50 protein-coding genes and 1 riboswitch (2 of these 51 running past the window's edge) are annotated in these 56,883 nt (G+C 62.3%); of the genes, 34 read left to right on the top strand and 16 right to left on the bottom strand.

All coding sequences use genetic code 11. The annotated features are described in order from the left end of the window. A protein-coding gene (locus JV241A_RS22710) for an acyl-CoA dehydrogenase (protein ID WP_134064568.1) crosses the window boundary here: on the bottom strand, positions 1 to 197 show its 5' portion. The gene continues 1,606 nt to the left of window position 1, outside the view; 197 of the gene's 1,803 nt are visible here — the first part of the coding sequence; its start codon is at positions 195 to 197; the stop codon falls past the left edge of the window. A 189-nt stretch (positions 198 to 386) separates the two neighbouring features. Here JV241A_RS22710 and JV241A_RS22705 point away from each other — a divergent pair, with 189 nt between their 5' ends. Continuing rightward, entirely contained in the window at positions 387 to 986 is a 600-nt protein-coding gene (locus JV241A_RS22705) for a hypothetical protein (protein WP_134064566.1), read from the top strand. A gap of 61 nt (positions 987 to 1,047) precedes the next feature. Further along, complete coding sequence (locus JV241A_RS22700) at positions 1,048 to 1,446, top strand: hypothetical protein (protein WP_134064564.1); 399 nt, start codon at positions 1,048 to 1,050, stop codon at positions 1,444 to 1,446. 73 nt (positions 1,447 to 1,519) lie between these two features. Here the strand turns inward: JV241A_RS22700 and putA are convergent, their stop codons facing one another. Continuing rightward, positions 1,520 to 5,473, bottom strand: a complete 3,954-nt coding sequence (gene putA / locus JV241A_RS22695; protein ID WP_134064562.1) for a trifunctional transcriptional regulator/proline dehydrogenase/L-glutamate gamma-semialdehyde dehydrogenase — start codon at positions 5,471 to 5,473, stop codon at positions 1,520 to 1,522. A gap of 353 nt (positions 5,474 to 5,826) precedes the next feature. On the opposite strand from putA, the gene putP reads away from it, so the two are divergent. The 9 genes from putP to JV241A_RS22650 all read left to right on the top strand — a co-directional run bounded on the left by putP (position 5,827) and on the right by JV241A_RS22650 (position 16,607). Beyond that, positions 5,827 to 7,311 (top strand): sodium/proline symporter PutP, encoded by a 1,485-nt coding sequence (putP, locus tag JV241A_RS22690; RefSeq protein WP_115089180.1) that lies wholly within the window; start codon positions 5,827 to 5,829, stop codon positions 7,309 to 7,311. A gap of 126 nt (positions 7,312 to 7,437) precedes the next feature. Continuing rightward, positions 7,438 to 8,274, top strand: coding sequence for a 23S rRNA (adenine(2030)-N(6))-methyltransferase RlmJ (locus JV241A_RS22685; protein WP_115089178.1), 837 nt, complete (start codon positions 7,438 to 7,440; stop codon positions 8,272 to 8,274). 158 nt (positions 8,275 to 8,432) lie between these two features. Further along, positions 8,433 to 10,190: a carbamoyltransferase gene (locus JV241A_RS22680; RefSeq protein WP_036995471.1), complete on the top strand. Its 1,758-nt coding sequence runs from the start codon at positions 8,433 to 8,435 to the stop codon at positions 10,188 to 10,190. After that, positions 10,174 to 11,304, top strand: coding sequence for a glycosyltransferase (locus JV241A_RS22675; RefSeq protein WP_134064560.1), 1,131 nt, complete (start codon positions 10,174 to 10,176; stop codon positions 11,302 to 11,304). The genes JV241A_RS22680 and JV241A_RS22675 overlap by 17 nt, the downstream gene beginning before the upstream one ends. After that, the gene (locus JV241A_RS22670) at positions 11,304 to 12,200 is read left to right on the top strand and encodes an antimicrobial resistance protein Mig-14 (protein WP_115089174.1); all 897 of its coding nucleotides are present in this window, start codon (positions 11,304 to 11,306) and stop codon (positions 12,198 to 12,200) included. The genes JV241A_RS22675 and JV241A_RS22670 overlap by 1 nt, the downstream gene beginning before the upstream one ends. Further along, positions 12,197 to 13,597, top strand: coding sequence for a PIG-L family deacetylase (locus JV241A_RS22665; protein WP_134064558.1), 1,401 nt, complete (start codon positions 12,197 to 12,199; stop codon positions 13,595 to 13,597). Before JV241A_RS22670 ends, JV241A_RS22665 begins: the two co-directional genes overlap by 4 nt. Positions 13,598 to 13,648: 51 nt before the next feature. Further along, the gene (locus JV241A_RS22660) at positions 13,649 to 14,605 is read left to right on the top strand and encodes a glycosyltransferase (protein WP_134064556.1); all 957 of its coding nucleotides are present in this window, start codon (positions 13,649 to 13,651) and stop codon (positions 14,603 to 14,605) included. A 67-nt stretch (positions 14,606 to 14,672) separates the two neighbouring features. Beyond that, the gene (locus JV241A_RS22655) at positions 14,673 to 15,446 is read left to right on the top strand and encodes a glycosyltransferase family 2 protein (protein WP_134064554.1); all 774 of its coding nucleotides are present in this window, start codon (positions 14,673 to 14,675) and stop codon (positions 15,444 to 15,446) included. A gap of 48 nt (positions 15,447 to 15,494) precedes the next feature. After that, positions 15,495 to 16,607, top strand: a complete 1,113-nt coding sequence (locus JV241A_RS22650; protein WP_134064552.1) for a glycosyltransferase — start codon at positions 15,495 to 15,497, stop codon at positions 16,605 to 16,607. Here JV241A_RS22650 and JV241A_RS22645 read toward each other — a convergent pair. Beyond that, the gene (locus JV241A_RS22645; protein WP_134064713.1) at positions 16,596 to 17,198 is read right to left on the bottom strand and encodes a serine/threonine-protein kinase; all 603 of its coding nucleotides are present in this window, start codon (positions 17,196 to 17,198) and stop codon (positions 16,596 to 16,598) included. The genes JV241A_RS22650 and JV241A_RS22645 overlap by 12 nt on opposite strands. A gap of 103 nt (positions 17,199 to 17,301) precedes the next feature. Between JV241A_RS22645 and JV241A_RS22640 the strand changes: the two genes are divergently transcribed. The 3 genes from JV241A_RS22640 (at position 17,302) to hldE (ending at position 21,853) form a co-directional block, all read left to right on the top strand. Then, entirely contained in the window at positions 17,302 to 18,474 is a 1,173-nt protein-coding gene (locus JV241A_RS22640; RefSeq protein ID WP_134064711.1) for an O-antigen ligase family protein, read from the top strand. Between the two features lie 15 nt (positions 18,475 to 18,489). Beyond that, a complete protein-coding gene (gene msbA, locus JV241A_RS22635; protein WP_134064550.1) occupies positions 18,490 to 20,298 on the top strand; it encodes a lipid A export permease/ATP-binding protein MsbA in 1,809 nt (602 codons plus the stop codon). A gap of 133 nt (positions 20,299 to 20,431) precedes the next feature. Next, complete coding sequence (hldE, locus tag JV241A_RS22630; RefSeq protein ID WP_115089161.1) at positions 20,432 to 21,853, top strand: bifunctional D-glycero-beta-D-manno-heptose-7-phosphate kinase/D-glycero-beta-D-manno-heptose 1-phosphate adenylyltransferase HldE; 1,422 nt, start codon at positions 20,432 to 20,434, stop codon at positions 21,851 to 21,853. A 55-nt stretch (positions 21,854 to 21,908) separates the two neighbouring features. Here hldE and JV241A_RS22625 read toward each other — a convergent pair whose 3' ends face one another. From JV241A_RS22625 to JV241A_RS22610, 4 genes are all read right to left on the bottom strand, one after another. Continuing rightward, entirely contained in the window at positions 21,909 to 22,871 is a 963-nt protein-coding gene (locus tag JV241A_RS22625; protein WP_134064548.1) for a metal ABC transporter ATPase, read from the bottom strand. A 47-nt stretch (positions 22,872 to 22,918) separates the two neighbouring features. After that, positions 22,919 to 23,728, bottom strand: coding sequence for an aldo/keto reductase (locus JV241A_RS22620; RefSeq protein WP_134064546.1), 810 nt, complete (start codon positions 23,726 to 23,728; stop codon positions 22,919 to 22,921). Continuing rightward, positions 23,725 to 24,900 (bottom strand): FAD-dependent oxidoreductase, encoded by a 1,176-nt coding sequence (locus JV241A_RS22615; protein WP_115089155.1) that lies wholly within the window; start codon positions 24,898 to 24,900, stop codon positions 23,725 to 23,727. Before JV241A_RS22615 ends, JV241A_RS22620 begins: the two co-directional genes overlap by 4 nt. 68 nt (positions 24,901 to 24,968) lie before the next feature. Then, positions 24,969 to 25,301: an SMR family transporter gene (locus JV241A_RS22610; RefSeq protein WP_010221561.1), complete on the bottom strand. Its 333-nt coding sequence runs from the start codon at positions 25,299 to 25,301 to the stop codon at positions 24,969 to 24,971. Between the two features lie 87 nt (positions 25,302 to 25,388). On the opposite strand from JV241A_RS22610, the gene JV241A_RS22605 reads away from it, so the two are divergent. Both JV241A_RS22605 and waaA read left to right on the top strand, forming a co-directional pair. Then, positions 25,389 to 26,279, top strand: a complete 891-nt coding sequence (locus JV241A_RS22605; RefSeq protein ID WP_115089153.1) for a LysR family transcriptional regulator — start codon at positions 25,389 to 25,391, stop codon at positions 26,277 to 26,279. A gap of 14 nt (positions 26,280 to 26,293) precedes the next feature. Next, positions 26,294 to 27,562, top strand: coding sequence for a lipid IV(A) 3-deoxy-D-manno-octulosonic acid transferase (gene waaA / locus JV241A_RS22600; protein WP_134064544.1), 1,269 nt, complete (start codon positions 26,294 to 26,296; stop codon positions 27,560 to 27,562). 78 nt (positions 27,563 to 27,640) lie between these two features. Here the strand turns inward: waaA and JV241A_RS22595 are convergent, their stop codons facing one another. Beyond that, positions 27,641 to 29,074, bottom strand: coding sequence for a TolC family outer membrane protein (locus tag JV241A_RS22595; RefSeq protein ID WP_134064542.1), 1,434 nt, complete (start codon positions 29,072 to 29,074; stop codon positions 27,641 to 27,643). 141 nt (positions 29,075 to 29,215) lie between these two features. Further along, positions 29,216 to 29,320: riboswitch (TPP riboswitch) on the top strand. Positions 29,321 to 29,477: 157 nt separating this feature from the next. On the opposite strand from JV241A_RS22595, the gene thiC reads away from it, so the two are divergent. After that, positions 29,478 to 31,364 (top strand): phosphomethylpyrimidine synthase ThiC, encoded by a 1,887-nt coding sequence (gene thiC, locus JV241A_RS22590; protein ID WP_115089147.1) that lies wholly within the window; start codon positions 29,478 to 29,480, stop codon positions 31,362 to 31,364. Between the two features lie 151 nt (positions 31,365 to 31,515). Beyond that, on the top strand, positions 31,516 to 32,808 hold the full coding sequence (gene cytX / locus JV241A_RS22585; protein WP_134064540.1) for a putative hydroxymethylpyrimidine transporter CytX: 1,293 nt from the start codon (positions 31,516 to 31,518) through the stop codon (positions 32,806 to 32,808). Here cytX and JV241A_RS22580 read toward each other — a convergent pair. Next, positions 32,777 to 33,523 carry an RsiV family protein gene (locus JV241A_RS22580; protein WP_115089143.1) on the bottom strand — a complete coding sequence of 249 codons (747 nt, stop codon included), beginning with the start codon at positions 33,521 to 33,523 and terminating at the stop codon, positions 32,777 to 32,779. The genes cytX and JV241A_RS22580 overlap by 32 nt on opposite strands. A gap of 186 nt (positions 33,524 to 33,709) precedes the next feature. Here JV241A_RS22580 and JV241A_RS22575 point away from each other — a divergent pair, with 186 nt between their 5' ends. The 9 genes from JV241A_RS22575 to JV241A_RS22535 all read left to right on the top strand — a co-directional run bounded on the left by JV241A_RS22575 (position 33,710) and on the right by JV241A_RS22535 (position 42,974). Continuing rightward, positions 33,710 to 34,330 (top strand): NUDIX domain-containing protein, encoded by a 621-nt coding sequence (locus JV241A_RS22575; protein ID WP_115089142.1) that lies wholly within the window; start codon positions 33,710 to 33,712, stop codon positions 34,328 to 34,330. Beyond that, positions 34,321 to 34,773 carry a DUF1249 domain-containing protein gene (locus JV241A_RS22570; RefSeq protein ID WP_045193762.1) on the top strand — a complete coding sequence of 151 codons (453 nt, stop codon included), beginning with the start codon at positions 34,321 to 34,323 and terminating at the stop codon, positions 34,771 to 34,773. The genes JV241A_RS22575 and JV241A_RS22570 overlap by 10 nt, the downstream gene beginning before the upstream one ends. 84 nt (positions 34,774 to 34,857) lie before the next feature. Beyond that, entirely contained in the window at positions 34,858 to 35,673 is an 816-nt protein-coding gene (gene cpdA, locus JV241A_RS22565) for a 3',5'-cyclic-AMP phosphodiesterase (protein ID WP_115089140.1), read from the top strand. Positions 35,674 to 35,776: 103 nt separating this feature from the next. Further along, a complete protein-coding gene (locus JV241A_RS22560) occupies positions 35,777 to 36,385 on the top strand; it encodes a YqiA/YcfP family alpha/beta fold hydrolase (RefSeq protein WP_134064538.1) in 609 nt (202 codons plus the stop codon). Positions 36,386 to 36,421: 36 nt separating this feature from the next. Beyond that, the gene (gene parE, locus JV241A_RS22555; protein WP_134064536.1) at positions 36,422 to 38,326 is read left to right on the top strand and encodes a DNA topoisomerase IV subunit B; all 1,905 of its coding nucleotides are present in this window, start codon (positions 36,422 to 36,424) and stop codon (positions 38,324 to 38,326) included. Continuing rightward, positions 38,323 to 39,309: an esterase-like activity of phytase family protein gene (locus JV241A_RS22550; protein ID WP_115089134.1), complete on the top strand. Its 987-nt coding sequence runs from the start codon at positions 38,323 to 38,325 to the stop codon at positions 39,307 to 39,309. The genes parE and JV241A_RS22550 overlap by 4 nt, the downstream gene beginning before the upstream one ends. Next, the gene (locus JV241A_RS22545; protein WP_038997467.1) at positions 39,306 to 39,824 is read left to right on the top strand and encodes a TIGR02281 family clan AA aspartic protease; all 519 of its coding nucleotides are present in this window, start codon (positions 39,306 to 39,308) and stop codon (positions 39,822 to 39,824) included. The genes JV241A_RS22550 and JV241A_RS22545 overlap by 4 nt, the downstream gene beginning before the upstream one ends. Positions 39,825 to 39,834: 10 nt before the next feature. Continuing rightward, a complete protein-coding gene (gene parC, locus JV241A_RS22540) occupies positions 39,835 to 42,093 on the top strand; it encodes a DNA topoisomerase IV subunit A (protein ID WP_115089132.1) in 2,259 nt (752 codons plus the stop codon). Positions 42,094 to 42,269: 176 nt separating this feature from the next. Continuing rightward, complete coding sequence (locus JV241A_RS22535; protein WP_115089130.1) at positions 42,270 to 42,974, top strand: ABC-type transport auxiliary lipoprotein family protein; 705 nt, start codon at positions 42,270 to 42,272, stop codon at positions 42,972 to 42,974. A gap of 204 nt (positions 42,975 to 43,178) precedes the next feature. Here the strand turns inward: JV241A_RS22535 and JV241A_RS22530 are convergent, their stop codons facing one another. After that, entirely contained in the window at positions 43,179 to 44,681 is a 1,503-nt protein-coding gene (locus JV241A_RS22530; protein WP_134064534.1) for a HAMP domain-containing protein, read from the bottom strand. A gap of 135 nt (positions 44,682 to 44,816) precedes the next feature. Between JV241A_RS22530 and serB the strand changes: the two genes are divergently transcribed. After that, positions 44,817 to 46,031, top strand: a complete 1,215-nt coding sequence (gene serB / locus JV241A_RS22525) for a phosphoserine phosphatase SerB (RefSeq protein ID WP_134064532.1) — start codon at positions 44,817 to 44,819, stop codon at positions 46,029 to 46,031. Between the two features lie 100 nt (positions 46,032 to 46,131). On the opposite strand, the gene asd is transcribed toward serB, so the two are convergent. The 3 genes from asd to JV241A_RS22510 are packed head-to-tail and all read right to left on the bottom strand — an operon-like array spanning position 46,132 to position 49,396. After that, positions 46,132 to 46,995 (bottom strand): archaetidylserine decarboxylase, encoded by an 864-nt coding sequence (asd, locus tag JV241A_RS22520; protein WP_134064530.1) that lies wholly within the window; start codon positions 46,993 to 46,995, stop codon positions 46,132 to 46,134. 9 nt (positions 46,996 to 47,004) lie between these two features. Further along, entirely contained in the window at positions 47,005 to 47,814 is an 810-nt protein-coding gene (locus JV241A_RS22515) for a rhodanese-like domain-containing protein (RefSeq protein WP_115089120.1), read from the bottom strand. Positions 47,815 to 47,860: 46 nt separating this feature from the next. Further along, positions 47,861 to 49,396, bottom strand: a complete 1,536-nt coding sequence (locus JV241A_RS22510; RefSeq protein WP_134064528.1) for an HDOD domain-containing protein — start codon at positions 49,394 to 49,396, stop codon at positions 47,861 to 47,863. A gap of 131 nt (positions 49,397 to 49,527) precedes the next feature. Here JV241A_RS22510 and motA point away from each other — a divergent pair, with 131 nt between their 5' ends. Together motA and motB are read left to right on the top strand one after the other, a co-directional pair. Further along, on the top strand, positions 49,528 to 50,379 hold the full coding sequence (gene motA / locus JV241A_RS22505) for a flagellar motor stator protein MotA (RefSeq protein WP_115089116.1): 852 nt from the start codon (positions 49,528 to 49,530) through the stop codon (positions 50,377 to 50,379). Between the two features lie 3 nt (positions 50,380 to 50,382). Next, complete coding sequence (gene motB, locus JV241A_RS22500) at positions 50,383 to 51,405, top strand: flagellar motor protein MotB (RefSeq protein ID WP_115089114.1); 1,023 nt, start codon at positions 50,383 to 50,385, stop codon at positions 51,403 to 51,405. Between the two features lie 62 nt (positions 51,406 to 51,467). On the opposite strand, the gene JV241A_RS22495 is transcribed toward motB, so the two are convergent. Then, positions 51,468 to 51,950 (bottom strand): TIR domain-containing protein, encoded by a 483-nt coding sequence (locus JV241A_RS22495; protein WP_115089112.1) that lies wholly within the window; start codon positions 51,948 to 51,950, stop codon positions 51,468 to 51,470. 258 nt (positions 51,951 to 52,208) lie between these two features. Continuing rightward, positions 52,209 to 53,240, bottom strand: a complete 1,032-nt coding sequence (gene rsgA, locus JV241A_RS22490) for a small ribosomal subunit biogenesis GTPase RsgA (RefSeq protein ID WP_134064526.1) — start codon at positions 53,238 to 53,240, stop codon at positions 52,209 to 52,211. A 91-nt stretch (positions 53,241 to 53,331) separates the two neighbouring features. Here rsgA and orn point away from each other — a divergent pair, with 91 nt between their 5' ends. Continuing rightward, positions 53,332 to 53,874: an oligoribonuclease gene (gene orn / locus JV241A_RS22485; RefSeq protein ID WP_115089109.1), complete on the top strand. Its 543-nt coding sequence runs from the start codon at positions 53,332 to 53,334 to the stop codon at positions 53,872 to 53,874. A gap of 100 nt (positions 53,875 to 53,974) precedes the next feature. Continuing rightward, the gene (locus tag JV241A_RS22480; RefSeq protein WP_038997454.1) at positions 53,975 to 54,586 is read left to right on the top strand and encodes a trimeric intracellular cation channel family protein; all 612 of its coding nucleotides are present in this window, start codon (positions 53,975 to 53,977) and stop codon (positions 54,584 to 54,586) included. Between the two features lie 32 nt (positions 54,587 to 54,618). Here the strand turns inward: JV241A_RS22480 and queG are convergent, their stop codons facing one another. Continuing rightward, positions 54,619 to 55,719 carry a tRNA epoxyqueuosine(34) reductase QueG gene (gene queG, locus JV241A_RS22475; protein ID WP_134064524.1) on the bottom strand — a complete coding sequence of 367 codons (1,101 nt, stop codon included), beginning with the start codon at positions 55,717 to 55,719 and terminating at the stop codon, positions 54,619 to 54,621. Between the two features lie 62 nt (positions 55,720 to 55,781). Here queG and JV241A_RS22470 point away from each other — a divergent pair, with 62 nt between their 5' ends. Together JV241A_RS22470 and tsaE are read left to right on the top strand one after the other, a co-directional pair. After that, a complete protein-coding gene (locus tag JV241A_RS22470; RefSeq protein ID WP_134064522.1) occupies positions 55,782 to 56,642 on the top strand; it encodes an NAD(P)H-hydrate dehydratase in 861 nt (286 codons plus the stop codon). Beyond that, positions 56,630 to 56,883, top strand: partial view of a tRNA (adenosine(37)-N6)-threonylcarbamoyltransferase complex ATPase subunit type 1 TsaE gene (gene tsaE / locus JV241A_RS22465; RefSeq protein WP_134064520.1) — the 5' portion only. 217 nt of this gene lie beyond the right edge of the window; only the first 254 of its 471 coding nucleotides appear in the window; the start codon lies at positions 56,630 to 56,632; its stop codon lies off the right edge, out of view. The genes JV241A_RS22470 and tsaE overlap by 13 nt, the downstream gene beginning before the upstream one ends.

The following is a 56,883-nucleotide window of genomic DNA, read 5'->3' as shown; positions in this document are numbered from 1 at the left end:
CGCGGCTCGTGCTCATCGCCTTTGCGGTTGTGCGGGGCGAAGTACTTTTCGGCGATGGTCCGCGCGGTGGCCAGGGCGGCGTCGAAGGTTTCGCGGTTGTGCTCGGTAAAGCGCGGGCGTTGGGTCAGGGCCTCGGCGTCGAGCACTTCGTAGAGTTCGAAGGCCAGGTTGCGGGCGCTGAGCAGAGTCTCGGACATGGCGGCATTCCTGTCTGGGGATGGGCCGAGTCTAGGTAGTGACGTTGCTACTGCACAGCGAAATAGATGCGGGTGATGGCAGGGCACAAGGCGTTTGGGAATGTTCGTACCCTTGTTTCGGAGCCAGAGGGCAGATCTGTGATGCACGAGCAGGCTTAGATGGTCGGCCCATTACCGAAGGCCGTAGCCATGACCACTAACAGCACCGCTTCGATGAGCCCTGACCTCCCTGATACCCCAGTCAGCGGGCCAATGTTCTTCGTCGTATCGATCAGAAAGATGATTGTGATGAACCTGTTCACCTTTGGTCTTTATTGGGCTTTTTGCCATTACCAAAGCTGGGCGCTCTACCGGCGGGAAACCGGGGAGCGAGTCTTGCCGCTGGTAAGAAGCATCTTCGGCATTCTGTTTCTTTACAGCCTGCTGAGCAGGGTCGATGGGCAATTGCACCTGTCTGGTCGAAGCTACAGGTGGTCGCCGTTCTGGTTGGTATGCGCCTTGATCCTGCTGACAGCGCTCTCGTTGTGGGCAAATCAGATGATGGAGCTGGCGCCGCTGCCTTTGTTGAGTGCGGTATTGGCTATGGATGTCTTGATACTTTGGGTGGTGGCCAGAATTCAGGGGGCGATAAATACCTGCGTGGGCGACCCGAAAGGCCAGTCAAATTCCCGGTTGTCACTCCTGAACTGGGCATGGATGTCGGTTGGAATCCTGGTTTGGGTAGTACTGGTGTCTTTTCTCGTGGTTTTGCTGGCGGGGCTTTTCATCGTGACGTTTGCTGATGCCTGAGGCCTCCAGTCGTCAGCCTATGAATCAGCTCCCACTTATAACCCGATATTGGTGGGGTGGGATGGATGCATTTTTTATTGTCTTGTATGTCCAGGGCAGTCTTCGTAGAGGTCAGATCCTCTATTACACCGACGCCCAAAACATGATCGGGTTGCTTCAGGATCATGGCATTTTCGCCAAGTGGCTCGCGGATATGAGCTTCACCTTGCATCTGTCGATCATTGTCAGCTGTTTGCTGTTGTTGGCGGGGCGGAAGTCGGGGGTTTATCTCGGTTTGTTACAGATTCCATTTCGGCTGATGTTCATGGTGCCGTCCATTTCGATTCTATTGGTATGGGCAAAGCTGTCGCCAGCCTACAGCCTCTGGCTCATGCTTGTTTTGGTCATTGCTTCCGAGGTCGTGAAGGCGGGTAGCCTGTGGTGGCTGTTACATCATCAGCGTGCGAAATTTCTGGGCTAGAAAGCATCGCGGGCCAAGCCTGCTCCTACGTTATAGGAGCGGGCTTGACCCGCGATAGAGGTGCCGCAGGCTATCAGCCGATAGTCATCAGGCTCGCGTTGCCACCGGCAGCTGCGGTGTTGACGCTCAGCGCGCGCTCGATCACCAGGCGCTCCAGGGCAATCGCGGTTTCACCCGACGACAGGCCGTGAACACCGACGATGGCACCGGCGCGCTTGGCCACCTGCTCGCACACGGCGCGCAGTTGGTCGGAGTCGCCGTGATGGAGGACGGCGTCGAACACCACTTCGTCCTTGTTCCAGTCGGCCACCAGCTGGATGCGCGCTTGCACTTCCTTCGGCAGACGATTGCGCAGGGTCTTGCTCAACTCGCCTTCCGGCCAGACAGCCGAGCTACCTACGGCCAGGACCGCGGCCAACTGGGTCAGCAGGTCAGCTTCGACCTCGGCCAGGCACAGCACGTGCTCGCGCGGCAGGATGGTGTAGCTGTTGCGCTCGCCAGTCGGGCCCGCCAGCAGGCGGCTGATACCGCTTTGCGATTGCTGGGCGAACTGTTCGCACAAGCCGCTCAGGTCGTTCAGCTGATTGCTCGCCGCCCAGGCTTTGAGGGCTTGCAGCGGTTTGCTCAGGCTGTCGCGCAGGCGGGTGTCCGGGGCGTTTTCGCCGTCGGTGCGCTGGAACGACTGCTCGATGGCGCCGGCCGGACGGGTCGACAGCAGGCGGTACAGGTACAGCGGGCCACCGGCTTTCGGGCCGGTACCCGACAGGCCTTCACCACCGAACGGCTGTACGCCGACCACGGCACCGACGATGTTGCGGTTGACGTAGACGTTACCGGCGTTGACGTTGTCGATGACCTTGGCAATGGTTTCGTCGATCCGGGTGTGCACACCCAGGGTCAGGCCGTAACCGGACGCGTTGATCTGCTCGATCAGCTGGTCGAGGTTCTTGCGGTTGTAGCGCACCACGTGCAGTACCGGGCCGAAGATCTCGCGTTGCAGCTCGTCGAAGCTTTCCAGTTCGATCAGGGTTGGCATCACGAAGGTGCCGCGCTTGATCTCTTCACCATCGGCGATTGCCATCTGGTACACGGTACGGCCTTTGTCGCGCATACCCTGGATGTGCTTCTCGATACCCGTCTTGGCTTCGGCGTCGATCACCGGGCCAATGTCCACGGCCAGGCGCTCGGGGTTACCCAGACGACTTTCAGCCATGGCGCCCTTGAGCATTTCGATGACGCGGTCGGCGGAATCTTCCTGCAGGCACAGTACGCGCAGTGCCGAGCAACGCTGACCGGCGCTGTCGAAGGCCGACGACACTACGTCGATGACCACTTGTTCGGTGAGCGCCGAGGAGTCGACGATCATCGCGTTCTGGCCACCGGTTTCGGCGATCAGCGGGATCGGGCGGCCCTGGGCATCCAGGCGGCCGGCGATGTTGCGTTGCAGCAGGCGCGCAACTTCGGTGGAACCGGTGAACATTACGCCTTTGACCCGATCATCACCGACCAGACGGGCGCCGACGGTTTCACCGCGGCCTGGCAGCAGTTGCACCACGCCTTCCGGGATACCGGCTTCGAGCAGCAGGCGCACGGCCTGGGCTGCGACCAGCGGCGTTTGTTCGGCCGGCTTGGCCAGCACCGGGTTGCCAGCGGCAAGCGCAGCGGCAACCTGGCCGCTGAAGATCGCCAGCGGGAAGTTCCATGGGCTGATGCACACCACCGGACCCAGTGGGCGGTGGGCGTCATTGCTGAAATCGTTACGTGCCTGCACGGCGTAGTAGCGCAGGAAGTCGACTGCTTCACGCACTTCGGCAATGGCGTTGGCGAAGGTCTTGCCGGCTTCACGGGCAAGCAGGCCCATCAGCGGCTGGATCTCGGCTTCCATCAGGTCGGCGGCACGTTCCAGGATCGCCGCGCGTTCGGCTGGCGGGGTGGCCTGCCAGATCGGCGCGGCGTTGAGGGCGCACTGGATGGCGTTGTCGACGTCGGTAACGGTGGCTTCCTGAACATGACCGACCACATCGCGCAGATCGGACGGGTTCAATACCGGTGCCGCTGCCTCGTTACTCGAAGCGCAACCGAGCATCGGCGCGGCTTTCCAGTCATTGTGGGCAGTGGCCAGCAGGGCGCAGGACAGCGAAGCCAGACGGTGTTCGTTGGCCAGGTCGATACCGGCGGAGTTGGCCCGCTCGGCGCCATACAGGTCGCGCGGCAGCGGAATGCGTGGGTGCGGCAGGCCGAAGTTGCCTTCCTGGGTGGCCATCTGCTCGATGGTGGCGACCGGGTCGGCGACCAGTTCCTGGATCGAGATCGACTGGTCGGCAATACGGTTGACGAACGAGGTGTTGGCGCCGTTTTCCAGCAGGCGGCGAACCAGGTAGGCCAGCAGGGTTTCATGGGTGCCGACTGGTGCGTACACGCGGCACGGACGGTTCAGCTTGCCATCGGCGACCTTGCCGACAACCTGTTCGTACAGCGGCTCGCCCATGCCGTGCAGGCACTGGAACTCGTACTGGCCCGGGTAATAGTTCTGACCCGCAATGTGGTAGATGGCCGACAGGGTGTGAGCGTTGTGGGTGGCGAACTGCGGGTAGATGACTTCTGGCACCGACAGCAGTTTGCGTGCGCAAGCAATGTAGGAAACGTCGGTGTACACCTTGCGGGTGTAGACCGGGTAGCCTTCCAGGCCTTCGACCTGGGCGCGCTTGATCTCGCTGTCCCAGTAGGCGCCTTTTACCAGGCGGATCATCAGGCGATGGCGGCTGCGGCGGGCCAGGTCGATGACGTAGTCGATTACATACGGGCAGCGCTTCTGGTACGCCTGGATAACGAAACCGATACCGTTCCAGCCGGTCAGTTGCGGCTCGAAGCACAGGCGCTCGAGCAGGTCCAGCGACAGCTCCAGGCGGTCGGCTTCTTCGGCGTCGATGTTCAGGCCGATGTCGTATTGCTTGGCCAGTAGGGTCAGCGACAGCAGGCGCGGGTACAGCTCTTCCATGACGCGCTCGTACTGGGCGCGGCTGTAGCGTGGGTGCAGGGCCGAGAGCTTGATCGAGATGCCCGGGCCTTCATAGATGCCGCGGCCGTGGGAGGCCTTGCCGATCGAGTGGATGGCCTGCTCGTAGGACGCCAGGTACTTCTGTGCGTCATGTTCGGTCAGAGCGGCTTCACCGAGCATGTCGTAGGAGTAACGGAAGCCTTTGGCTTCGAACTTGCTGGCGTTGGCCAGGGCCTCGGCGATGGTTTCGCCGGTCACGAACTGCTCGCCCATCAGGCGCATGGCCATGTCGACGCCCTTGCGGATCATCGGCTCGCCGCTCTTGCCGATGATGCGGCTGAGCGAAGAGGTGAGGCCGGATTCATTGTGGGTCGAGACCAGCTTGCCGGTCAGCAGCAGGCCCCAGGTGGCAGCGTTGACGAACAGCGACGGGCTGTTGCCCAGGTGCGGCTGCCAGTTGCCGGTACTGATCTTGTCGCGGATCAGGGCGTCGCGAGTGCCTTTATCGGGGATGCGCAGCAGCGCTTCGGCCAGGCACATCAGCGCCACGCCTTCTTGGGACGACAGGGAAAATTCCTGCAGCAGGCCCTGAACAATGCCGGCACGGCCGCCAGCGCTCTTCTGGTTACGCAGTTTTTCGGCGATGCCGGCGGCCAGCTTGTTGGTGGCTTCGGCCATGGCGGCCGGCAGGCGTGCCTGCTCCAGCAGCATCGGCACCACTTCCGGCTCGGGGCGGCGGTAGGCGGCGGTGATGGCCGAGCGCAGTACCGATTGCGGCAGGATGCTCTCGGCGAACTCGAGGAAGCACTGGTGGGCGTGGTCGGCCTGGACTTCGCCGGCATCGTCGGCATGAATGCCTGGCTGACCGTTGAGTTCGGTCAGGGTGGCGCCACCCTCGAGCTTCTCCAGGTAATTGAAGATCGCTTGCTTGATCAACCAGTGCGGCGTGCGGTCGATGGACGTCGCAGCTGCTTTGAGTCGCTCACGGGTAGGGTCGTCGAGTTTGACCCCAAGGGTGGTCGTCGCCATTTCTTATCCTCATTATTGCCACAGGTTGTGGCTTAAGCTGGCGCCAAGATTATCCGTGCGCGAATTTGGGTGCAACCTAGTGCAACCCAAAATATGTAGGAAATAAGTGCTACTCGTCCGGAGGGTAAAGCCACACAGCAAAAATGGCTGTTTGTGGTGCGTTTTCTTCTGGTAACGGTGGTTCTTGCTCCGAAAGGGAGCAAAAAACTGCTGTTACGCAAAAAATCCGACGAGGTGCAACTTGAAAGTAAAAACAGGTTGCACCCTCTTTGCGTTGTTGCATAGGATTCGCGGCCTGGGTGCAACCTCCTCTGAGGCTGTCGCTACATAAAAACAAACGCCAGGGCGCAACAATGAGTGTAAGCAATCCAACCTTGATCACGTTCGTGATCTACATCGCGGCAATGGTGCTGATCGGCTTCATGGCCTATCGCTCTACCAACAACCTTTCTGATTACATTCTTGGCGGTCGCAGCCTCGGCAGCGTGGTCACCGCGCTTTCGGCCGGTGCGTCGGACATGAGTGGCTGGCTGTTGATGGGCCTGCCGGGCGCTATCTACATGTCGGGTCTGTCGGAAAGCTGGATCGCCATCGGCCTGATCGTCGGTGCCTACCTGAACTGGCTGTTCGTCGCCGGCCGCCTGCGCGTGCAGACCGAGCACAACGGTGATGCACTGACCCTGCCGGATTACTTCTCCAGCCGTTTCGAAGACAACAGCGGGTTGCTGCGGATCATCTCCGCGGTGGTAATCCTGGTGTTCTTCACCATCTATTGCGCCTCCGGCATCGTTGCCGGCGCCCGTCTGTTCGAAAGTACCTTCGGCATGTCCTACGAGACAGCGCTGTGGGCTGGCGCAGCGGCGACCATTGCCTACACCTTTGTTGGTGGCTTCCTGGCGGTGAGCTGGACCGATACCGTCCAGGCCACACTGATGATCTTCGCCCTGATCCTGACTCCGGTGATCGTGCTGATCGCAACCGGTGGCTTTGACACGACTTTTGCCGCCATCGAGTTGAAGGATGCGGGCAACTTCGACATGCTCAAGGGCACTACCTTCATCGGCATTATCTCGCTGATGGGCTGGGGTCTGGGCTACTTCGGCCAGCCGCATATCCTGGCGCGCTTCATGGCCGCTGACTCGGTCAAGTCGATCGCTAAAGCCCGTCGCATTTCCATGACCTGGATGATCCTCTGCCTGGTGGGTACCTGCGCCGTTGGTTTCTTCGGTATCGCCTACTTCTCGGCGCATCCTGAAGTGGCCGGTCCGGTCACCGAGAACCACGAGCGTGTGTTCATCGAGCTGGCCAAGATTCTCTTCAACCCTTGGATTGCCGGTGTTCTGCTGTCGGCCATCCTGGCGGCGGTCATGAGTACCCTGAGCTGCCAGCTGCTGGTGTGCTCCAGCGCCCTGACCGAAGACTTCTACAAGACCTTCCTGCGCAAGGGTGCCTCGCAGCTGGAGCTGGTCTGGGTCGGTCGCGCCATGGTGCTGCTGGTGGCCGTGGTTGCCATCCTCATCGCTTCCAACCCTGAGAACCGCGTACTGGGCCTGGTCAGCTACGCCTGGGCAGGCTTCGGTGCCGCCTTCGGTCCGGTGGTGCTGATCTCGGTCCTGTGGAAAGGCATGACCCGTGACGGCGCACTGGCCGGTATCCTGGTGGGTGCGATCACCGTTGTGGTGTGGAAGCACTTCTCTATCTGGGGTCTGTACGAGATCATCCCGGGCTTCATTCTCGGCGCCCTGGCGATCTACTTCGTCAGCCGGGCCGGCAACCCGTCGAAAGGCATGGTGTCGCGCTTCGAAGCTGCCGACGAGGCGTTCAAGGCCGGTCGCTGATCGGCTGCTGAGCTTCGCCTGACAACGGCCCGGCCTCGCAAGAGCCCGGGTCGTTGTCGTTTTGGCGGCCCGTGCCTGACGCCGCCCGCATGACAAGGTAAACTGCGCGGTCTTGCAGGAGTTGCCATGAACTATCGTCACGCCTTCCACGCCGGCAACCACGCCGACGTCTTCAAACACCTTGTGCTGACCCGCCTCATCGCTTTGATGTCGCGCAAGGAACAGCCGTTTGCCTACCTCGATACCCACGCAGGCCTCGGGCTTTATGACCTGCAGGGCGACCAGGCGACGCGTACCGGCGAGTGGCTGGAAGGTATCGGCCGTCTCTGGGGGCGCGATGACCTGCCGGAGGTAACCGCAGATTACCTGCGCATCCTGCGCAAGATGAACCCTGACGGCGAGCTGCGCTACTACCCGGGTTCCCCGGAGCTGGCCCGGCGCCTGGCCCGCCAGCAGGACCGTGTGCTGCTCAACGAGAAGCACCCCGAAGACGGCCGCCTGCTCAAGGACAACATGAAGAAGGACCCGCGCGTCGCCGTGCACCTGGGCGAGGGCTGGCATGTACCGCGGGCCTTGCTGCCAGTGCAGGAAAAGCGTGCAGTGATGCTGATCGACCCGCCGTTCGAGCAGGCCGACGAGCTCAAGCGCTGCACCCAGGCGATGAAAGAGACCATCAGTCGCATGCGCCAGACCGTCGCAGCCATCTGGTACCCGATCAAGGATCAGCGCCAGCTGGTGCGTTTCTACCAGGACCTGACCAGCACCGGTGCGCCGAAGCTGCTGCGGATCGAGCTCTATGTGCATCCGCAGGACAGCCCGCAGGGCCTTAACGGTTCTGGCCTGGCAATTGCCAACCCGCCATGGGGCCTGGAAGAGGAGCTGCGTGCACTGCTGCCGTGGCTGGCTCAGGTGCTGGCGCAGACCCAGGGTAGCTGGCGGATGGATTGGTTGATCGCCGAATAACCGCTGTAGGAGCGGGCTTGCCCCGCGATGCGGTATGTCTGAATGTATGCAATCGCGGGGCAAGCCCGCTCCTACGCTTTGCGTTATAATCCCGCGCTTTGGCTGCCGCCCGCCCCAACGGCCCGCGCGCATATTTACAGATTGAAGAGGCTAGACCCTTGGCATTGACGATTCTTGGCCTGTCCGGCGCCCTTAGTCATGACCCTTCCGCGGCCCTGTACATCGACGGCAAGCTGATTGCCGCCGCTGAAGAAGAGCGCTTCGTGCGCGATAAACATGCAAAGAACCGCATGCCCTACGAATCGGCGAAGTTCTGCCTGGAACAGGCCGGTATCAAACCGTCCGACGTTGACGTGGTAGCGATCCCGTTCGCCCCGATCAGCCTGTTCGGCAAGGCACGCTGGCACTACGCCAAGCGTTATTGGTATGCCCCGGACCGCGCCCTTGACGCGATCCTGATGGGCAACCGTCGCTACAAGCGCTACCGCAAGAAGATCGTCTGGTGCCTGGAGCAGCTGGGCTTCGACCCGAAAAAGGTCAAGATCGAGCCGGTCGAGCACCACCTGGCTCACGCCTCCAGCGCCTACCACTGCTCCGGCTTCAAGGAGAAGACCGCGATCCTCGGTATCGACGGTAAAGGCGAATACGCCACGACCTTCTTCGGCTACGGCGAAAACGGCAAGATCCACAAGATCAAGGAATTCTTCGATCCGGACTCGCTGGGCGGCCTGTATGGCGCGATCACCGAGTTCCTCGGCTTCGAAATGCTCGATGGCGAGTTCAAGGTCATGGGCATGGCGCCTTATGGCGATGCCAGCAAGTACGATTTCTCGCGCTTGGCCTCGTTCGAGAACGGCGAGCTGGTGATCAACACCGACTACGCCAACGTCATCGGCCTGCGTCGTTATAAAGAGAAGGGCAAAGGCTTCTACTTCTCGCCGAAGCTGATCGAGTGGCTGGGCCCGAAACGCGAAGGCGACATCGCCGACGAGCCGTACATTCACTACGCCGCGAGCATGCAGGCGCTGTTCGAGAAGCTCGCCCTGCAGATGATCGACCACTACCTGGGCGACATCCTCAAGGAGACTGGCAAGCTGGCCTTCGCCGGCGGTTGCGCGTTGAACGTCAAGCTCAACCAGAAGATCATTGCCCGTCCTGACCTCAAGGAGCTGTTCGTCCAGCCGGCTTCCGGCGACGCCGGTACTGCGGTCGGTGCTGCTGCCTATGTGTCTCACGCCCGTGGTGTGCCGGTCGAGAAGATGGAACACGTCTACCTCGGCCCTGCGTACTCCAACGAAGACGTGATCGCCGCCTGTGCCCGTCACCCGAGCCAGCCGAAATGGCGCAAGCTGGAGAACATGCCCGAGCAGATCGCCAAGATCATGGTCGACGGCAACCCGGTGGCCTGGTTCCAGGGCCGTATGGAGTTCGGTCCGCGCGCCCTCGGCGGTCGCTCGATCATCGGTTGCCCAAGTGTGGAAGGCGTTGCCGACCGCATCAACCACCAGATCAAGTTCCGCGAGCGCTGGAGGCCTTTCTGCCCGTCGATGCTCGACACCGTTGCCCCGCAGATGATCAAGATCGATCACCCGGCGCCGTTCATGACCTTCACCTTCGAAGTGGCCGAAGAGTGGAAGACCCGCGTGCCGGAAGTCGTCCACGAAGACGGCACCTCGCGGGCCCAGGTGCTCAAGCGCGAGTACAACCCGCGCTACTACGACATGATGAAGGCGCTGGAGACCCTGACCGGCAACGGCGTGTCGCTGAACACCTCGCTCAACCGTCGTGGCGAGCCGATGATCTGCTCGCCGACCGATGCGCTGAACATGTTCTTCGGCTCGGACCTGCAGTACCTGATCATGGAAGACATCCTGGTGGTCAAGGACGGCGCGGACACTTATGACGTCCAGGGCTGAAAAACGCGTCCTGCAGTTCTGTCATGGCTATGACGGTCCGTTTCTGGACTGCGCGCGCCAGTATGCCAGCCTGTTCGACGGCAGCGGCTATAAGGTCACCACGGTGTTCCTGACTGGCGCAGCCGACCCTCAGGTAGCGGCCGGCTGCGCCTCGGACGAAGTGATCTTCCTCGAGTTCAGCTCCAAGGCGATCCGTGGCCTGAAGCTGGGGGCGATCCGCGCATTGCGGCGGATCGTCGCCAGTCGCCAGTTCAGCTTCTGCATCGCGCACCGCTTCAAGCCGATCTATATCGCCTTGCTCGGCAGCCGCTTGCCGGTGATCGGCGTGCACCACGCCTTTGGTGACTACCTGCGTGGTAGCCGCCAGCTGTTTGCCAACCTGTTCAGCAAGCGCTTGAGCCTGCTCGGTGTTTCTGATGCGGTGCGCGACGACATGCGCAAGTGCCTGCCCAAGTGGCCGCTCGAGCGTATCCACACCCTCTACAACCGCATCGACATCGAGGCGCTGCAGTCCAGCCAGGTACCTGCCGCACAGGCGCGCGAGGCGTTGGGCCTGGATCAGCAGGCATGGATTGTCGGCAACGTCGGCCGCCTGCATCCGGACAAGGACCAGGCCACCTTGCTGCGTGGTTTTGCCCAGGCCCTGCCGCAACTGCCGGCCGGTGCTCGGCTGGCAATCCTCGGCAAAGGCCGTCTTGAGCAAGCGCTCAAGGCTCAGGCCGCCGAACTGGGAATTGCCGCGCAAGTGGATTTTCTCGGTCAGGTACCTGACGCCCGTCGTTACTTCCGTGCCTTCGACGCCTTCGCCTTGAGCTCCGACCACGAGCCGTTCGGCATGGTCCTGCTCGAAGCCATGGTCGCCGGTGTGCCGCTGCTGGCCACGGCTTGTGGCGGCGCGGTCGAGGTGGTCGAAGGTGTTGGCATCCTGTTCCCGCTGGGCGACGCCGAGCGCCTGGGGCAAGGCTTGCAGCACCTGGCCGCGCTGGACGAAGGGCAGCGCCAGGAATGTGCCGGGCGCATGCTCGAACGCCTGCGTGAGCGTTTCTCCGATGCCGCGGTGCGCGACGCCTTCTGGCAACTGCCGCACGTTCGTGCACTGACGGCGGAGGCCTGATGCTCAACCATATTCAAGGCTGGCGTGAGCGCGGCTGGACGCAGATCGATGCGCCTGCCTACGCCCAAGCCTGGGAAAAATTTGGTGGCAGTGTCGCCACTCATCCGCTGGTGGTGGAGCAACTGGCTGACCTGGCGCAGATTCCGGTGCGTTACCTGGGCTGGGAGCGCGACGGCGAGCTCAAGGCCGCGATTCCTACCTGGGGCCGCTACCTGGCGCTGTCCAAGGATGTGCTCAAGCGTCAGGGTAAAAAAGGCCTGTATGACCTGGGCAACGCCGAGCTGATCCTGCCTGCCGCCGCCGATGCCCAGGCGCCGCTGCGGCACGCCGGGCGCTATCTGTCCGAGCTCAATCAGGGTCGTTTTGCCCATCTCAAGCCGCAGACCGAAGCGCTGGCCATGGCGCGTATGCCGGAAGACCTGTCGAAGAAGTTTCGTTACAACCAGCGCCGCGAACTGCGTTTGCTGGAAGAGGCGGGCGGTCAGGTACGGCCGGTCACGGATTTCTCCAGTGCTGAACTTGCCGCAATCTACTGCGACCTGTTCCAGCGCCGGTGGGAGTTCCCGGCTACCGGTGCCGAACGCATGGCCGAGGTGATCGAGCGCCTGCGTGAGCTGTTGATCGGGTCGGTGCTGTTTCTTGACGATGCACCAATTGCCATCCAGTTGGTCTATCGGGTCGAAGCGTCGGAGTGGATCAGCGTTGAATACATCAACGGTGGTGTCGACCCGCAAACCAAGGCATTCAGCCCTGGCAGCGTACTGAGCTTCCTCAATACCCAGGCTGCCTGGGAAGACGCCCGCGCGCGCAACAAACCCCTGCGTTTCTCCTTCGGCCGTGCCGATCGCGAGTACAAGGACCGTTGGTGCAATCCCGTGCCGGTGTTTCAGGTGTGAGTCGCAAGCAGCAGTTGCTCAAGCGCCACCGGCGCAACAAGCGCCTGGGGCTGCTGGTCGGCCTGCTGGTACTGCTCGCCCTGGGCATTTTCGTTCAGTGGTGGCTGCCGCTGCTGTTGTTGCCGCTGCTGTGGGTAGCCCACGAGGCATGGTTTGCCGATCACCTGTTCTACTCTCCGGCCGAGGACTATCAATATCAGTTCCCGCCAGATTGCGTGGCGCATTCGGCCGAGCTGGTCGATGGCCTTGTGCACCTGCAGTCGCCGCTGCAACTGGGCGGTGACGAAACGCTAATCCTGCAGGTGCGCCTGAAGGGTAGCTGGCTGGGGCGTTTCCTCGATCCTGCGGTAAGCCTGGGAAGTGAAGACGTTCAGACTTTCGAGCGGGGCGTAAACGGCCTTCGTTACCTGAACCTTACCGGGCTTGCCGAACCGCTTACGGCTGGGCGCCTGCGCCTGCGTGGGCGCTACTGTCGACTGATGGGTGAGGCGCAGCTGTGGGTTGCACCTTGCGCTGACCTGCGCCAGCGCCGGGTGATGGTGATCGCACCCCATGCCGACGATGCCGAACTCGCGGCGTTTGGCCTCTACAGCCAGGCTGAGGAAACCTGGGTGGTGACCTTGACTGCCGGCGAAATCGAAGCCGAACACTATCAGCAAATGGGTCTGGAAAAGTCCGAAGCTGCGCGCCTTAAGGGCCGATTGCGGGCCTGGGACAGCATCGCCGTGCCGCGCTGGGCAGGTGTCCCGGAGTCGCGTTGTGTGCAGCTTGGGTACTTCTGCCTGCAGCTCCCGGCCATGCAGGCTGCGCCTGCAGAGCCAATGGCTTCGCGAGAAGCCGGGCTTGTCGATACCCGCCTGTTCCGCCAGTTCAACCCGCTGTCCCTGCCGGGTGACCAGGACGGCGCGCCGACCTGGAACAACCTGCTGGCCGATTTGCGTGCACTGTTGCTCAAGGCCCGGCCGCAGGTGCTGGTGATGCCGCACCCGACCCTCGATCCGCACCCGGACCACATCTGCGCCCAGGCTGCTGTGCTTGAGGCGCTGCAGGGCCTGGAATGGCAGCCTGAAACCCTGTTGTGTTATGCCAACCATTTGCACGACAACGACCGCTGGCCCATGGGCGATAGCGGTGCGGGTATTGCCTTGCCGCCGCAACTCGAAGCGACCCAGGCCTGGGCGCCCTATAGCCTGGTGCTGGGCCTGCCAGCCCAATGCGACAAGGCCATGGCCTTGGGCATGATGCATGACCTGCAGCCGCCCGCACCGTTCAAACGCCGCCTGCGCCGCCTGTTGCAACGCTGGCTGGCCGGGCGTCGGCCTTCGCCTTATGGCGAGAACGAGTTTTTCCGCAAGGCTGTGCGTCGACATGAACTGTTCTGGCGTCGTGACCTCTGATCATGACGCTGCAAGATTGAAAGCTGTGGCCCGAGCGCCGCAAGGAAAACGATGAAAGTTCTATTTCTGGTGCAGAAAGAACAACGGGCGATCCTCGATCGTTTGTATGACGGCGTTGCCGCGCATTGCGACTGCGACCTGCGCTGGCTGAGCAGCGACGACCAACGCAATCTGCGCAGTTATTTCCGTCGCGAGATCGACGTCGACAAGTACGACAGGATCGTGTTCTTCCTGCGTTTCAAGCAAGAGATTCGCCAGGTCGGTTTCATTCGCACGGTGCCCAACCTGGTCATCCTCGAACATGATGCCTACCAGAACTACATCCCGTGCAAGTACACCGGCAAGTTCAGTGCCCACTACCGCCAGTTGCCCTGGGCGCGGGTGATCAGCTCGGGTTACATGGTCAGTGAACGCCTGCGCCAGGAAGGCTTCGATGCCGAGTTCGTGCCCAAGGGCTACGATCAGCAGTTGCTGGCTGACCAGGGGCGCGAGCGGGATATCGAACTGGCCTTCGTCGGCAGCACCAACAGTGTTGCCTACAGCGGCCGCAAGGCCCTGCTCGATGAGTTGGCACAAGTGGAAAACCTGCTGGTGACACGCACCAATTCGGGCGAAGAATATTGCGACACACTCAACCGTATCCGTTTCTTTGTAAGCGCCGATGTCGGCATGGGCGAGTACATGATCAAGAATTTCGAGGCGATGGCCTGTGGCTGCGTTTTGCTGGCTTATGACCAGGGTGAAGCGGAAAATCGCGCCCTGGGCTTGAAAGACATGCATAACGTGGTGCTGTATGACAGCATTGCCGCGTTGCAAGAGAAGCTGAAAGTGTTGCGTGGCGACCCTGCACTGGTCGAGCGTATCGGCAACAACGGTCGTGAGCTGGCCGTCTCGCAATTCAGTTTCGCCCAGGTAGGTCGTAGCATCGTGGAAAAAATGCAGCCACCTCTTCGTCCCCGTCCAGCCCTGTCCGGCTGGCAACGCTTGCGTTTGAGACTGGGCATATGAGCCGGCTGTCCTGGAGCCAGGGAAGTAGTCTCGAACATCTGAATACAGTTTATGGGGAGGGAATCCGGTGCGATTCTGCCAAGATAGCGACGTAACCCTGGTGGTCACCAGTTGCGGGCGCTTCGATTTGCTTAAACTCACGCTGGAAAGTTTTGACCGGTTCAATACCGCGCCTATTCGTGAAGTGTTCATCACCGAGGATTCGGGGGATGAAGCGGTTCACGAGGCTGTGCCCGAGCATTGGAAGCCGCACTGCAAGGTTTTCGTCAATCGCCCGAAACTGGGTCAACTGGCTTCGATCGACCTTGCCTACAGTCACGTCAAGACGCCCTACATCTTTCATTGTGAAGACGACTGGGAATTTTACCGTCCGGGCTTTGTCGAGGACTCCCGGGCTATCCTGGCATTTAGTCCAGAGCTGCTCCAGGTCTGGCTGCGTAGCTACGTCTATGACCTTAAATTGCACAGTCCGTACATCCACATGGGCGAGCGCCAGGTGATTGCCGGCGTGCCTTGCTATCCATTGCTTTCGGACAAGCCCGAGTGGCAGAGCTTCTCTCTTAACCCGGGATTGCGCCGCTTGAGCGATTATCAGCGCTGTGCGCCATTCGCCGCCTATGCTGGTGAAAAGGCTTTGTCAAAACGCTATGCCGAATTGAACCTGACAGGCGTAAGCCTGGAGGGCGATGCCGTGTTGCACACTGGCTTCGGCATGCATGTAAGTCTGCCAGAAGAGCTCCAGCGTAAAGCTCGCCGGCGTCAGCGTGAGCGGGTGAAGCTGGTGGTGACCTTGTTGGTCGGTTTTGCATTGGGAGTGGGTATTGGCGTTCTTGCGAGTTGATATAGCCGGTTTGCCAGTTGCCCAGAGCGATACAAGGGGTATAGCCCCGTGAATATCGTCAACATCATGTGGGCTGGCGGCTCGCCTTACGTTTCGGTGCATAAGGTGCATCAGCAGATATTGTCGCAGGCCGAGCCTGGGACAAAGATCAGCAGTTGGCTATTGCAAGGGCAGGGCTCGTGCTGTGGTGCCGAGCCGACGCGCGAGTGGCACCTGTCCCATCGCCTGCTAAAGGGACGGCACATATGGGGGTTGCTCAGGCCGTGGTTGCATAGCCGTTTTCGTGCGGCGCTGGAGCAGGCCGATGCCCACGTGCTGGTGTTAGACGGTCTGGGTGTCTCGCGCCTGCTTCTGCCGGTGGTGCAGAAAATGCCGGGTGTGCAAACAGCCATAGTTTTCCATGGCAAGACCCGCTTGCGGCGTGCTGATATTGCCATGTTACGCGCTTGCCCCTGCAATCGGTTAAGCATCGTGGCGGTTTCGCAGACCCTTGCAATCACATTGGAGCAGGACCTTGGTATGCCGGTGCAGGTGCTGCGTACTGCGCTTGATCCTGAGGTTTTTCGACGTGGCTTGCTGAATCGTGAACAGGCTCGCCTAGAGCTCGATCTGCCAGTCGACGGTGTGCGAGTTATGGGTGCCATGGGGCGTTTGGTTGACAGCAAGGGCTTCGATTACTTGCTCGAGGCTTTTGCCCTGGCGAGCCAGGACCGGCCTGACTTGCGCTTGGTAATACTCGGCGAGGGTAATCAGCGTCCGTTGCTGGAGAGTCGAGTCAAGGCGCTGGGTCTAGGCGACAAGGTATCGTTGCCCGGTCATTGCACTGGGCTGGCACAGCTTTATCGGGCATTTGACTGGGTGCTGATACCTTCGCATTCAGAAGGCTTAGGTTTAGTCCTTCAGGAAGCGGTAATGGCTGCGGTGCCGGTGCTGTGCAGCGAGTTACCGGTCTTTCGTGAGCAATTGGGTGGGGCGGGCTGTTATGCGCCTGCTGGTGATCCAGTGGCCTGGGCTAAGGCCATCATTGAGTGCACCGGACAGCCTGCTCACCAGGTGGCAATGTCCCAATGGCAGGCACTGGCCCCAGACCAGGCCTGGCAGAGTTTCAGTCAGGCTTCCAGGGCACTACTACGCAATCCCCGAGAGCAATCAAGCCAGTAAGGCGCGCTCAAATTCGGCGAGGGGGAACTCTTGGCCGAGCCGCTCCCGAGCGATGTAGCGGGCAAAGTGTTGCACGTTGCGCCTAACCATTCGTGCGGACAACGGAGCCCGTAAAAAACGCATATCTGCCACATCGATCAAGCCCCACTGGTGTTCTGGGGTAACGACGATATTGCCCAGGTGCAACGAGCGGAAGTAAATCCCCAACTGGTGCAGTCGCTGCACCAGGATCACTAGCTCCGGCAAATTTTGCTGCCAATTGAAGCCAGGGTCTCGTGACAGCTGGCGTAATGTCTCTCCAGGCAAGGGGCGATAGAGCACGGCGGTCATGCCTGGCGAATTCAGCTTGTGGTACTTAAGAACTTTTAACGTAGGAATTCCGAGTTTTTCCAACTGCAACGCATTGTCAATGAAACGACGCGAGTAAGGCCGGAGCAAGGCAGATGAAATCAGGCGCTTGCGCCTAAACAGCTTGAGAACATTGCCATCGGTAAGCAGGTAGACTTTAGCACCGTAGCTGTCGGCCTCCAGGACTTGGGCACCGAGAATCAGTTGATTGAAGTCAACTTGGGGAAGCCGGGTACATTGCATGGGTAGGGGCCTTGTCAGCGGGCAAGCAAAATGACCGGTAATAATGCCGAAAAGTTCAAGGATGCACCATGGCGGTGTTATGGAATCGATGGGGAAAAGCATGATGTTCGCAAGGCGTTGGGCGCAAGTATGGTTGGCGATTGGTTTGTTGTGGTTCTTGGTCGCTATTGCTTTGGCGCCGAGCAACAAGGTTTATCAACAAGGTTTGGTTGCATTTGTGTGGCTTCCTACACTGTTGATGTTGTGGTCAGCGCGTGCGCTTGTGCTTGAAGTCTGGCGTGCTCAACGATGGCTCTGCCTGGCGATTGCTCTGCTTTTTTGCTGGTCTGCGTTGAGCCTTTTTTGGAGCAATGTCGAGGAGGAAGGACGAGAGATCAAGCGTCTGGTGTACATCGCAGTTTTCTTGCTGTTTTTCCCGATCTTGGCCAATACCGACTGTGAACGTGTAATACGCTTGCTGAATTGGGGGGGCTTTGGCCTGGCGGTTGCTGCGGTCTATTCCATCGTGCTTTTTTACGTTGGCCAGTCACAGCCATGGTATGCCCGGCTCTATGGCGTCGGGGAAATCTCCCATCCCATTCTCGGCGCTTATGTGATTGCTGCCGCCATAATCTGGATGCTTCATTGGCCGCCCCGCAATCTCTGGTGGCAGGGTGGCTGGGGGTTGGCGTTGATCGCTTTAGGCTTGTTTCTGGTGCTCTGCCAGAGCCGTAGTGCGGCCCTGGCATTGCTGATATCTGTGGTCGCCATGCCTATCTGGTGCCGCGATCGCCGGAGTTACTGGCTGGCGGGCGTTGCGCTCGTCACGGCGATGATTGGCTTTGTATTGCTACAATCATTGATCATGTCGCGTGGTTCATCCTATCGACCTGAAATTCTACAGGTCAGCGTGCAGATGATCTCCGAGCACCCCTGGACCGGCCTGGGGTTAGGCTCTTTCTACAGAATTAATGCTGCAGGTCTTGAGTTTGATCACTCTCACAACATGTTCACTCACATCGCAATCGAACTGGGTATTCCCGGCATGCTGTTGTGGCTGACTATTTGGTTGTGCGTATTGCGCGAAATCTGGAAAGCCCGTGATACCACCTTCGGCCAGGGCCTGATGGGGTTGTGGCTGTTCTCCACCCTGGCCATGCAATTCGATGCCGCCAGCCTCACCGGCACCCCGCGTGCCGAGTGGTTTATCAGTTGGCTGCCGGTCGGTCTGGCCACTGTCCTGGTCTGGGTGCGTGCCCGGGCTCCAGGCTGTGATAAAATTTCCGGTTCTATCTGAACAGCGAGCTCGACGATGGCCGAAACACCGCGAGAGGCGGAGCAGAGCTCCAGCCTGAAAATCTACTTCCGGCTGCTGAGCTATGTGAAGCCGTACATCGGCATTTTTTTGCTGAGTATCCTCGGCTTTGTGATTTTTGCCTCGACCCAGCCAATGCTGGCCGGGATTCTCAAGTACTTCGTCGATGGCTTGAGCAACCCCCAGGCGGTGTTGTTCCCCAGCGTTCCTTACCTCAAGGACTTGCAGCTGCTGCAGGCCGTGCCATTGCTGATCGTGCTGATCGCAGCCTGGCAGGGCCTGGGTTCGTTCCTGGGCAACTATTTCCTGGCCAAGGTCTCCCTGGGCCTGGTGCATGACCTGCGGGTCGAGTTGTTCAACAAGCTGCTGGTGTTGCCCAACCGCTATTTCGATAACCACAACTCCGGCCACCTGATTTCACGCATCACCTTCAACGTGACCATGGTCACCGGCGCTGCGACCGATGCGATCAAGGTCGTGATCCGTGAAGGCCTGACCGTGGTGTTCCTGTTCGTCTATCTGCTGTGGATGAACTGGAAACTGACTCTGGTGATGCTGGCGATCCTGCCGGTGATTGCCCTGATGGTTGGCACCGCGAGCAAGAAGTTCCGCAAGCAGAGCAAGAAGATCCAGGTGGCCATGGGCGATGTCACCCACGTTGCCTCGGAAACCATCCAGGGCTACCGGGTAGTGCGCAGCTTTGGTGGCGAAAGCTACGAGCAGCAACGTTTTGCCAATGCCAGCCAGAGCAACACCGACAAGCAGCTGCGCATGACCAAGACTGGCGCGGTGTATACGCCGATGCTGCAACTGGTGATCTACACCGCCATGGCTACATTGATGTTCCTGGTGCTGTTCCTGCGCGGTGATGCCACTGCCGGTGATCTGGTGGCCTACATCACCGCGGCGGGCTTGCTGCCCAAGCCTATCCGCCAGCTGTCCGAAGTCAGCTCGACCATCCAGAAAGGCCTGGCCGGTGCCGAGAGCATCTTTGAGCAACTGGACGAGGCGCCAGAAGTCGATAGCGGCACTGTCGAGCTGGACCGCGTCGTTGGTCGTCTTGAAGTGCGCAACCTGAACTTCACCTATCCGGGGACTGATCGTCAGGTCCTCACCGATATCAACTTTACCGCCGAACCTGGTCAGATGATCGCCCTGGTGGGGCGTTCAGGCAGTGGCAAATCGACCCTGGCGGCGTTGATTCCGCGCTTCTATCACCATGATCAGGGGCAGATTCTGCTCGATGGTGTGGAGATCGAGAACTACCGCCTGCGCAACCTGCGCAAGCACGTCGCTCAGGTGACCCAGCATGTGACCCTGTTCAACGACACCGTGGCCAACAACATCGCCTATGGCGATCTGGCCGGGGCGCCGCGGAACGAGATCGAAGCCGCTGCTGCCGATGCTTATGCCAAGGAGTTCGTCGAGCAACTGCCCAAGGGCTTCGACACTCAGGTCGGCGAGAACGGCGTGCTGCTCTCCGGTGGCCAGCGCCAGCGTCTGGCGATTGCCCGGGCGTTGCTCAAGAATGCGCCGTTGCTGATTCTCGACGAAGCCACTTCGGCCCTCGACACCGAATCCGAGCGGCACATCCAGGCAGCCCTGGATCACGTCATGCAGGGACGCACCACCCTGGTGATCGCCCACCGGCTGTCGACCATCGAAAAAGCCGACATGATCCTGGTCATGGACCAGGGCAAGCTGGTCGAGCGTGGTACCCATACCGAGTTGCTGGCTGCCAATGGCTATTATGCCCGGCTGCACGCCATGGGCCTGGATGAGCCGGCCAAGGCCGACATCACCTGAGTTGCTCGCGCCGGGGCCTGTTGTGCCCCGGCTGCCTTTCCCTGGAGCGCTTGGCAACAAGGCGGTAAACAAGCCTTCGCTTTGCCTGTGCTAATATCCTGCCCCTGTTAATTATTTTGTATATGGGTTGCCCATGAAGTTGTCCATGCCGCGTTTCGATCAAGCCCCGGTACTGGTGGTGGGCGATGTCATGCTCGACCGCTACTGGCATGGCGGTACCTCACGGATCTCGCCTGAAGCACCGGTACCGGTGGTCAAGGTCGAACAGATCGAGGACCGTCCCGGTGGTGCGGCCAACGTTGCCTTGAACATTGCAGCCCTGGGGGCTCCGGCGGCGCTGGTCGGCGTGACCGGCCAGGACGAGGCTGCCGACAGCCTCGCCAATAGCCTGCTGGCTGCTGGCGTACGCTCGATCTTCCAGCGCATCGCCCATCAGCCGACCATCGTCAAGCTGCGGGTCATGAGCCGCCACCAGCAACTGCTGCGTATCGATTTCGAAGAGCCTTTCGCCACCGACCCGCTGTCCCTGGGCGCTGAGGTCGACGCGTTGCTCGATGGCGTCAAGGTGTTGGTGCTGTCGGACTACGGCAAGGGTGCGTTGAAAAACCACCAAAGCCTGATCCAGGCCGCACGGGCCAAGGGCATTCCGGTGCTGGCCGACCCCAAGGGCAAGGATTTCTCGATCTACCGTGGCGCCAGCCTGATTACCCCGAACCTCAGCGAATTCGAAACCATCGTTGGCCGTTGCGCCGACGAGGCTGAACTGGTGGCCAAGGGCGCCCAGTTGATGAGCGAGCTGGAGCTGGGTGCCTTGCTGGTGACCCGCGGTGAGCACGGCATGACCCTGCTGCGCCCCGACCACCCGGCCCTGCACCTGCCAGCCCGTGCCCGTGAAGTGTTCGACGTGACCGGTGCTGGCGATACGGTGATCTCGACCCTGGCCGCCGCCATTGCCGCCGGCGAAGAGCTGCCCCATGCAGTGGGCCTGGCAAATCTTGCCGCTGGTATCGTGGTCGGCAAGCTGGGTACCGCGGCCATCAGCGCCCCGGAACTGCGTCGTGCGATCCAGCGCGAAGAGGGTTCCGAGCGTGGTGTATTGAGTCTCGACCAGTTGCTGCTGGCCATCGACGATGCTCGCGCGCACAACGAGAAGATCGTCTTCACCAACGGTTGCTTCGACATTTTGCATGCCGGCCACGTGACCTATCTGGAACAGGCCCGAGCCCAGGGCGATCGCCTGATTGTCGCGGTCAACGACGATGCGTCGGTCAGCCGCCTGAAAGGTCCGGGCCGGCCGATCAACAGCGTTGACCGGCGTATGGCCGTGCTGGCGGGCCTCGGCGCAGTGGACTGGGTCATCAGCTTCCCTGAAGGCACGCCGGAAAACCTGCTGAGCCAGGTCAAGCCGGATGTGTTGGTCAAGGGTGGCGACTATGGCATCGACCAGGTGGTCGGCGCCGATATCGTCAAGGCCTACGGCGGTACCGTCAAGGTGCTGGGGCTGGTGGAGAACAGCTCGACCACCGCCATCGTCGAGAAGATCCGCAAGAACTGAAGGGCATAGCGCCGTAGGAAGGGCCGGGCGACGCTCGCTTGCCCCGCGATTGTTCCTACTTGCGCACCCCGCCACGCGCCATCTGCAACAACTCCCGCGCCCTGCCGGTCAGCCGCTTCAAGCCGCCGTCCGGCTTCGCCGGCGTCAGGCCTTGCTGCCTGACCCAATCCTTCCAGCGAATCCGCTCATCCCTGACCAACCATCCTTCCTGCCGGGCAAAGCTTTCCGCCAGGTACAGCCCACGAGTGCTGGCCGGTACCAGGCGATCCTTGCTCAGGGTAAAGAGCTCGGCGCGTGGTTGGCCATCGTCCAGGGGCATCAGATATAGATCGGGACGCTTGCGGTTGAGACGGGCGACGAGCTGGTCGCCTTCAAGACGTTCATCGACGTGGAACAGGCTCAGTGATTTCGCCTCGCGTGGCACTTGCAGGCACAGGTCGTAAATCAGCTGCAGCGAGGCGGTCGGCAAGTGCACATAGGCGCGCGGGCGCTCCAGTAACTGCAGGTTGGCGCAGCGCACCGGGCGCGCTGCGCCGGACTGCGGGGTAAGCACAAAGGGCAGGGCTTCGCGGTAGTGCAGGGCGTCAGCATAGGGCGCCGGCAGCCAGGTGTCGTTGAAGCGCCCGCCAAGCCAGCCTTCCGGGGTTTCCAGCAGGCATTCTTCAGCAACCTCCTGAATCGCCGTATGCAGCGGCAGGTTCAGCTCCTGGGCTGGCACATATCCTGAAATCAATTTCAGCACCACATCGCCCCGGTCCTGGCGGCGTTGGCGTACAAGCACCCAGTAATCGCGATTTTGCCAGCGCAGGGTCAGGCGCACCGAGACACCGAGGTTGGCCAGTTCGACGGCGAAGCGCTGGCTGTCGGCAAGCTGGATCGGTTTGCGCCGTTGCAGGGTCTGGGCAAAGTTCAGGGGCACGCCGATGCTCTGGTAGACGAGGCCCTCGGGGCTGGCCTCGACGTGCAGGGGCAGGGTCTTGAAGTTGCTCGGGTTCTTGCGGATCAGCGTTCGCGGCATGTCGGCTCCTTCTTGCGTTGGGGTCGGCCGCGGCGGCGGCGTGGATGTCAGCGGCGCAGGACGTTGGCAACGGTTGCCACGTTATGCGCCAGGTGCAGCGGGTTGATGGTGCCGACAATAGCACTGCTGACGCCGGGGTGGGCAAACAGCAATTCGAAGCTGGCACGCACCGGGTCGACCCCCGGACTCAGGCACACATGACCACTGGCCAGGGCCTTTTTCACCAGGATCGCCTTGCCGTGTTCGGCGGCGTAGTCGATCACCGGGCGTTCAGCCTGCTCGTTGAGATTGTAGGTGACCATGGCGCAATCGCCGCGCTCTAGTGCCTTGAGGCCGCCTGCTGCGGTCTTGCCGGAAAGGCCGAAACCACGGATCTTGCCTTCCTGCTTCAGCGCTTCAAGAGTCTGGTAGACCTCCTCGTGTTCGAGGATATGCAGGTCATTGCCGTCGGAGTGCACCAGCACCAGGTCGATGCAGTCGGTTTCCAGGCGCTTGAGACTGCGCTCGATGGAGAAACGCGTGTGTGCTGCGCTGAAATCGAAGCGCGACCGGCCGTCTTCGAACTCTTCACCCACCTTGCTGACGATCACCCAGTGATCGCGCTGGCCGCGCAACAGCGGGCCCAGGCGTTCTTCGCTGCGGCCATAGGCTGGCGCGGTGTCGATCAGGTTAATGCCCAGTTCGCGGGCCTGGGCCAGCAGCATCCGTGCTTCGTCGTCGTCAGGAATGGTAAAGCCGCTGGGGTATTTGACGCCCTGGTCGCGACCGAGCTTGACGGTGCCCAGGCCGAGGGGCGAAACCGTCAGGCCGGTACCGCCGAGAGGACGACGCAAGTCATGCAGGGTCGGCAGGCTCATGGCAGCAATTGCTCCCACACCGGCAAGGCCATGGGCGGCCGGGGCAGTTCGGGCAAGGCGGCCTGGCCGGCTGGCTTGATGCCGTCGCGCTCAAGGTTGGCCAGCACCCGGTCACTGAAGTCCGGAGCCAACGCCAGTTTGGTCGGCCAGCCGACCAGCAGGCGTTGCTGCTCGGCGAGAAAAGCGTTGTCGGGGCGTACCAGGCCCGATTGAGCGGGCTCGGCGCGGTCAATGCGCACGGTCGCCCAGCGCACCTGGCTCAAGTCGATCCACGGCAGCAGGTTGGCGACTTCTTTTTTCGCCGCGGCGATCTGCGCTTCAGGCTCGCGAGCTACGCCGTCGGCTTCGGCCAGGTCGCCGCCCAGGTACCAGACCCACTGGCCGTCAGCGGCCGGATGGCTAGTGACGGTAATACGCGGCTTTGGCCCGCCGCCCAGGCAGTGGGCGTACAGCGGCTTGAGGCTGGCGCCCTTGGCCATGACCATGTGCAGCGGCCGGCGCTGCATGGCCGGCTGGCTCAGGCCCAGGGCCTCGAGCAAGGCGGCATTGCCGGCGCCGGCGCTGAGCACGACGCGTTGGGCGCGGATTTCGCGACCATCGACGCGCAAGCCGAGCAACTCGCCATTGTCGTTCAAGGGTTCGATGGTCTGCGCGGCGAGCAGGCTGTCACCGGCCAATTCCGCAAGCTTGTTGAGCAGGCTCGGTACGTCGATGACCAGTTCGGCCAGGCGATAGACCTTGCCCTTGAAGGCGCGGTCTTGCAGGGCAGGTGGCAACTGATCGCCCTTGACCTGATCGACGCGGCCACGCACCGCCTTGCTGGCAAAGAAACTGGTGAGATTGCCGGCCAGGGTGCCGGGTGACCACAGGTAGTGGGCTTCGGACAGCAGGCGCACACCGGACAGGTCCAGCTCGCCATTGCCGGCCAGGGCCTCGCGCCAGCGCCGGGGCATGTCGGCGATGGCTTCCGATGCGCCGGTCAGGGCACCGTGCAGGGCGTATTTGGCACCGCCATGGATGATCCCCTGGGATTTGAGGGTCTGCTCGCCACCGAGGCTGGCGCGTTCCACCAGCACTGTCGAATAGCCGAGCCGGCGCAGGCGGGCATTGAGCCAGAGGCCTGCGACCCCAGCGCCGACGATCAGCACATCGGTGGAAATTACGGTTGGCATGCATGAACCTCACAAGCTTGGACAGACGCCCAGTATACAGCCTGTGAGCCATTGCACCCGGTTGCGGATCAATGCCCGGCGGTTTTCGAGAAGACCTGGATCACCACCACGCCACCAACGATCATGGCCATGCCGAGCATCGCCGGCACATCCAGCTTCTGCCCGTAGATCACCAGTGCCGCGATGCTGATCAGGACAATCCCCAGGCCCGACCAGATCGCATAGGCAATGCCAACCGGAATGCTGCGCACCACCAGGGTCAGCATCCAGAACGCCACCGCGTAGCCACACACCATCAGCAGTAGCGGCAGGGGCGTACTCAGGCCCTTGACGGCTTTCATCGAAGCGGTGGCGATGACTTCGGCGCAGATGGCGATAGCCAGGTAGGTGTAGGCGTTCATGTCGGTGATCCTCTGTTCTGGCTGGGCATTCTAGAGCAAGCCTGAATGGGGTAAAGTCATTACCTATCTTTTCTGGAGATAGGTTGCATGGCCGAGCAGTGGAATCTGGAGCAGTTGCGCATGTTCGTGCGGGTCGCCGAGTTGCGCTCGTTCTCGGCGGTGGCGCGCGAGCAACGCAAGGCGCAATCGGCGGTGAGCAACGGCATTGCCCTGTTGGAGACCGACCTCGGTGTGACCCTGTTCGAGCGCAGCAGCGGCCGCCAGCCACGCCTGACCGAGGCTGGCGCGACCTTGCTGGAAGATGCCCGCGAACTGTTGCGCCAGTGCGAACGCCTGGACGGCCGGGCCCTGGCCCTGATGCGCGGGCAAGAGGCGCAGTTGCGTGTGGCCCAGGATGAGGCCATGCCCTATCAACCGGTGATCGACAGCCTCGATGAACTGGCCCGGCAGTTCCCCTTGCTCGAAGTGCAGATGGCCAGTGGCGCCCAGGGTGACGTGGCGCGCAAGCTGATCGAACGACGCGCCGATCTCGGGCTGTTGTTCCACCATGACCAGATGCCGGTGTCCCTGGAGCGCCGGGCGGTGGGGCGGATCGAGATGGTCACGGCGTGTGCAGTGGATCATCCACTGACTCGGCTGGAGCGGGTTACCCGCCAGGACCTGGCCCGCCACCGCCAGTTGCTGATCACCCCGCAGGAAAGCGGCTACCCCGGTGGCGAGCCGATCAGCCCGCAGATCTGGCGCGCCGACAGCTTCTACGCCATGGCCGAATTGCTCATGCGCGGCCTCGGCTGGGCCTGGCTGCCACGGCATGTGGTGCAGTACCCCACCTATCAGACGCAGATGGTCGAGCTGGCCAGCGAATGGACGCCGCCGGCGCTGGTGGTCGAACTGGTGTGGCGGCGTGACGAGCCTTTAGGCCCTGCCGCGCAGTGGTTGGCTGAACGCTTCGCAGTGCACTTGCGCGCAATTGGCTAGTACACTTCGGCGCCATGAACAGAACCCTCTATACCTTGCTGTTTCACCTGGGCCTGCCGCTGGTTGCGCTGCGCCTGTTCCTGCGTTCGCGCAAGGCGCCGGCCTATGGTCAGCGCATTGGTGAGCGATTTGCCCTGAACCTGCCGGCCATGGCCAAAGGCGGCATCTGGGTGCACGCGGTGTCGGTGGGCGAGAGTATTGCCGCCGCGCCGATGATTCGCGCCTTGCTGCAGGCTTATCCACAGCTGCCGGTCACCATCACCTGCATGACCCCGACCGGCTCCGAGCGGGTCCGGGCGATGTTTGCCGATGAGCCGCGGATTCAGCATTGCTACCTGCCATACGACTTGCCCTGGGCTGCCGGGCGCTTTCTAGTTCACGTGCAGCCCACGCTTGCGGTGATCATGGAAACCGAGCTGTGGCCCAACCACATTCACCAGTGCGCCAAACGGGGCATTCCCGTGGCCCTGGCCAACGCGCGGTTGTCTGAGCGCTCGGCCCGGGGCTATGCGCGCTTTGCCGGGCTGACCCAGCCGATGCTGGCCGAGATGAGCCTGATCGCGGTGCAGACCGAAACCGAGGCGCAGCGTTTCCGCCAACTGGGTGCGCGCTCCGAATGCGTGCAGGTTACCGGTTCAATCAAGTTCGACCTGAGTATCGATGAGCAACTGTTGCCCCGCGCCCGTGCCTTGCGTGAGCAGTGGCAGGCCGGCCAGCGGCCCGTATGGATCGCGGCCAGTACCCATGAAGGCGAAGACGAGATCATCCTCGCCGCCCACCGGCAGTTGCGAGAGCACCATGCCGATGCCCTGCTGATTCTGGTGCCACGTCATCCGGAACGCTTCAACAGCGTGTTCGAGTTGTGCCGGGGGCAGTTCCCGACGGTTCGCCGCTCCAGTGGCGAACCGGTGGCTGCTGATGCCGCAGTGCTGCTCGGCGACACCATGGGCGAGCTGCTGTTTCTCTATGCCCTGGCCGATATCGCCTTCGTTGGTGGCAGCCTGGTGCCTAACGGTGGGCACAACCTGTTGGAGCCGGCGGCGTTGTCGTTGCCGGTGCTCAGTGGTCCGCATCTGTTCAACTTCCTCGAGATCGCGGCGATGCTGCGTGAGGCCGGTGCCTTGCAGGAAGTCGATGATGCCCAGGGGCTGGCGGCCGAGGTGCGGCGGCTGGTCGAGTTGCCGCGTGATGCGCAGCGCATGGGGGCGGCGGGGTTGGCGGTGATGAAGGCCAACCAGGGGGCGTTGAAGCGCTTGCTGGATGCGCTGGGGCGGTTGATCTAGGCAGGCTTCGCCTGCCATCGCCGGCAAGACCGGCTCCCACAGGTTTTTGTGGGAGCCGGTCTTGCCGGCGATTGCTTTTCAGGGGCGGGCTTCGAAATTGGCCTTGGCCGCTGCTGCCAGGTCGGGCGGCAGGAAGTCCTTGTCCGGGTTGTAGTCCGGCTTCAGGTAGCGGCTCAGGTCGGTCAGATCCTGCGGGCTGAGAGTGCCGGCAGCTTGCTTCAGGCGCAGGTTGTCGAGGATGTAGTCATAGCGGGTATTGTTGTAATCACGCACCGAGGTGTACAGCTGACGCTGGGCATCGAGCACGTCGACGATGTTGCGGGTACCCACCTGGTAGCCGATTTCCGTGGCTTCCAGCGCGCTCTGGTTGGAGATGATTGACTGCTTGCGCGCTTGCACCTGCTCCACGTCGGTGTTCACCGCGCGGTGCAGGTTGCGGGTGTTTTCCACCACCTGGCGGCGCAGGCTCTCGCGCTGCTGTTCGGTCTGGCTCAGGCGCTGGTAGGCCTCGCGCACCTGCGAGCTGGTCAGGCCGCCGCTGTAGATCGGGATGTTCAGTTGCAGGCCGATGCTGGTCTGCTCGACATCGCCGCTGTAATTCTGCCCGGTGAGGTTGGGGTTGGTGAAGCCCAGGCTGTCGTTGTCGCCTTTCTGGAAGCGCGCTACCGCGTCCACGGTCGGCGCGTGTCCGGCCTTGCGCTGGCGCAGGGTTTCTTCGGCGGCGCTCACCGCGTAGTTGGTGGCGAGCAGGTTGAGGTTCTGCTTGCCGGCGGTCTCGACCCAGGCCTTGGCGTCGTTCGGGGTCGGCAGTTGCACCGGCAAGGTGTGGACGATGCCCTGGACCGAGTTGTAGTCGCGGTTGGTCAGGGTGATCAGCGCCTCGAAGGCGTCGTCGACCTGGCGCTGGGCAACGATGCGGTTGGCCCGGGCGGTGTCGTAGCTGGCCTGGGATTGCAGCACGTCGGTCTTGTCCGAGAGGCCAACGTCAAAGCGCTCGTTGGACTGGTCGAGCTGGCGCTTGAACGCCGCTTCTTCGGCCTTGGTCGAGGCCAGGGTGTCCTGGGCACGCAGCACGGCGAAATAATTTTCGGCGCTTTGCAGAATCAGGTTCTGCTCGGTTGCCGACAGCTCCAGGGCTGCTTGCTCGTTGACCGCTTCGGCGGCCTGCAACTGGAACCAGCGGTCCGCGCGGAACACCGGCTGCGCCAGGGTCGCGGACCAGGAGTTGCCGCTGCGGTTGGCGGTGGCCGAGGGGCTGTCTATCTTGGTACGGCTGTTCATCATCTCGGCGCCGGCCGAGAGGTTCGGCAGCAGGCCGGCACGGGCCTGAGGCACCACTTCCTTCTGGGCGCCGTAGTTGGCGCGGGCGGCCGCCAGGTCGGCGTTATTGTTCACGGCTTCCTGGTAGACACTGACCAGGTCGGTCTTCGCCGACAGGGGCACATCCGCTGCCCAGGCCATTCCGTTGGTAGCACAAGACACGGCGAGGGCCAGTGAAAGTTTGCGCAGCATAGGGCAATCCTTGAACGGTGAGTATTTCTGAACCGGTGAGTGTAGTTGCGCCGGCATTTTGCAACAATCCGCTATTTGCGCCATTTATCGTGTCCGTGTCCAGATGCTTGGCTTTGCATGCCACTCCAGTCTAGACTGGCCCCGTTCTTGTCGGGGTGCCTTGCGTTGAGGCTGAGATCGGATAGTCCGGATCCCGTTGAACCTGATCAGGTTAGCGCCTGCGTAGGGAACAAGATTTCTCGCTTTCCCGGCGAGTCTCTTGTGCCAGGTCCGGGAATGTCGAGTCAGCCAACACAGCTGCAGGCATCACCGCGCATTTGGCACAGCACCACTCATGGTGCGTCCGTGCCTTTCAGGTTCTCCCCGACATTCCACTGCTAGGAAGCCGTCTGGAGAGCCTGTGATGAGTAAACAAGAAAAATATACCAATCTGAGTGAATCGGCCCAGGTCGATCAACAGTCCGTACAGCCGTTCACCCGCTCGCGCAAAATCTATGTCGAAGGCTCGCGCCCGGACATCCGCGTGCCCATGCGTGAAATCAGCCTCGACGACACCCCCACCGATTTCGGCGGCGAAGCCAACGCCCCGGTGCTGGTCTATGACACCTCCGGCCCCTACACCGACCCCAACGTCATCATCGATGTGCGCAAGGGCCTGGGCGACGTACGCTCGGCCTGGATCGACGCCCGCGGCGACACCGAGCGCCTGGACGGGCTGTCGTCGAACTTCGGCCAGCAGCGGCTGGCCGATGCCGAGCTGACCAAGCTGCGTTTCGCCCACGTGCGCAACCCGCGCCGGGCCAAGGCCGGCGCCAACGTCAGCCAGATGCACTATGCGCGCAAGGGCATCATTACCGCCGAGATGGAATACGTTGCCATCCGCGAAAACATGAAGCTGCAGGAGGCCCGCGCCGCCGGTCTGCTCAAGCAGCAACATGCCGGGCACAGCTTCGGTGCCAGCATTCCGAAAGAAATCACCGCCGAATTCGTCCGTGACGAGATCGCCCGCGGCCGCGCGATCATCCCGGCCAACATCAACCACGTGGAGCTGGAGCCGATGATCATCGGCCGCAACTTCCTGGTGAAGATCAACGGCAACATCGGCAACAGCGCCCTGGGTTCGTCCATCGAAGAAGAAGTGGCCAAGCTGACCTGGGGCATCCGCTGGGGTTCGGACACGGTGATGGACCTGTCCACCGGCAAGCACATCCACGAAACCCGCGAGTGGATCATCCGCAACTCGCCGGTGCCGATCGGTACCGTGCCGATCTACCAGGCGCTGGAAAAGGTCAACGGTGTGGCCGAAGACCTGACCTGGGAGCTGTTCCGCGACACCCTGATCGAGCAGGCCGAGCAGGGCGTGGACTACTTCACCATCCACGCCGGCGTGCTGCTGCGCTATGTGCCGCTGACTGCCAAGCGCGTCACCGGCATCGTCAGCCGCGGTGGCTCGATCATGGCCAAGTGGTGCCTGGCGCACCACAAAGAGAACTTCCTTTACACCCACTTCGACGAAATCTGCGAAATCATGAAGGCCTACGACGTCAGCTTCTCGCTCGGCGACGGTCTGCGTCCGGGCTCGATTGCCGACGCCAACGACGAAGCGCAGTTCGGCGAGCTGGAAACCCTCGGCGAGCTGACCAAGATTGCCTGGAAGCATGACGTCCAGTGCATGATCGAAGGCCCGGGCCACGTGCCGATGCAGCTGATCAAGGAGAACATGGACAAGCAGCTCGAATGCTGCGACGAAGCGCCGTTCTACACCCTTGGCCCGCTGACCACCGACATTGCCCCGGGTTACGACCACATCACCTCGGGGATCGGTGCGGCGATGATCGGCTGGTTCGGCTGCGCCATGCTCTGCTACGTCACGCCCAAGGAGCACCTGGGCCTGCCGAACAAGGATGACGTCAAGACCGGCATCATCACCTACAAGATCGCCGCGCACGCTGCGGACCTGGCCAAAGGTCATCCGGGCGCGCAAATCCGCGACAACGCGCTGTCCAAGGCGCGCTTCGAGTTCCGCTGGGAAGACCAGTTCAACCTCGGCCTGGACCCGGACACCGCGCGCAGCTTCCACGACGAGACGCTGCCCAAGGACTCGGCCAAGGTCGCACACTTCTGCTCCATGTGCGGGCCGAAGTTCTGCTCGATGAAAATCACCCAGGAAGTGCGTGAATACGCCGCCAACCAGCGCATCGAAGCGGTGGACGTGGCGGTCGAGGATGGCATGCGCGAGCAGGCCGAACGGTTCCGCCAGGAAGGCAGCCAGTTGTACAAAAAGGTCTGATCGGGCTGTTCAGGCGGTGTGCTGGCGCGCACCGCATCGCCGGCAAGGCCGGCTCCCACAAGGGCCCTGCAGTCAGGCTTTTGTGGGAGCTGGCCTTGCCAGCGATAGGGCCCCGAAGAACAACAAATTACCTCCTGTCGAGACCACTCTCGTGAGCACACCCAGCCAGTTTTCCCCCGATCATCCGGTCACCGCCGCGCAACGCGTGCTCAGCGGCCGCGACCTCTGTTCCTTGTGGTTTTCCCTCGGCATTGGCCTGATGGTGCTGCAGACCGGCGCCTTGCTCGGCCCCGGCCTGGGCCTGGCCAATGCGGTGCTGGCGATCATCATCGGCACCAGCGTCGGTGTACTGCTGCTCGCTGCCGTCGCGGTCATCGGCAGCGACACCGGCCTGTCGTCCATGGCCGCCCTGCGTCGCAGCCTGGGCCGCAATGGCGCGCGCCTGCCGGCCATGCTCAACCTGCTGCAGCTGATCGGCTGGGGTTCGTTCGAAATCATCGTCATGCGTGATGCCGCCAGCTTGCTCAGCGAGCGCGCCTTCGGCGCAGGCAGTGCGCTGACCAATCCTTTGCTGTGGACCTTGTGCTTCGGCGCTTTGGCCACCTTGCTGGCGGTCAGCGGGCCGTTGACCTTCGTGCGCAAGATCCTGCGCAAGTGGGGCATCTGGCTGCTGGTCGGTGCTTGCCTGTGGCTGACCTGGAACCTGGTTGCCAAGGCCGACCTGGCTGCACTGTGGGCGCGTGCCGGTGATGGCTCGATGCCGCTGGCTATCGGCATTGATATCGCGATCGCCATGCCACTGTCGTGGCTGCCGCTGATTGCCGATTACTCACGCTTCAGCCAGCGCGCCAGCCGGGTATTTGCCGGCACGGCGCTGGGCTACTTCGTTGGCAACGTGTGGATGATGAGTCTGGGCGTGGCCTACACCCTGGCGTTTGCTCCGGCCGGCGAGGTCAATACCCTGCTGCTGGCGCTGGCCGGCGCGGGCCTGGGCATTCCGCTGCTGCTGATCCTGCTCGACGAGTCGGAAAAGGCCTTCGCCGACATTCACTCGGCGGCCGTCTCCAGCGGATTGCTGGTGCGCCTGAAGGTCGAGCACCTGGCCCTGGCCATCGGCGTATTGTGCACCCTGATCGCCAGTTTCGCGCCGCTGGCGCAGTACCAGAACTTTCTCTTGCTGATCGGCTCGGTGTTCGCGCCACTGTTCGGGGTGGTGCTGGTCGATCACTTCATCGTCCGTCGCCGCCGCAGCGATGCCAGCCCGATCCACAGCCTGCACTGGCCGGCATTGTTGGCCTGGGCGATTGGTGTAGCGGCTTACCATCTGCTGGCGCACTACGCCCCGAACGTCGGCTCGACCCTGCCGGCCTTGCTGCTGGCAGGGTTGGTGTACTGGACGGCAGCGCCGGCGGTCAGCCGCGACCGGGAAACAACTCCGGCTTGATCACGCCGTTCAGGCGCGGGTAGGGGATTTTCAGCTCGATGTGGCCCATGGAGTACGGGGCGATGGCATAGACCTCGTACTTCAGCACCACCGCACCGTAGGTCAGGGCGATGTGCGGGGTCTGGCGGAACGGCCAGGTCTTGACGAATTCGGCGTCCTTGTCCATGCCGGTGCTGATCAGCCAGCCTTTGTGGGCTTCTTCGGCGGTTTTCCAGAAGGTCGCTTCCTGGCCCGGTACCAGCATGTCCTGCAGGGTCAGAACCTTGTCCTGCTGGCGCGAATAGTTGATGAAGCCGCGCCCGGGCATGCCGTGGGCGCCGCCGGTATCGAGATAGCTGGACAGCTCGATGATCACCAGTCCGTCATGCTGCTCGCGTACCTTGGCTTGCAGGTAGCTGCTGTTGCGGCTTTCGGCGCTGGCCATGAACTGTTCTTCATAGGCTTTGAGCGAGCTGGGCAGGGCGCTGCGCTCGTTGTCCTGGGTCAGTTGCAGCAGGCGTTTCTCGACGATCCCGTCCAGCTTGGGGTTGGCCGGGAAGTGGATGGTGTCGATGTTGACCAGCGGGCAATCGGCATTGCTGCAACCGGGCTTGATGTGCTCCCAACGGTCGCGCTTGACCTCCAGCGGCGTGCGCATATTAGGCTGGAACAGGCTCTGACAAGCGCCCAGGGCCAGGGCCAGCACGGCCACGGAAGTCAGTTTCACAAGCGTCATGATGATCCTTGTAAGGCAAAGGTGATCGGACTTGGACCGTCGGCAAGGCCTTCAGTTCGCCACTAAGCTGAATAGACCAGCGGGGTGTCTATCCTCGCAGCCTGGACGGTATCTTTAAAGAGGTGAAACACGGCGGTGCGCAGGTTAGGATGGCGCGATGCGGTAAATGAGGTAATGAGGATTCCCATGTCAGACACGTTCAACAACGCAACGCCCGGCAAGGTCGAGATCATCGATCAGGTCAATTGCTACAAGGGCTTTTACCGGCTCGACAAGGTGCGTCTGCGCCACGAGCTGTTTGCCGGAGGCATGGGCCGCGAGATCAGCCGCGAGCTGTTCGTGCGTCACGATGCTGTGTGCGTGCTGCCTTACGATGCCCAGCGCGATGAAGTGGTACTGATCGAGCAGTTCCGGGTCGGCGCCATGGGCAAGGTCGAAAACCCCTGGCTGATCGAACTGGTCGCCGGTCTGATCGACAAGGACGAGCAACCGGAAGAAGTTGCGCACCGCGAAGCCGAGGAGGAAGCTGGGCTTGTGTTCAGTACGCTGTGGCCGATGACCCGATATTTTCCGTCACCGGGTGGCAGCGACGAGTTTGTGCATCTTTATCTGGGCCGTTGCAGCAGCGTTGGGGCCGGAGGCCTGCACGGGCTGGAGGAAGAGGGCGAGGATATTCGCGTCAAGGTCTGGGCGTTCGAGGATGCGCTGCAGGCCGTGCGCGACGGCAAAATTGCCAACGCGGCAACCATCATTGCCTTGCAATGGCTGGCCTTGAACCGCGCTGAAGTAAGGGGGCTATGGTCGTGAATCTGCTGCGCGAGCGCTACCGGGTCGATCTGGTCGGGTTGCAGGCTGCCTGCGAGGCCAACTATGCGCGCTTGATGCGCCTGTTGCCCGACATGCGCAGCACCCAGAGCTCGCGCCGGATCGGCATGACCCAAGGCGACCAGATGCTCGGCGTCCTGGTTCTCGATGTAGTGCTCGCCTGCCCCTACACCACTACCCTGCGCGTGCGCCAGGAGCACAGCCTGCCCTGGCTGCCGGTGCCGCAGCTGGAGGTGCAGGTCTACCACGACGCGCGCATGGCCGAGGTGGTCAGCGCCGAGCACGCCCGGCGTTTTCGCAGCATCTATCCGTACCCCAATGCCGCCATGCACCAGCCGGACGAAAAAGCCCAGCTCAATCTGTTCCTCGGTGAGTGGCTGAGCCATTGCCTGGCCTGTGGCCATGAGCTGGCCGTCGTTCGCTGAAATGTGATGGCGGTCGTTTTCGAGTATTTGCGCAAAGCCCGCCAGCCGCCATAATCGCGCTGAATCCGTTCAAGGAGTCGGCCCTTGCCGCAACCATCGATCCCACTTCGCGACGCGCCGGTGTACCTGGTGCAACTGACCGACAGTCATCTGTTTGCCGACCCGCAAGGCACGCTGCTGGGCATGAACACCCGCGACAGCCTGCAGCGCGTGATTGAACGGGTGCGCGACGAGCAACCGCGGATCGACCTGGTGCTGGCCACCGGTGACCTGTCCCAGGATGGCTCGGTGGAGTCCTACACCTGTTTTCGTGACCTGACCGCCAGCCTCCAGGCCCCGGCACGCTGGCTTGCCGGCAACCATGACGAACCGTTGCCGATGGAGCAGGCGACGCAGGGCACCGCGCTGCTCGATCCCGTGGTGGATATGGGCAACTGGCGAATTCTGATGCTCAACTCGGCAGTGTCGGGTTCGGTGCCGGGGTTGCTCGATGACGGGCAGCTCCGCTTGCTTGAGCAGGCCTTGAGCGAAGCGCCCGAACGCCATCACCTGATCTGCTTCCATCACCAGCCGGTGCCTATCGAATGCGCCTGGATGGCGCCGATCGGCTTGCGCAACGCTGATGCGCTGTTTGCCGTACTCAAAGGTTATCCACAGGTGCGCGCCTTGCTCTGGGGGCATATCCACCAGGAATGGGACCAGGTTCGCGACGGCGTGCGGCTATTGGCCTCACCGTCGACCTGCATCCAGTTCGAGCCGCGCAGTGAAGACTTCAAGGTTGGCGAGCAGGCCCCCGGCTACCGCTGGCTGCGCCTGCAGCCGGATGGCTCGATCGACACCGGCGTGTCGCGGGTGACTGGCTTCGAATTCACTGTCGATTACGAAGGCGACGGCTACTAGAGTGTTGCCAAATCGCTGAAACTGCTCCATCTGCTGTCGAACAGGCTAAAATGCGCGCTTTCCTGCCTGGCGTTCCAGGCACTCAAGGCGCATCGGGGGCGGCATGTCGGGTTCGATTCTCTATATTCACGGGTTCAACAGCGCGCCGTCGTCGAAGAAGGCCTGCCAGCTGGTAGCGGTCATGGAGCAGTTGGGGCTGGGCGAGCGTCTGCGGGTGCCGGCTCTGCATCATCACCCGCGCCAGGCCATCGCCCAGCTGCAAGCTGCCATTGCCGAGCTCGAATCGCCATTACTGGTCGGCAGCTCGCTCGGCGGCTACTATGCCACCCATCTGGCAGAGCGCCACGGGCTCAAGGCCCTGCTGATCAATCCGGCGGTCAACCCGCACCGGCTGTTCGACGGCTACCTGGGACCCCAGCAGAACCTCTACACCGGCGAAACCTGGGAACTGACCCTGGACCACGTGCAGGCCCTGGCCGAACTGGAAGTGCCAGCGCCGATCGATGCTGGGCGCTTTCAGGTGTGGCTGCAAACCGCCGATGAAACCCTGGACTACCGCCAGGCCGAGCAGTTCTACCGCGCCTGCGCGCTGCGCATCCAGGCCGGTGGCGACCATAGCTTCCAGGGTTTTGCCGAACGCCTGCCGACCCTGCTGAACTTTGCCGGTATTGCCCCGCAGCAGTATCAAACACTCGATTTTTCTGTATTTTGATAACCTATTTTCACCCACGACTGACGACGAGAACCCATGGCCATTCCCAGCGCTAGTGCCTATAACGCAGACGCCATCGAAGTCCTCTCCGGCCTTGACCCGGTGCGCAAGCGCCCGGGCATGTACACCGATACCAGCCGGCCGAACCACCTGGCCCAGGAAGTGATCGACAACAGTGTCGACGAAGCCCTGGCCGGGCACGCCAAGTCGGTGCAGGTGATCCTCCACGCCGACCATTCCCTGGAAGTGTCCGACGATGGTCGCGGCATGCCGGTGGACATCCACCCTGAAGAAGGCGTCTCCGGGGTCGAGCTGATCCTCACCAAACTGCACGCCGGCGGCAAGTTCTCCAACAAGAACTACCAGTTCTCCGGCGGTCTGCACGGGGTCGGTATTTCGGTGGTCAACGCCTTGTCCAGCCAGGTGCGGGTCAAGGTCAAGCGCGACGGCAACGAGTACCAGATGACCTTCGCCGATGGCTACAAGGCCACCGAGCTGGAAGTGGTCGGTAGCGTTGGCAAGCGCAACACCGGCACCAGCGTGTATTTCGCCCCCGACCCGAAGTATTTCGATTCGCCGAAGTTCTCCATCAGCCGCCTCAAGCATGTGCTCAAGGCCAAGGCCGTATTGTGCCCGGGGCTGCTGGTCAGCTTCGAAGACAAAGGCACCGGCGAGAAGGTCGAGTGGCACTACGAAGACGGCCTGCGTTCCTATCTGGTCGATTCGGTCAGCGACTACCTGCGCCTGCCCGACGAGCCGTTCTGCGGCAGCCTGGCCGGCAACAAGGAAGCCGCCGACTGGGCCCTGCTGTGGCTGCCCGAAGGCGGCGACAGCGTCCAGGAAAGCTACGTCAACCTGATTCCCACGGCCCAGGGCGGTACCCACGTCAACGGCCTGCGCCAGGGCCTGCTCGATGCCATGCGCGAGTTCTGCGAGTTCCGCAACCTGCTGCCGCGCGGCGTCAAGCTGGCGCCGGAAGACGTCTGGGAGCGCATCAGCTTCGTGTTCTCGATGAAGATGCAGGAGCCGCAGTTCTCCGGGCAGACCAAAGAGCGCCTGTCCTCCCGCGAGGCCGCCGCGTTCGTTTCCGGCGTGGTCAAGGATGCCTTCAGCCTGTGGCTCAACGCCCACCCCGAGCTGGGTATGCAACTGGCGGAACTGGCGATCAACAACGCCGGCCGGCGTCTGAAAGCGAGCAAGAAGGTCGAGCGCAAGCGCGTCACCCAGGGTCCGGCACTGCCTGGCAAGCTGGCTGACTGTGCCGGGCAGGACCCGATGCGCGCCGAGCTGTTCCTGGTCGAGGGTGACTCGGCAGGTGGTTCGGCCAAGCAGGCGCGTGACAAAGAGTTCCAGGCCATCCTGCCGCTGCGCGGCAAGATCCTCAACACTTGGGAAGTCGATGGCGGCGAAGTGCTTGCCAGCCAGGAAGTGCACAACATTGCCGTGGCCATTGGTGTCGATCCCGGCGCTGCCGACATGAGCCAGCTGCGCTACGGCAAGATTTGCATCCTCGCCGACGCCGACTCCGACGGCCTGCACATCGCCACCTTGCTTTGCGCGCTGTTCGTCCAGCACTTCCGCCCGCTGGTCGAGGCCGGCCATGTGTATGTAGCCATGCCGCCGCTGTACCGCATCGACCTGGGCAAGGAAATCTACTACGCCCTCGACGAAGCCGAACGCGACGGCATCCTCGACCGCCTGGTGGCCGAGAAGAAACGCGGCAAGCCGCAGGTCACCCGATTCAAGGGCCTGGGTGAGATGAACCCGCCGCAGTTGCGCGAGACCACCATGGACCCGAACACCCGGCGCCTGGTCCAGCTGACCCTGGACGATCTGGACGGCACCCGCGAGATAATGGACATGCTGCTGGCCAAAAAGCGCGCCGGCGATCGCAAGAGCTGGCTGGAATCCAAAGGTAACCTGGCCGAGGTCCTGGCTTGATACGTCTGGCCCTGACTGCAGCACTGGCGCTGTTGACGCTTCCCGCACTGGCAGCGCCGTGGCCTGAACTCAAGCTGGTCGCCGAGCACCCGGTCGAAGGCATGCGCGGCGGCAACCTGTCCGGCTTGAGCGAATGCCGTGGCGGCCTGTGGGCGGTTTCTGACCGTGACGACGAACTGCTCTACCGCCTGGATACCTCGGCCTCCGTGTGGCAAGCGCAAGCGCTGCACATGGAGGTACCACCGGTACCGGAAAGCGGCTTGCCGTGGGGCTTGCGTTCGCGTACCTGGGCCGCCTCGCAGGTGCGCGGCGGCGAGCTGGATTTTGAAGGCCTGAGCTGCGATGCCGCCGGCAATCACTACCTGGTCAGCGAAGCCCATGCGGCAGTGCTGCAGGTCCCGGTGGAGGGCGCGCCCAACTGGCTGAAGATCGACTCGAGCATGGTCCGCCAGGCGCGGGCCAGCGGCATGTTGTTGCATTTCAACGCGCTGTTCGAAGGCCTGGCGGTGAGCCCGGCCGGTGACCGTATCTGGCTGGCGGCCGAGCGCGAGCGCCGTGGCCTGCTGTTGATCAATCGCCAGCAAACCACCTGGAACTGTGGCAACGGCTGCGTGCTGCTCAGCGAAGCCGGGGTCGAGATGCAACCGCCGCAGATGGCCAAGCCGCGCCCGGTCGCGCGGGACTTTGCCGACCTGGCGCTGTTCAACGACAAGCTTTTTACCCTGGAACGCAATGCCTACCGGATCTGCCGGCGGGACGCGCAGACTGCCAAGGTCGAACGCTGCTGGTCATTTGCCGCCGATGCCCTGGCCGAACCTCGGCGTTACTCACAGCCCTTTGGCTTGGCCGAAGCGCTGGTGATCGATGACAAGGGCGCCTGGATCGGCCTGGACAACAACGGTGCGACCCGCCAGGACGGCGAATCGCGACCGATCGTCTGGCGCTTTGCCGCGCCGGCCGGTGGCTGGAGTGCCAAATCGTGAGCCAGCCGCCGGGCAAGCGTGCAGGCCGGATACTGCTGATCCTCGCCTGGGCGGCCGGTCTGTTCCTGGCCACGCGCTTTTTCGGCGAGTGGGAACAGCGTCAGGCCAACCCCAATGCCGTGGTCACCTCGCAACATGGCGAGGGTTACATCGAAGTGCAACTGGCCGGTAATGGCCAGGGACATTTCGTCGCCGATGGCCGGATAAACGGTCAGACGGTACATTTTCTGCTCGATACCGGGGCGACCGACGTGGCGATTCCCGAAGCCCTGGCCGGCAAGCTTGGCCTGGAGCGCGGTGCGCCGGTGATGCTGAGTACCGCCAATGGCCGCACCCAGGGCTACCGCACGCGGCTGGATCAGCTGCAACTGGGCGATATCCTCCTGCGCAATGTGCGCGCGCTGGTGGTGCCGGGGCTGGATGGCGAACAGGTATTACTGGGCATGAGTGCCCTGAAACAACTCGAATTTACCCAGCGTGGCGGCACCTTGCTGCTGCGCCAGAACCTGAAATGATGAGGCCCGCATGAGCGACTCCCTTGATCTCAGCCTCGATGGCGTAGAGCGCCGGTCACTGGCTGACTTCACCGAACAGGCCTACCTCAACTACTCCATGTACGTGATCATGGACCGGGCCTTGCCGCATATCGGCGACGGCCTGAAGCCGGTGCAACGGCGCATCGTCTACGCCATGAGCGAACTGGGCCTGGACGCCGACTCCAAGCACAAGAAGTCGGCGCGTACCGTCGGTGACGTGCTCGGCAAGTTCCACCCCCATGGCGATTCGGCTTGCTACGAAGCCATGGTGCTGATGGCGCAGCCGTTCAGCTACCGCTACACCCTGGTCGATGGCCAGGGCAACTGGGGTGCGCCGGACGATCCGAAGTCCTTCGCTGCCATGCGTTACACCGAGGCACGCCTGTCGCGTTACTCAGAAGTGCTGCTCAGCGAACTGGGCCAGGGCACGGCAGACTGGGTGCCGAACTTCGACGGTACCCTCGACGAGCCTGCGGTGCTTCCGGCGCGTCTGCCGAACATCCTGCTCAACGGTACCACCGGTATCGCCGTGGGCATGGCCACCGACGTGCCGCCGCACAACCTGCGCGAAGTCGCCTCGGCCTGCGTGCGTCTGCTCGATGAGCCCAAGGCCACGGTCGAGCAGCTTTGCGAGCATATCCAGGGCCCGGACTACCCGACCGAAGCCGAGATCATCACCCCGCGCGCCGAGCTGTTGAAAATCTACGAAAGCGGCCGTGGTTCGGTGCGCATGCGCGCGGTGTATCGCATCGAGGACGGCGATATCGTCGTCACCGCGCTGCCGCACCAGGTCTCCGGGGCCAAGGTGCTGGAGCAGATCGCCGCACAGATGCAGGCCAAGAAGCTGCCGATGGTCGCCGACCTGCGCGACGAGTCGGACCACGAGAACCCGTGCCGAATCGTCATCATCGCCCGTTCCAACCGGGTCGACCTCGACGAGCTGATGCAGCACCTGTTCGCGACTACCGACCTTGAGTCCAGCTACCGGGTAAACGTCAACATCATCGGTCTGGACGGCCGCCCGCAGTTGAAGAACCTGCGGGCGCTGCTGGTCGAGTGGCTGGAATTCCGCGTGCAGACGGTGCGCCGCCGACTGAAATTCCGCCTGGACAAGGTCGAACGCCGCCTGCACCTGCTCGAAGGCCTGTTGGTAGCCTTCCTCAACCTGGATGAAGTGATCCACATCATCCGTACCGAGGACCAGCCAAAAGCCGCGCTGATCGCCCGTTTTGACCTGACCGAAACCCAGGCCGAGTACATCCTCGAGACGCGTCTGCGCCAGTTGGCGCGCCTGGAAGAGATGAAGATCCGCAACGAGCAGGACGAGCTGGCCAAGGAACAAGCCAAGTTGACCGCCCTGCTCGGTAGCGAAACCAAGCTGCGCAAGCTGGTACGAGCCGAGCTGATCAAGGATGCCGAAACCTATGGCGACGACCGCCGTTCGCCAATCGTCGAGCGTGCCGAAGCCAAGGCCCTGTCGGAAAACGAGCTGATGCCGACCGAGCCGGTCACCGTGGTGCTGTCGGAGAAGGGCTGGGTGCGTTGCGCCAAGGGTCATGATATCGACGCCACGGGGTTGTCGTACAAGGCGGGCGATGGCTTCAAGGCCGCCGCCGCCGGGCGCTCGAATCAGTTTGCCGTGCTTATCGACTCCACTGGCCGCAGCTACTCGCTGGCCGCCCATACCTTGCCATCGGCTCGTGGCCAGGGCGAGCCGCTGACCGGCCGCCTGACGCCGCCGCCGGGCGCGAGCTTCGATTGCGTGCTGTTGCCTGAAGATGACGCCCTGTATGTGATCGCCTCCGACGCCGGCTACGGCTTCGTGGTCAAGGGCGAAGACCTGCAGGCCAAGAACAAGGCCGGTAAAGCCCTGCTCAGCCTGCCGAACGGCGCCAAGGTCATTGCGCCGCGGCCCGTGGCCGACCGTGAGCATAACTGGCTGGCAGCGGTGACCACCGAAGGTCGGCTGCTGATCTTCAAGATCAGCGACCTGCCGCAGCTGGGTAAAGGCAAGGGCAACAAGATCATCGGTATCCCGGGTGACCGGGTCGCCTCGCGTGAAGAATTTGTTACCGATCTGGCGGTCATTCCTGACGGTGCGACGCTTGTATTGCAGGCCGGCAAGCGTACCCTGTCTCTCAAGGCCGACGATCTCGAACATTACAAGGGTGAGCGCGGGCGCCGTGGCAACAAGCTGCCCCGTGGCTTCCAGCGGGTTGACGCGCTGTTGGTCGAAATACCCGGATAAGCCGGGTTAGACAGCCTGAACGGGTATTTTCGTGCCCGTTCGCGGTTGAAACACTGGAGTCGAGCCGCTATTTCGCGGATGATAGGCTCCTTGCGGTACCAGCGTGGCTGTGTATCCAAACGAATCTATATGAGTATCACTGCGGTTTGCCTTGTGGCGACCGCCTGGATGGGATGATGAAATTTCTGCGCCTTCCGTTGGTTCTGCTGTGTGGCGTGCTCGGATTGGCCGGTTGCAGCATGCACCAGCCGGTATCCCTGTATCAGCTCGACAGCGGTGAGCCTGGCCAACCCAAGCAAAGCGCTGGCATGGCGGTGGTGCTCGGCCCTGTGTCGATCGCCGATTACCTGCAACGCGAGACCCTGCTGCAGCGTCAGGCCGATGGTAGCCTGACCGCAGCCACCGATGGCCGTTGGGCCGGTAGCCTGTCGGCAGACATCGACCAGTTGCTGGTCCGTCAGCTGGCCTGGCGCCTGGACAGCCAGCGCGTGGTCCTGGCCCCGGCCAGCACCGGCTTTACCCCGGATGTACAGGTTCTGCTGTCGATTACCCGCCTGGACTCCGGTACCAACCAGCCAGCGATCCTCGACGCCCAGTGGCGCCTGCTGGACCGCCGTGGCCAGGTCCGTGACAACCGCATCGTGCACCTGGAGCAACAGCACCAGGGTAGCGAGTCTGCCCAGGTTCAAGCCCAGGGCCAGTTGCTGCAAAAGCTCGCCGAGCAGTTGAGCATTGCCTTGAAGCCGCTGGCCAATCAGCCTGCAGTGGTTGAAGAACAACCGAAGAAGGCCGCGCCGGTTCAGGTGCGTAAAGAGCCGGAGAAATCGAAGATTCCTTTGGCTACGCCGATTCGTACTGATCTGGAAGTGTTCCGCTTCTGAGTCGAGTGGTTACAAAAAGCCCGCAGTGATGCGGGCTTTTTTGTGGGCGCTCATCTTACCTGTGGGAGCTGGCTTGCCAGCGATCGGCCGTGAAGCGGTCGTAAGTCAGCCAGCACGGGTCTGTCCTCATCGCTGGCAAGCCAGCTCCCACAGGTCAGCAATAAAAAAGCCCGCATCACTGCGGGCTTTTTGTGTAGCAGGGGCTCAGCTCTTGACCCGGCGCTCATGCATCCGCGCCAATTGCCGCTCCAGCATCGACGGATACGGCTCCATCAAGCGCTCGACACAGCAGGCGCCTTCGGGGCTGGCGATCGGGCGAATGCGCGCGCGCTGGCGCACCAGGGCATCGTCGCTGATCTTGCGCTCGACCAGCAGCAGGTTGCGGCTGTGCTGCGACAGGGCCAGGGCGTCCTGGGCCTTTTCAGTCAGCAGCAGGTCGATCTGGCTCAGGCCGTGCAGGTCTTCACCCAGGGCCAGGCCCAGTTGCAACTGCAGGGTGATGCCGCTGTCAGCCACTTCGATCTGCAGGGCATGGCCCAGGGCGCGCAGCAGCTCGCCACAGCAGATGGCATTGGTGAGGTAGTCCTCGCCGCTGTCCTGGCTGTGGAACAACAGCAGGGTGCTGCCGTCGTTGAGCGTGTGCATTTCGCTTTCATACAGCGAGGCAGCCTGGTCGAGGCAGTCGCGGTAGCGTTCCAGCAGCTCGGTCAAGCGCGTGCGTGGCAGACGCCGTAGTTGCTCCTGGGAGCCCAGTTGCACCGCCAGCACGGCGCTGGCCTGTGGCTCGCGGTTGATCGGGGCAGCCGGGGCAGGGGCGGCGCTGTGGTCTTCGTCGAGCAGGTCGGCGAAGGCATCATCGCTGTCGTCATCCGCCGCAGGTTTTACCGGTTTGGCGGCCTTGCTCACGGCAGGTTGTTCGTCGAAGCTCGGGTCACGCAAGTTGCGCACTTCGAACTCCGGTTCATCCTCGTCGAAGGATTCTTCGGCTTCTTCTTCCGGCTCGACTTCCCGTGGCGGCGGGGCCAGGCGCGTGTGCAGCTGGCGCGCCAGGTCACCGATTTCATCCTGGCGCTCGATCGCCGGGGTGAACTCGTTGATGTCGCGCAGCCAGACCCGCAGCTGCAACAGCGGCGTGGAGATATAGCGACCCAGGCGCAGGCTCATGGCCAATGCCAGGGCCAGCAGGATACCGGCGAGGATGCCCATGCTCTGCAGGCTGATGGTCAGCGGTTGCTGGAACTGGCTCATGTCCAGGCTGATGCGCAGTTGCCCGGCAGTTACATCCTGGAAGGTGATCTTGGTCTGGTACAGGCCTTCGGCCTCGCCCAGCAGGCCGTTTTTCGGGCGCTGGCCGGCTTCGGCGAGGATCCGGTTGTCGACGCTGTAGATCGCCGCGTGGGCCACCAGCGGATTCTTCACCAGGTTGCCGAGCAACACGTTGAGGCTGAGGATGTCGTTGGACACCAGCAGCTCGGTGGCCGAGGTAGCAGTCTGGGTGGTCAGGCTCTGCCCAAGGGCATCGGCTTGCTCATGCATGGCCTCCTTGAACTGTAGGCCCATCACGCAGGCGTAGATCACCAGCGCCAGTGCCACCAGGAACACGTTATGGCAGGCGATACGCAGCGCCAGCGGTATTCGGCGTTGGCGCAGGGCGTGGAAGATCAGCAGGAAGAAGTTGTCGGTCTTAACGGGCGTGGGCCGGTTCACAGAGCGCGGCTCTTTATGTCGGAGAAGTTGCTGCGCAGTATAGCGAGCGCTCAGGGGCGGGCAAAGTATCGACTGCGCCCGATGGTCAGCGAAAATCGGTAGAATGCGCTTTTTTTCAATGAGTCGGAGCCCGTCTTGCGCGAAATCGTTCTGATTAACATCACCGGTGAAGACCGCCCGGGTCTTACCGCGGCCATCACCGGCGTCCTGGCCCAGGGTGGTGTGAACATCCTCGACATCGGTCAGGCGGTGATTCACGACACCCTGTCCTTTGGCATCCTGGTCGAAATCCCGGATACCGAGAAGGCCTCATCGGTGCTCAAGAACATCCTGTTTGCGGGCTACGAACTCGACCAGCAGGTACGTTTTACCCCGGTTTCCGAAGCCGACTACCAGAATTGGGTCGAAGGTCAGGGCAAGGCCCGACATATCGTCACCCTGCTGACCCGCAAGGTCACTGCCGAACAATTGCAGCGCGTCAGCTCGATCACGGCCAAGTACGGTCTGAATATCGACCATATCGATCGCCTGTCGGGTCGTGTGGCACTGGATACGCCGGCTGAGCAGAGCAAGGGCTGCATCGAGTTCTCGGTACGTGGCGAGCCGGCTGATCCGCAGGCCCTGCGCGCCGAGTTCCTCAGCGTCGCCCAGGAACTGAACGTCGACATCGCCTTCCAGCAGGATTCGCTGTTCCGTCGCAACCGCCGCCTGGCGGTGTTCGACATGGACTCGACGTTGATCGAAGCCGAAGTCATTGACGAGCTGGCCAAGGCCGCCGGTGTAGGCGAGCAGGTTTCCGAAATCACCGAGCGGGCCATGCGCGGCGAGCTGGATTTCCGTGCCAGCTTCAAGGAGCGCCTGGCGCTGCTCAAGGGTCTGGACGTTGGCGTACTGGACGAGATCGGTGCTTCGCTGCGCCTGACCGAAGGCGCCGAGACGCTGTTCGCCGAGCTCAAGCGCCTGGGCTACAAGACGGCCATCCTCTCCGGCGGCTTCACCTATTTTGCCAAGCAACTGCAAGCCAAGCTGGGCATCGATTATGTGTTCGCCAACGAGCTGGAAGTGGTCGATGGCAAGGTAACGGGTGTGGCGGTCGAGCCGATCGTCGATGCCCAGCGCAAAGCCGACCTGCTTGGCGAGCTGGCGCGCAAGGAAGGCCTGCAGATGGAGCAGACCATTGCCGTCGGTGACGGCGCCAACGACCTGCCGATGCTGGCGATTGCCGGCCTGGGCGTGGCTTTCCGGGCCAAGCCGCTGGTCAAGCAGTCGGCCAAGCAGGCGATCTCGACCCTCGGCCTGGATGGTGTGCTGTACCTGTTGGGTTTCCGGGATCGCGACGGTCGCGTCTGACGGACCAGGCGTCACCGATTTGGTTTTACCGGCCTCATCGCGGGGCAAGCCCGCTCCCACAGGTATTAAAAAGCCCGCATTGATGCGGGCTTTTTCATTTTCAGGCTTGTGCTGGCAGTGCCAGGCGCTGGCCCATGCTCACCGCCGAGCTGGCGCCAAGTTCTTCGGCCCACTTCACTTGCTCTGGCCCGAACAGCACGACAGCAGTCGAACCCAGCTTGAAACGGCCCAGTTCGGCGCCTTTTTCCAGATGGATCGGCGCACGGCTGGCTTCGTCGTAGCGCACGGTTTTCAGTTCACGCTTGGGTGGCGTGACCAGCCCAGCCCAGACGGTTTCGATCGAGGCGACGATCATCGCGCCCACCAGCACCACGGCCATCGGCCCGCGTTCGGTATCGAACAGGCAGACGACTCGCTCGTTGCGGGCGAACAGTTCCGGAACGTTTTCGGCAGTGGTCTGGTTGACCGAGAACAGCCGGCCCGGCACGTAGATCATCTCGCGCAGGGTGCCGGCCAGCGGCATATGCACGCGGTGGTAGTCCTTGGGCGACAGGTAGATGGTAGCGAACTCGCCACCCATGAACGGCGCGGCATTGGCAGGGTCGCCGCCCAGCAGTTCCAGGGCGCTGAAGCTGTGGCCCTTGGCCTGGAAGATGCGGCCGTGCTCGATCGGGCCGAGCTGGCTGACGGCACCGTCGGCCGGGCAGAGGATCGCCCCCGGGGTTTCGTCCAGCGGACGCGCACCCGGCTTGAGGGCGCGGGTGAAGAAGGCGTTGAAGTGCTCGTAGGCGGTGACGTCTTCGACCAGGGCCTGGGACATGTCCACCTGGTAGCGCTTGGCGAACCAGCTGGTGAAGGCGTTCTTGAACCAGCGCACGCGGCATTCGGCGATGCAGCCGGCCAGGCGCGAGAGCAGGTGGTGAGGCAGCAGGTACTGGCTGATGATGAACAAGCGGGATTTCATTAGGTTTCCTTAAACTTCGACAGGGGTGTCGGGGTGGTTGCCCCATTCGCCCCAGGATCCGGCATAGGCTTTGACCCGAGGGTAGCCCAGATGCTTGGCCACCAGGTAGGTAAAGCCGGAACGGTGATGAGTCTGGCAGTGGGTGACCACTTCCTTGTCTTTGCTGATGCCGAGCTGTTCGAGGATCTCGGGCATGTCCTTGCGGATGCGCAGGGCATCGTTCATGTCCATGCCGGCGGTCCACTCGAAATTGACTGCGCCGGGAATGTGCCCGCCCTTGGCAGCCAGGACTTTCTCGCCCCGGTACTCAGCCGGGCTGCGCGCGTCCCAGATCGCCAGGTCGGCGGCGCCGAGGCGGCTTTGCAGGTATTCGCGGGTGGCCGTTGGCTCTTCGTGCAGGGTCAGGTTGAGCGTGCCGCTGGCATTGGCCGGTACTTCAGTGCTGAGGGTGCTCGCCGGCCACGCCTGAGCGCCACCGTTGAGGTAGTGGTAACGGCAATGACCGATGACATCCAGCAACCAGATGAAGCGCCCGGCCCAGCCGCCGCCTTCGTCGTCATAGACCACGTAGACCGCATTGGCGTTATGGCCGAGCTCGGCAAACAGTTTTTCCAGGTCGGCCTTGGCCGGCAACAGGCCCGGCGCTGGAGGCTGGCCCAGCTGCGTGCGCTTCGGGTCGACGAAGCGTGCACCGGGAATATGCCCGCTGGCGTAGCGGTTAACGCTGGTCAGGTCGACCAGGATCAGCTCTGGCGCATCCAGCCGGGCTTGCAGGTCAGCCGGCTCGATTACCAGGGGCAAGCCAGAAAAGTCAGTCATCCAGAGTCTCCAGAGCGGAACAGAGGGGGCGATTGTAGCGCATGGCTCAGGCGCTGCGGTTGCTGAAGGCGGTCAGGGCCCGCTCGATACATTGCGCAGTTTTGCCGAAGGCTTGCACGCTGACGTCCGCCAATGGCTTGCCGCCCTGGTCGGCGACCAGCAGCATCACCCCCCGGCCATTGCTCGACAATGAGCGCAGCAACAGGTGCTCGCTGCGAAACAGTGCGCGCAGGCTGGCCGGCAGCAGGGCCGAGAACTGGGCGTGGTTTTCCGGGGTCAGGCGCAGTTGCGCCGATTTGCTCAACAAGCGTTGCAGCAATTTGCTCTGGTCGATGGGCAGCACCAGGCTGGCGGCATCTGCCGGCACGCCGGCAATCTGATGGACCCGCAACTGGCTCTGGGTCTTGTCGGTCATCAGCAGCATCACCCGCTGCATGCCGCAGGCGATCAGGGCGTCGCGGGCAAGGGTGGTCAGGTGGATGGCATTGCTGAACGGGCTGGGCTCGGCCAGCAACTCGCCGCAGAGCTTGCGCCAGATACCCAGGGCTTGAGCCGAAGGGGGCGCAGGGGCGATCTGACCTTGGTGCAGGCGTTGCTGATGCCAAGGCCAGAGCAGGGATTCGGCCGGGTGGAACAGGCCTGGGCAGGCGTGATGACGGGCGCTGATCGCGGCTTGTTGGTGCACCAGTTGCTGCACGTCGTCCAGCGGAGTTTGCAGGTAAAGGCTGGTGAGCAATTGCCAGCGCTGCACGTGCGGATTGGTCCAGCCCACCTGCGCGGCCAGGGCCAGGCCGTTGGCCAGTAGCACGGTATTGGCCGGCTGATTGAACCAGCGGCGCAAGCTCGGCTGATCGTCGAGGTGCTGTTGCTGGTGCAGACTGTCCTGGTCACGGGCGATGAGGATCGCCTGGGCCAGTAACCGGCGCTCTTCCTGGAGCAAATGGTAACCGCGTGTTACCCAGTCCGGCAGGCGCCAGTGTTCCGCCAGGGCCTTGCACAGGCTCATGACCCGGACGCCGAACAGCTCTATTTCCACCCTGGGTGCCGATTCGCCCCTATGCACCACGCGCAGCTCCCACTCATCAAGGAGCTTGGGATGAGTCAGCGCCAGCGGCCACAGCGGCGAGAGGAACAACAGGCTGCCCCAGTGAATCTCTTGCCACAGGCGCGCCAGGCGGCTGGCGAACAGGCCGTTGGCTTGCTGGCTGGCATGCTGGCTGACAACCTGCAACTGACGCAGGGTTGGCGCAATCTCGCCCTCGGGCATGGCCGGCAGGCGTTCCAGCAACTCCGCCGTGCGCGCCAGGCCCAGGCGGTTGAGCGCGACCTCCAGGCTCTCGGCTGCCTCGCCGGTGCTGGTATTGCTGTGGTGGTTGGCCTCACGCATGACACTGAGCACCAGTGCCGGGCTGTCCTGCATCAGTTCGGCGATGTCGCGCAACGAGCGGCGGCTATCGCCGATGGCGATTTTTACCCGCTCGTAACTGGCCAGCGGAACTGGCAAGCGTACGCTGTCGAGGAGCTTGACCCAGGCATCGAGTGTTTTTGGTGTTTGACTTGGCACGATGGTTTCAATAGGCATGCTGGAGGTAGGCCGAACTGGCTTTTCGCCTTGACTGACTATAGTCTGGCGCAGTTCTGCCGATAAGTAGAAGAAGAGTTTTTTTAACTTCCGCTCACGACCCTGACCACGACAGTAAGTGCTTTCTATCTATGGCTAAAATTATCGGCATCATCGTCGTATTCGCGAGTGTGCTCGGCGGATATGTACTTTCCCACGGCAAGATTGCGGCCCTGATCCAGCCTTTCGAAGTGCTGATTATCGGTGGCGCTGCATTCGGTGCGTTCCTCCAGGCCAACCCTGGCTACATGACCATGCATGTAGTCAAGAAGTCGCTGAAGATGTTCGGCACGCGTTTTACCCACACCTTCTATATCGAGGTGTTGGGCCTGGTCTACGAGATTCTCAACAAATCCCGTCGCGAAGGCATGATGGCGATCGAAGCCGATATCGAAGACGCCGCTGCCAGCCCGATTTTCGCCAAGTATCCGGCGGTACTGGGTGATGAACGCATGACCGCGTTCATCTGTGACTACCTGCGCATCATGTCCACCGGCAACATGGCCCCGCACGAGCTTGAGGGCCTGTTCGACATGGAGCTGCTGAGCATGAAGGAAGAACTCGAGCACCCGTCCCATGCCGTCAACGGCATCGCCGACGGCATGCCGGGTTTCGGTATCGTTGCCGCGGTACTGGGGATCGTGGTGACCATGGCCTCGCTGGGCGATGGCGACCAGAAGTCCATCGGCCTGCACGTCGGTGCAGCGCTGGTCGGTACCTTCTTCGGTATTCTCGCCGCGTACGGTTTCTTCGGCCCGCTGGCCACGTCCTTGCGCCATGACGCCAAGGAAGAGCTGAACGTCTATGAGGCGATCAAGGCCTCGCTGGTGGCTTCGGCCTCGGGCATGCCGCCATCGCTGGCCGTGGAATTCGGGCGCAAGGTGCTTTTCCCTGCCCACCGCCCGAGCTTCGCCGAGCTGGAACAAGCAGTTCGCGGTCGCTAAGCCATGGAAAATAATCAGCCCATTATCGTCAAGCGCATCAAGCGCTTTGGCGACGGCCACCACGGTGGCGCCTGGAAGATTGCCTTCGCCGACTTTGCCACGGCGATGATGGCGTTCTTCCTGGTGCTGTGGCTGCTGTCGACGGCCACGCCCGAGCAGAAGATTGCCATTGCCGGCTATTTCAAGGACCCGATCGGTTTCTCCGAAAGCGGTACACCCTACATCATCGATCTGGGCGGTTCGCCCCAACTCGCCCCGGAAAAGACCATTAACCCGGAAGTGAAGTCCGAGCCGACACCTGACACCAGCCTGCAGCTGGACCAGGACAAGGTCGAGAGCATGGCCGAGCAGGTCGAGCGCGAGCGCCTGGAATTGCTGCTGCAGGAGCTGCAGAACAAGGTCGAAGAGAACCCGCAGCTGCAGAAGTTCAAGGACCAGATTCTCTTCGAGATCACCCAGGACGGGCTGCGCATCCAGATCATGGACGCCGAGAACCGGCCGATGTTCGACCTTGGCAGCGCGCGCTTGCAGCCGTACTTCGAGGACATCCTGCTGGCGATGGCCGATACCATCAAGGCGGTGCCGAACAAGATCAGCATCAGTGGCCATACCGATGCCAAGCCGTACGCCGGTACTGGTGACTTCGGCAACTGGGAGCTGTCGGCCAACCGCGCCAACGCGGCCCGTCGCGCGCTGGTCGCCGGTGGCTACCCGGATACCCAGGTGGCGCGGGTGGTGGGCTATGCCTCGTCGTCGTTGTTCGACCGGCAGAACCCGCTCAATCCGGTCAACCGCCGTATCGACATCATCGTCCTGACCAAGAAGGCCCAGCGCACCATCGAAGGCGAGCAGAACCAGCCTGCCGCCCCCGATGCCGCACAGCCAGGCACCGCGACGCCGGCACCGGGTGCAACGCAAGAGCAGGCCCCGGCGGCCGAGCCCGAGCCGATGCAGCCACGGGAGTTGCGTCAGAAGCTGAACATCTTCGAAGACGGCGTGTTGAAGATGGACGAAAACAAGCAGTAAGCCTGCTTGCGTGAAAACGCCCGTGCGCAGCGATGCCCACGGGCGTTTTTTTGCGCTACAGGCTAGAAGCCGCGGCGGATCTTGGCCTTCAGGTCGGCATGGAAGAAGTCGGCGTTGGAGCGGTTGGTGGCATTGGCCTCGCAGGCTTCACTGTCGATGGAGCGCTTGAAGGTCTGCTCGTCATGGTAGGCGCGAACGTACAGGTCGATGTGTTCGCGGTTGGTCATGGTTGGCCACTTTTCCAGATACGCCGGCAATGTAGCCTCTGCGCACTGGTAGAAGGCTACCCGGCGGTTGACCAGGGTGGCGGCGCCGAGCTGGAAGGGTACCCACCAGGCATCGGCGGTCTCGGGGGCGAGCACGGCGATCAGATGAGTGCACTGGCTGATGTTGCGGCGGATGATGCCGCTGATATCGTCGGTGGTCTGCTGCGCCCCACTGTCGAACAGGTCCAGTTGGGTACTGATGCCTTCGAGCTTGAGCCGTTCATTGATAATGAAGGCGTCCAGGCGTTCGCTGTGGCGATAACTGATAAAGACTGGCATCAGTAGTGCCCTCCCACGCTGGAGGGAGTGGCATCGATGCGCAAAAGCTGAATTGTCATGGTTGATTCCTTTCATACGCAGGGCATGGGTTGATTCGCTTCATGGCGGCGAATCTTGAAAGGTGACAATCAGCGAAAGTCTTCCGGACAGCAAGGTACGACCAACAAACAAGATGCGCCCTACTTGTTTGGGTAAAAAGTCCTACAGGCTGGTCCTACAAAACAGCAGGTTGAGGCTCGTTTCCGAGCCCCATGCGTTTCAGTAGCTGTCTTGCGGCAGGCTGGCGATGATCGAGCGATAGCTGTTCATCCGCTGTTGTTGCACGCGGCCGTCTTCGAGGGCCTTGAGCAGGGCGCAACCGGGCTCGCGGTCGTGTTTGCAGTCGCGGAAGCGGCAGGTGCCGAGCAGGTCGGTGAACTCGATGAAGCCGGCTTCGACATCGGCGCGGCTGACATGGCCCAGGCCGAATTCGCGGATGCCCGGGGAGTCGATCAGTTCGCCACCACCGGGGAAGTGGTAAAGACGGGCGGTGGTAGTGGTGTGGGTACCCTGGCCGGACCATTCCGACAGATCACCGACGCGGGTCTGCACTTCAGGTAACAGGCTGTTGACCAGCGACGACTTGCCAACCCCGGACTGTCCGACAAACACGCTGATATGGCCGTCGAGCTGTGCCTGCAACTGCGCCATGCCATTGCCGTGGTGGGCCGACACTTCCAGTAGCGGGTAGCCGAGCTGCCGGTACACCGCCAGCAATGCATTGAGTGCCGGAGCATTCTGCTCGTCGATCAGGTCCGCCTTGTTCAGCAGCAGCAAGGGCCGGATGCCGGCATGTTCGGCCGCTACCAGATAGCGGTCGATCAGGTTGGCATGAGGTTCCGGTGCCGGTGCGAAAACGATCACGATCAGGTCGACGTTGGCCGCCACCGGCTTGAGCTGGCCGCGGCTGTCCGGGCGGCACAACTCGGTGTGGCGCGGCAACTGCGCTACGATCACGCCAATGCCCTGGTTGCCCGCACGCCACACCACCTTGTCGCCAGTCACCAGCGCCGGCAGGTTGGCCCGCAGGTGGCAACGGAACACCAGGCCGGCAACGTCGCCGTCCTGGGCTTCGACTTCGACCTGCACGCCAAAGTGGGCGATGACCAGGCCCAGTTGTTCCGGGCCGAGGTCGCCGCCTTCGAGCTCCTTCAGGGTCTGTTGTTCGCGTTTGGCGGCGCGGGCAGCGCGTTCACCCTGGATTTTTTCGATGCGCCAGTTCTGGCGTCGATTGAGCTGGCGTTTGGCCATGAAGGTTCCGTGTTCGGGAGGCAATATTTAACGGCGGGGAGTTTAGCACGCTCCACTAGGCTAAACTGCGCACCTACCGAGGAGCAGAATCATGCAGAACCCACAGAACCTGATCTGGATCGACCTGGAAATGACCGGTCTGGATCCGGATCAAGACGTCATTATCGAAATGGCCACCATCGTCACCGACAGCGACCTCAACACCCTGGCTGAAGGCCCGGTGATCGCTATCCACCACAGTGACGAGGTGCTGGCGCGCATGGATGAGTGGAACACTCGCACCCACGGCGCCTCCGGCCTGACCCAACGGGTCAAGGACAGCAAGGTCAGCATGGCCGAAGCCGAGGCCCGGACCATCGCCTTCCTGGAGCAGTGGGTAGCGAAGGGCAAGTCGCCGATCTGTGGCAACAGCATCTGCCAGGACCGCCGGTTCCTCTACCGCCACATGCGCAACCTGGAAAACTACTTCCACTACCGCAACCTCGACGTTTCGACCCTCAAGGAGCTGGCGGCACGCTGGGCCCCGGAAGTGCGCGACAGCTTCAAGAAGGGTGGCACCCACCTGGCACTGGACGATATTCGCGAGTCGATCAACGAACTGCGCCATTATCGCGAGCACTTCATCAAGTTCTGAGTGCAGCGCCGCCGGCTTGTACAGACAATCCGCGCGGCGCCCCCTTTTGGTGCCTGTGGCAACTGGTTAGACTGCGCGCCCCTTTGCACGGATCTGCGCCATGTTGTTGATGCTCTACCTCATTGCTATCACCGCCGAAGCCATGACCGGTGCACTGTCTGCTGGCCGTCGCGGCATGGACTGGTTCGGTGTGGTGCTGATCGCCTGCATCACCGCTCTGGGTGGTGGCTCGGTGCGCGACGTGCTGCTGGGGCATTACCCGCTGACCTGGGTCAAGCACCCGGAATACCTGGTGCTGACCAGTTTCGCGGCGCTGATGACCATCTTTATTGCGCCGCTGATGCGCCACCTGCGCTCACTGTTCCTGGTGCTCGATGCCCTGGGGCTGGTGGCCTTCACCCTGATTGGCTGCATGACCGCGCTGGAAATGGGCCAGGGCATGCTGGTGGCATCGATCAGCGGGGTGATTACCGGGGTGTTTGGCGGCATTCTTCGGGATATCTTCTGTAACGATATTCCGCTGATCTTCCGCCGCGAGTTGTATGCCAGTGTGTCGTTCGCTGCGGCCTGGTTCTATCTGGGCTGTGTGTACTTCAATGTGCCGGGCGAGCAGGCGATTCTGCTGACCTTGTTTGGCGGCTTCCTGCTACGGCTGCTGGCGATTCGGTTCCACTGGGAAATGCCGAAGTTTCATTACAACGACGAGCATTGAGTCGATAACCGTATCGCGGGGCAAGCCCGCTCCTACAGGCCGGGGCTAATCCCTGTGGGAGCGGGCTTGCCCCGCGAAGAGTGCTGCGCCAGCGCCCACTCCACATGCTCACGCACCAGCTCCGACGGAAAATCCTGCCGCGCCTTGAGCGCCTCCAGTACCTGGATAGTCGACGGCGCATTGCCCAAGCCCACCGCCAGGTTGCGCAACCAGCGCTCATAACCGGCACGGCGCAGCGGTGAGCCTTCGGTGCTGTCGAGGAAGGTCTGCTCATCCCACATGAACAGCTCGGCAAGCCCGGCGCTATCGAGGTTGTGCCGGGGCTTGAAGTCGCTCTCGCCGGTAGGGCGGGCAAAACGGTTCCACGGGCAGACAATCTGGCAGTCGTCGCAACCGAACACCCGATTACCGATCAACGGTCGCAGCTCTTCGGGGATCGCGCTTTTCAGCTCGATGGTCAGGTACGAGATACAGCGCCTGGCATCCAGCACATACGGGCCAACAAAGGCCTGGGTCGGGCAGATGTCCAGGCAGGCGCTGCAGCGCCCGCAATGTTCGCTGGCCTGCGGTGGGTCGACCGGCAGCGGCATATCGACGAACAGTTCGGCGAGAAAGAAGTAACTCCCGGCCTTGCGATTGAGCAGCAGGGTGTTCTTGCCGATCCAGCCCAGCCCGGCCTGCTCGGCAATGGCCTTTTCCAGCACCGGGGCGCTGTCGACAAAAGCACGAAAGCCAAACGGGCCTATGTCCTTCTGGATGCGCTCGGCCAGGTGTTGCACGCGTTTGCGCACCAGCTTGTGGTAATCGCGACCCAGGGCGTAACGGGAGATGTAGGCCTTCTCCGGTTGGGCCAGTTGCTGGGCCATGCGCGTGTCGCCCGGCAGGTAGTCCATGCGCAGCGAGACCACGCGCAAGGTGCCTGGCACCAGCTCATCCGGGTGCGAGCGCTTGCTGCCGTGGGCGCCCATGTAGTCCATTTCGCCGTGGTAGCCGGCTTCGAGCCAGCGTTCCAGGTGTTTTTCGTGCTCGCCCAGGTCTACCCCGGCGATGCCGACATGGGCAAAGCCAAGCTCTCGGCCCCAATCCTTGATCGATTGGGCCAGTGCGGGTAGGTCGGGGGCAGAAGCAGGCATGGGAATAAGGCAATACGGACTCAGGTGCGTATAATTCTGCCAGACATCAGAGCCTTTGACCCATGCCTCAGACCAAACACCCCACAAACGAGCCGCATCGGCTCACCAGCGTCACCCTTGCGCCCCTGGCACCACGTCATGCCGGCGCTCATAAAGGCGACTTCGGCCATGTGCTGGTGGTCGGTGGTGATCGCGGTACCGGCGGCGCGGCGCTGCTCAGTGCCGAAGCCGCTTTGCGCTGCGGCGCCGGGCTGGTGTCGCTGGTTACCCGGCCTGAGCATGTGCCCGCGGCCATGGCCCGCTTGCCCGAGGTGATGAGCCTGGGCGTGCATTCGGCCAATCAATTGATGACGCCGATCGAGCGGGCTTCGGTGCTGGTGGTTGGCCCTGGCCTCGGCCAAGCGGCCTGGGGGCGCAGCCTGTTGTCGGCGGTGTCCAGCAGCCAGGTGCCACAGGTGTGGGACGCCGATGCCCTCAACCTGCTGGCTTGCACGCCCTTGCCGCTGCCCAAAGGCAGCATCATTACCCCGCATCCGTGGGAGGCCGCTCGTCTGCTTGGTGTATCCACCGAAGCCGTGCAGGCCGACCGGCCTGGCGCGGCGCGCAAACTCGCGCGCAAATATGCGGTCGTATGTGTGCTGAAAGGCTCTGGCACCCTGGTGGCCGATCCGGCGGGGCAACTGGCGCTCTGCTCGCGTGGTCATCCGGCGATGGCTGGCGCCGGCCTGGGTGATGTGCTCAGTGGTGTGCTCGGCGCCTTGCTGGCCCAGGGCATGTCGGCCTGGGAAGCGGCCTGCCTGGGCGTCTGGCTGCATGCCTGCGCCGGCGAGCGCCTGGGCGTTCAGGGCCGTGGCCTGGCGGCCAGCGATATGGCCCCGGCAATTCGTCAGTTATTGGAGGAACATTCAGCGTGTCTGGCATAACCCTGTTTTTGGCCGATGAAGAGGCCATGGTCCACTTCGGCAACCGCATTGCCCAAGTGACCCAAGGTCACGGCGTGATTTTTCTCGAAGGGGACCTGGGGGCCGGCAAGACCACCCTGTCGCGAGGCATTATTCGTGGCCTTGGGCACCAAGGCGCAGTAAAAAGTCCTACCTTTACAGTGGTTGAGCCTTACGAGATTGGCGACATCCGCGCCTTCCATTTCGACCTCTACCGTCTGGT

The sequence above is a fragment of the Pseudomonas sp. JV241A genome (assembly GCF_900275665.1).
In the GTDB taxonomy this organism is placed as follows: domain Bacteria; phylum Pseudomonadota; class Gammaproteobacteria; order Pseudomonadales; family Pseudomonadaceae; genus Aquipseudomonas; species Aquipseudomonas wadenswilerensis.
This window is presented reverse-complemented; position numbering and strand designations above follow the sequence as displayed.

What these genes read in the sequence shown, in the direction of transcription:
- JV241A_RS22705 (WP_134064566.1), top strand. Translation starts at nt 387, where the DNA reads ATGACCACTAACAGCACCGCTTCGATGAGCCCTGACCTCCCTGATACC.
- JV241A_RS22700 (WP_134064564.1), top strand. Translation starts at nt 1,048, where the DNA reads ATGGATGCATTTTTTATTGTCTTGTATGTCCAGGGCAGTCTTCGTAGA.
- putA (WP_134064562.1), bottom strand. Translation starts at nt 5,473, where the DNA reads ATGGCGACGACCACCCTTGGGGTCAAACTCGACGACCCTACCCGTGAG.
- putP (WP_115089180.1), top strand. Translation starts at nt 5,827, where the DNA reads ATGAGTGTAAGCAATCCAACCTTGATCACGTTCGTGATCTACATCGCG.
- JV241A_RS22685 (WP_115089178.1), top strand. Translation starts at nt 7,438, where the DNA reads ATGAACTATCGTCACGCCTTCCACGCCGGCAACCACGCCGACGTCTTC.
- JV241A_RS22675 (WP_134064560.1), top strand. Translation starts at nt 10,174, where the DNA reads ATGACGTCCAGGGCTGAAAAACGCGTCCTGCAGTTCTGTCATGGCTAT.
- JV241A_RS22670 (WP_115089174.1), top strand. Translation starts at nt 11,304, where the DNA reads ATGCTCAACCATATTCAAGGCTGGCGTGAGCGCGGCTGGACGCAGATC.
- JV241A_RS22660 (WP_134064556.1), top strand. Translation starts at nt 13,649, where the DNA reads ATGAAAGTTCTATTTCTGGTGCAGAAAGAACAACGGGCGATCCTCGAT.
- JV241A_RS22645 (WP_134064713.1), bottom strand. Translation starts at nt 17,198, where the DNA reads ATGCAATGTACCCGGCTTCCCCAAGTTGACTTCAATCAACTGATTCTC.
- JV241A_RS22640 (WP_134064711.1), top strand. Translation starts at nt 17,302, where the DNA reads ATGTTCGCAAGGCGTTGGGCGCAAGTATGGTTGGCGATTGGTTTGTTG.
- msbA (WP_134064550.1), top strand. Translation starts at nt 18,490, where the DNA reads ATGGCCGAAACACCGCGAGAGGCGGAGCAGAGCTCCAGCCTGAAAATC.
- hldE (WP_115089161.1), top strand. Translation starts at nt 20,432, where the DNA reads ATGAAGTTGTCCATGCCGCGTTTCGATCAAGCCCCGGTACTGGTGGTG.
- JV241A_RS22625 (WP_134064548.1), bottom strand. Translation starts at nt 22,871, where the DNA reads ATGCCGCGAACGCTGATCCGCAAGAACCCGAGCAACTTCAAGACCCTG.
- JV241A_RS22620 (WP_134064546.1), bottom strand. Translation starts at nt 23,728, where the DNA reads ATGAGCCTGCCGACCCTGCATGACTTGCGTCGTCCTCTCGGCGGTACC.
- JV241A_RS22615 (WP_115089155.1), bottom strand. Translation starts at nt 24,900, where the DNA reads ATGCCAACCGTAATTTCCACCGATGTGCTGATCGTCGGCGCTGGGGTC.
- JV241A_RS22610 (WP_010221561.1), bottom strand. Translation starts at nt 25,301, where the DNA reads ATGAACGCCTACACCTACCTGGCTATCGCCATCTGCGCCGAAGTCATC.
- JV241A_RS22605 (WP_115089153.1), top strand. Translation starts at nt 25,389, where the DNA reads ATGGCCGAGCAGTGGAATCTGGAGCAGTTGCGCATGTTCGTGCGGGTC.
- waaA (WP_134064544.1), top strand. Translation starts at nt 26,294, where the DNA reads ATGAACAGAACCCTCTATACCTTGCTGTTTCACCTGGGCCTGCCGCTG.
- JV241A_RS22595 (WP_134064542.1), bottom strand. Translation starts at nt 29,074, where the DNA reads ATGCTGCGCAAACTTTCACTGGCCCTCGCCGTGTCTTGTGCTACCAAC.
- thiC (WP_115089147.1), top strand. Translation starts at nt 29,478, where the DNA reads ATGAGTAAACAAGAAAAATATACCAATCTGAGTGAATCGGCCCAGGTC.
- JV241A_RS22580 (WP_115089143.1), bottom strand. Translation starts at nt 33,523, where the DNA reads ATGACGCTTGTGAAACTGACTTCCGTGGCCGTGCTGGCCCTGGCCCTG.
- JV241A_RS22575 (WP_115089142.1), top strand. Translation starts at nt 33,710, where the DNA reads ATGTCAGACACGTTCAACAACGCAACGCCCGGCAAGGTCGAGATCATC.
- JV241A_RS22570 (WP_045193762.1), top strand. Translation starts at nt 34,321, where the DNA reads ATGGTCGTGAATCTGCTGCGCGAGCGCTACCGGGTCGATCTGGTCGGG.
- JV241A_RS22560 (WP_134064538.1), top strand. Translation starts at nt 35,777, where the DNA reads ATGTCGGGTTCGATTCTCTATATTCACGGGTTCAACAGCGCGCCGTCG.
- parE (WP_134064536.1), top strand. Translation starts at nt 36,422, where the DNA reads ATGGCCATTCCCAGCGCTAGTGCCTATAACGCAGACGCCATCGAAGTC.
- parC (WP_115089132.1), top strand. Translation starts at nt 39,835, where the DNA reads ATGAGCGACTCCCTTGATCTCAGCCTCGATGGCGTAGAGCGCCGGTCA.
- JV241A_RS22535 (WP_115089130.1), top strand. Translation starts at nt 42,270, where the DNA reads ATGAAATTTCTGCGCCTTCCGTTGGTTCTGCTGTGTGGCGTGCTCGGA.
- asd (WP_134064530.1), bottom strand. Translation starts at nt 46,995, where the DNA reads ATGAAATCCCGCTTGTTCATCATCAGCCAGTACCTGCTGCCTCACCAC.
- JV241A_RS22515 (WP_115089120.1), bottom strand. Translation starts at nt 47,814, where the DNA reads ATGACTGACTTTTCTGGCTTGCCCCTGGTAATCGAGCCGGCTGACCTG.
- JV241A_RS22510 (WP_134064528.1), bottom strand. Translation starts at nt 49,396, where the DNA reads ATGCCTATTGAAACCATCGTGCCAAGTCAAACACCAAAAACACTCGAT.
- motA (WP_115089116.1), top strand. Translation starts at nt 49,528, where the DNA reads ATGGCTAAAATTATCGGCATCATCGTCGTATTCGCGAGTGTGCTCGGC.
- motB (WP_115089114.1), top strand. Translation starts at nt 50,383, where the DNA reads ATGGAAAATAATCAGCCCATTATCGTCAAGCGCATCAAGCGCTTTGGC.
- JV241A_RS22495 (WP_115089112.1), bottom strand. Translation starts at nt 51,950, where the DNA reads ATGCCAGTCTTTATCAGTTATCGCCACAGCGAACGCCTGGACGCCTTC.
- rsgA (WP_134064526.1), bottom strand. Translation starts at nt 53,240, where the DNA reads ATGGCCAAACGCCAGCTCAATCGACGCCAGAACTGGCGCATCGAAAAA.
- orn (WP_115089109.1), top strand. Translation starts at nt 53,332, where the DNA reads ATGCAGAACCCACAGAACCTGATCTGGATCGACCTGGAAATGACCGGT.
- JV241A_RS22480 (WP_038997454.1), top strand. Translation starts at nt 53,975, where the DNA reads ATGTTGTTGATGCTCTACCTCATTGCTATCACCGCCGAAGCCATGACC.
- queG (WP_134064524.1), bottom strand. Translation starts at nt 55,719, where the DNA reads ATGCCTGCTTCTGCCCCCGACCTACCCGCACTGGCCCAATCGATCAAG.
- JV241A_RS22470 (WP_134064522.1), top strand. Translation starts at nt 55,782, where the DNA reads ATGCCTCAGACCAAACACCCCACAAACGAGCCGCATCGGCTCACCAGC.